This is a genomic window from Nocardia coubleae NBRC 108252 (assembly GCF_001612805.1).
Classification (GTDB): domain Bacteria; phylum Actinomycetota; class Actinomycetes; order Mycobacteriales; family Mycobacteriaceae; genus Nocardia; species Nocardia coubleae.
The window spans coordinates 57,672-111,987 of sequence record NZ_BDBD01000029.1; the positions used below are offsets into that span (position 1 = coordinate 57,672).

Consider the following 54,316-nt stretch of genomic DNA (forward strand, 5'->3'; position numbering starts at 1 on the left):
CATCGCCTCTCTGGCCGGCGGGCTCGCGCAGGCACCCTGGCAGCTGGTCGTCGCGCGCGCCGCGCAGGGCATCGCGGCGGCCGCCGTCGCGCCCGCCGCGCTGGCGACCCTCACCACGGTGTTTCCTGAAGGGCCCGCGCGGGTCCGCGCTCTCGGCGTGTGGGGTGGCGTCAATGCGGCGGGTGGTGCGCTCGGCGTGCTCGTCGGGGGCCTGCTCACCGAGTACGCGGACTGGCGCTGGGTGATGCTGGTCAATGTCCCGATCGTCGCGGTGGCGCTACTGTCCACGGCCGCAGGCGTTCCCGCGGACCGACCGTCCGACTCACCCGCGAGCCTCGACATCCTCGGTGCGCTCACCGCGACAGCCGGTGTCGGACTACTGGTGACCGGCGTCATCCGCACCGATCGCCACGGCTGGTTCTCGGCGACGACCGGCACGACGCTCGTCGCGGCCCTTGTCGCGCTCACGGCGTTCGTGGTAGTCGAACGCCGTGCGCGTAATCCGCTGCTGCGCCTCGGATTGTTCGGCAACCGATGGGTGCTCGGTGCCAACCTCTTCGTGCTGTTCGCTGCGGCAGGCCAATTCTCGGCGTTCTACCTGGTCTCGCTGTATCTACAGCAGGTCCTGGGGCTCGGCGCGGGCGCCGCCGGGGCGGCCTTCCTGCCGTTCTCGCTCTGCGTCATCGCGGGCACGCTGGTCGCGACACGGATCGGCGGGAGCCGTTCGCCACGACCGATCCTGATCGGCGGCGCGGTGCTGACCACGGTCGGCATCGGCTGGTTCGCACTGATCAGCCCCGACGGCAGCGTCCTGGCCGACATCCTCGGCCCATCGCTGATCGGCGGATTCGGACTCGGCCTGTGTTTGGCGCCGGTGGCATCGGCCGCTGTCACCGCCGTCGCGCCCGGCGAGGCGGGCATGGCCTCCGGTGCGTTCAACAGTGCCCGCCAGCTCGGCGGCAGCATCGGCGTCGCCACGCTGGCTACCCTCGCCGCGAACAGGACCGGCACCAGCAGCGATCCAACCGCGCTGACCGGCGGCTATGGCTTCGCCCTCGCCGTCGCCGCACTGCTGTTCGCCGTGGCCGCAGCGATCGCCGTTGTCGTTCTTCCGCGCACGCGGCGCACGGAACCCCTTGCCGCCCAACCTGTTCCCGCATCAGCACAGTGAAAGGAAGAACAATGTCCCCGATCGATCTGTTCGAGCGCGCCCTACGATTCGAGCCGGAGGGAGCGGTGAGCGCCGTGAAGCGCCGGATGACCGCCGGCTCCGACGGCTGGCAGCTGGCCACCTTCCACGTCGAGACCGACGCCGATGTACACGCCGACCACTGGGAGATGCATCCCACCGCCGATGAGGCGGTGTGCTGCCTGACGGGCGCGATGCGGTTGTACCTGCGACCCGAGACGGCCGACGAGGGAGAGTATGTCGTGACACTGACCGCGGGCACCGCGTTCGTGGTGCCACGTGGACGCTGGCACCGGATCGAACTCGACGAACCGAGCGACATCATGTCGATCGGATTGCGTGACGGCACAAGGCAGGAGCCCGTCATGCGGTGAAAACAGCCGAGGGCGCCGCGCGGTGGCGCGGCGCCCTCGGCGTGTGGTCGAACCTCAGCGCACCGTGTGGACGATCAGGACGTCCGAGCGGGACTTGCGGGCCACGTCCGAGGGGACGGAGCCGAGCAGGCGGCCGGTGAGGGTGTTGAGGCCACGGTTACCGACGACGAGCAGGTCGGCCTTGGTCTCCTTGATCAGCTCGAGCAGGGAATCCACCGGCTCGCCGACGATGGCGCGCTCGACGATGTTCTTCGCACCGGCGGCCACCGCCTTCTCGCGGGCGACGTGCAGGATCTCGTTGGTCGGCGCCGAGCCACGGACCTGGTAGGCCTCGTCTTTGAGCACATCGGCGGCGGCGGCGACATCGCGATCATCGGTCGGGAAGTAGGCGCAGGCCAGCACGAGAGTCGCGTCCGCGTCGGCAGCGAGCGCCGCAGCCTTCTCCACCGCGACGTACGACGAATCCGAGCCATCAGTACCGACGACAATGGTCCGGTAGGCGGTCATCTCTCCTCCAACTTGGTCGGTGCAGCGCCGAACGACCCGGGAATCGAGCATCGGCGCGGCAATTGCGTCGACCATAACGCCACAGCGCGCCGATTTATCGACAATTCGCAACAGATCACACCGGGAGTGTTGGGTCACTTTGTCCGGCGGTGCCGGATTATGGGCGCCGCCGTCGGCATTCACCTGCGCCGATCGAACGGCGAGCCGACGAAATTGTGGCAGATCACAACACAATCAACGCCGCTGCGGGCCTGGGATTTTCGTCACAACACCGCCGGTACCGTGCCCGTTCACAGCGTTGCGGCGGCCGCGTCCATCGCGCGGGCACGGCGCGCGTATTCGCGGGGCGGCATCCCGATCTGCGCGGTGAATTCCCGGCTGAAATGCGCCTGATCGAAATAGCCGAGACCGGTGGCCAACTCGGCCAGATCCGGGTCGGAGTGGGCGAGCAGATCGGCGGCGTCCTGCAACCGGAACCGGCACAGCACCCATTTCGGGCCGGCGCCCACATAGCGGCGGAACAACCGCTGCACGGTGCGCATGGGCACCGCGAACCGTTCGGTGACCTGGTCCACGCGCGTGAGCTCGGGATCCCGCTCCATCGCCGTCACGATGCGCGACACCAGCGCGAACTGCGGGTCGTCGGCACCGCCACGGCCGCCGAAGAATTCCTCGACGATCCCGACCCGGTTCTCGTCGGACGGCTCGGCCAGTACCCGCTCGGCCAGCCCCGCCGCTTCGGGCAGCACCTCGGTGAGCAGCGCCGAACCGTCGCGGAAGGCACCGACATCACACCCGGTGAAGGCTCCGAAACCGCCGGGGCGGAAACGGATTCCGAATGTCTCGCCCTCGCCGTCGAGATCGCGCACGTACTTGGTGGTGCACACACCGTTCACGAATCCGCCGGTGCGGGTGCTGCTGCGTTCGAAGGTGACGTTCACGCACGGAAACGACAGCACCTCGGCACGGAACGCGGGTCTGCCACGCAGATCCCAGCGCACCACCCAGTACCGGTCGGCGAATTCCGCCAGCGCGGGACCGACTTCGAGCCGCCGCAGCGAACGGTGTCTGGCCTGCTCGCGCGGGAGCAGGATCCCCTTCGCGTCGTCGAGATCGCCGCTCGTCATCGCCGGTGTCGCGTTCTTACAAGACCGGCGAGCGCCGGGTGAGCAGGATCGAAACCATGAACGTTGCACCCATCCCCGAGGGCTACCACTCCATCACCTGTTTCCTGGCCGTCGCCGACGGCGAGGCGGCCATCGACTTCTACTCCGAGGTCTTCGGTGCGAAGGTGCTCAGCCGCGCCGACGATGCCGAGGGCAGGCCCGTCCACGCGGAGCTGCTCATCGGCGATTCCACCCTGCAGCTCGGAATCCCGCTGCTCGACAAGAGCGTTCGTGCCCCCGAGGGCTGGGTGCACACCTCGATCGTGCACTACTGCCCCGATGTCGACGAGGCGCTCGCGCGTGCCGTCGCCCGCGGTGCCCGCGTCGTCGAGGAAACCCAGACCTTCGTCACCGGTGACCGCTACGGCGTGATCATCGATCCGTTCGGCCACCGCTGGGCCGTGATGACCCGCGTCGAGGACGTCTCCCGCGAGGAGGCCGACCGACGCGTAGCCGCCTGGATGGCGACTCAGTCCACCTAGCGGCCCGCGGTGCGTCGCCATCCTCAGCTCAACCCCGCAGCGTCCATTCCGCGCAGTTCCTTCTTCAGGTCGGCGATCTCGTCACGTAAGCGGCCTGCCAGCTCGAACTGCAGTTCGCGGGCGGCGTTCATCATCTGGTCGGTGAGGGAGGCGACGAGGTCGGCCAGTTCGGCGCGCGGCATCGACTTCACGTCGCGTTCGGCGTAGATGCCCGCGCTCACCGCACGGCCGGGTTCGCCCTGGGCGCGCCTGCCACGGCTGACATTGCGGCCGGAACCGCCGACGGCCACCTCGTCGCCCGCCTCCAGGTACACCTGGTCGAGGATGTCGGCGATCTTCTTGCGCAGGGGCTGCGGGTCGATGCCGTTGGCCTCGTTGTAGGCGATCTGCTTGGCGCGGCGGCGGTCGGTCTCGTCGATGGCGTGACGCATCGAGTCGGTGATCTTGTCGGCGTACATGTGCACTTCACCCGACACGTTGCGGGCCGCGCGGCCGATGGTCTGGATGAGGCTGGTGCTCGACCGGAGGAAGCCCTCCTTGTCGGCATCGAGGATCGCCACCAGCGACACCTCGGGCAGGTCGAGGCCCTCGCGCAGCAGGTTGATGCCGACGAGCACGTCGTATTCGCCGAGGCGCAGCTGACGCAGCAGTTCCACGCGGCGCAGGGTGTCGATCTCCGAGTGCAGGTACCGCACCCGGACGCCGAGCCCGAGCAGGTAGTCGGTGAGGTCCTCGGCCATCTTCTTGGTGAGCGTGGTGACGAGCACGCGCTCGTCGCGCTCGGTGCGCTGCCGGATCTCGTGCACCAGGTCGTCGATCTGGCCCTTGGTGGGTTTCACCACGACCTGCGGGTCGACGAGACCGGTCGGGCGGATGACCTGTTCCACGACCTCACCACCGACCTGACCGAGCTCGTACGGACCGGGCGTAGCCGAGAGGTACACCGCCTGCCCGATCCGGTCCGCGAACTCCTCCCAGGTGAGCGGGCGGTTGTCGACCGCCGAGGGCAACCGGAACCCGAACTCGACGAGGTTGCGCTTACGCGACATATCGCCCTCGTACATGCCGCCGATCTGCGGCACGGTGACGTGGGATTCGTCGATGACCAGCAGGAAGTCGTCCGGGAAGTAGTCGAGCAGGGTGGCGGGCGCCGACCCGGCGGGACGACCGTCGATGTGCCGCGAATAGTTCTCGATGCCCGAGCAGAACCCGACCTGACGGATCATCTCCAGGTCGTATTCGGTGCGCATGCGCAAACGCTGCGCCTCGAGCAGTTTGCCCTGGCCCTCGAGCTCGGCCAGGCGGGCGGCCAGCTCCTCCTCGATGGCGGCGACGGCCTTCTCCATACGCTCCGGGCCCGCCACGTAGTGGGTGGCAGGGAAGATGCGCAGCGAGTCGACCTGACGGACCACATCGCCGGTGAGCGGGTGCAGGTAGTACAGCGCCTCGATCTCGTCACCGAAGAACTCGATGCGGACCGCGAGCTCCTCGTAGGAGGGAATGATCTCGACGGTGTCGCCACGCACCCGGAACGACCCGCGCGTGAACGCCATGTCGTTGCGGGTGTACTGCACGTCGACCAGCAGCCGCAGCAGCGCGTCGCGGTCGATCTCGCCGCCGACCTCGAGCTGCACCGAACGGTCGAGATAGGACTGCGGCGTACCGAGACCGTAGATGCACGACACCGACGCGACCACCACCACATCGCGACGCGACAGCAGGCTGGAGGTAGCCGAGTGCCGCAACCGCTCGACGTCGTCGTTGATCGAGCTGTCCTTCTCGATGTAGGTGTCGGTCTGGGCGATGTAGGCCTCGGGCTGGTAGTAGTCGTAGTACGAGACGAAGTACTCGACCGCGTTGTGCGGCAACATCTCCCGCAGTTCGTTGGCCAGCTGGGCCGCCAGGGTCTTGTTCGGCGCGAGCATCAGGGTCGGCCGCTGCAGCTTCTCGATCAGCCAGGCGGTGGTCGCCGACTTGCCGGTGCCGGTGGCACCGAGCAGCACCACGTCCTTCTCCCCGGCGTTGATGCGGCGCTCGAGCTCGGCGATGGCGGCGGGCTGATCGCCTGCCGGCTGATGCGGGCTGACCACCTCGAAGCGGCCACCCTTGCGCTCGATCTCACCGACCGGGCGGTGCTCCGAATGCGCGAGCGGGTGCCCCCGCTCTTCGTACCCTTCGGCCGGGATCTCGGTTGCGAATGCCATGCACACCAGGTTAGGCGTACCCACCGACAGATTCGCGGCGGCGGAAAGCGCTCGGCGCCCGGCCCCGCGTGCCGGTAGATTCTGCGCACATGACCCACGCCTCGACCGTGCACGTGCACCCGCCCAAAATCGAGCTGTTCGACGTGGCGGCCAAGACCAATACCGATCCGAAGGGTTTCGTGCGGCCGGTCGAGGTGTACCGGGAGGAGCCGTGGGGCCTCTACATGGGGCGGCACTCCGACCACGCCAGCTTCCACTATCTGGAATCGTGGCTGCTGCCGAGTCTGTCGCTGCGCGCGTCCAAACTCTGGTACAACCCGGGCATCGAGCAGTGGCAGGACGTCTACGTCGATGTCGGCGTCTTCACCAGGGACTCCCCGACCCTGTGGCGCTCGGTGGACCACTACCTCGACCTGCTGGTCCGCACGGGCCGCGATGTGCGCCTGGTCGACATCGACGAGCTGCTCGCCGCGCAGACCGACGGCCTGCTCGATGCCGAACAGGCCCAGGCGGCGATCGAACACGCGGTCGCGGCGGTCGACGGGATCGCCGCGCACGGGTACTCGCTCGAGGCGTGGCTCGCCACCCTCGGCATGACCCTGACCTGGCGCTGAAACGACGAAACCGCCCGCGACCGGACAGGTCGCGGGCGGTTTCGCCATCCATCAGCCTGCCGAACCGCTGCCGAGCAGGTCGCCGAGGCCACCACCGCAGCCTGCGCTGCCGGTCGCGGCCGCCTCACCGACGGTGACGGTGATCGAGTCGCTGATCAGCAGCTGCCGCGCCTCGAGCTTGTGCTGGCCCGTCGTGGTCGGCTTCCAGGTCATGCTCACCGTGCCGGAGAGCAGCGAGGGGGAGACAGTGCCGATGTCGCGGCCGTTGTCGGTGAACTTCACCGAGGTCAGCCTGTCGACCTCGACGCTGGCCGTCAGCTTGTAGCTGCACCCGACCTTGTGATCGGTGCCCGCGACGCTGAGGTTGCCCACCCAGGCCGAGGCCTGCGGGGCGGCCAGCACGATGGTGGCGGCGACAGCGCTGAACGCGGTGATGCCGAAGCCCGCACGGCCGAGACGGTGATGTGTTGTCATACGCGCTACAACTTCCCTGTGAATCGAGTCACCCGGTAGTGACTCGCCACAATGTAACCAGCGCGCCGTCCGCTACGGACAGTTTTTGAAACATTGACGTTTAACAGATGCCGACCGGGGTTACGCGCGGGCGCGAACCCACTCACCGACCCTCGGGTAGACCACGTCGAACCACGGTTCCTTCACCGCGTAATAGGCCTCGCCCGCCGCCTCGCCCGACTTCCCCGCCGCCGCCCGTTCGGCCGTCCGCTTGATCTCCAGATACTCCGTCCGCACGTCCTCCTCCGCCCGCAACCAGTCGCGGAAGTCGAGCGCGAGCCGCTGGCCGGGCGAATCCTGCACGCGCAGATGGATATTCGCCGGTCGGCCGGGATCCGCGTTGCCGTGCAAGCGTTTTGCCCACAGGTCCACGTCGGTGCCCGCCGGATCTTCGGGCGTGGGCTTGGGGTTGTCGTGCGTGATGCCGACCGCGCGCGGGAACCCTGCGGCTGCCAGCGAATCTGCCAGTGCGTCAGCGGTTTCCAGGTCGGCCACAGTCACCTGGATGTCGATGAGGTCCTTGGCGGGCAGCCCGCTCACCGCCGTCGAACCGACATGATCGATACGCACCGCCGCCGCACCGCACACCAGGTGCAGCCGGGCGATGATCCGGCGGGCCTGCGCGCCCCACTCCGGGTCGTGCGGCACCAACCGGTACTCCGCCCGTGCCCGCACCCCCTCGCGCTGATTGCGTTCGAAGGGCACCAGCCGCCGCTCCCACAGCGCCCGCACCTGCTCCTCGACCACACCCGGTGCACCGTTGTTGTCCAGCCACACATCGGCGACGGCATGGCGTTGCTCGTCGGTGGCCTGTGCGGCGATCCTGGCCAGCGCATCGGCCTCGGCGACACCACGCTGCTCGACCAGCCGGCGCAACCGGGTCTCGACATCGGCGCCGACCACGACCACCAGCTGCATGAGCGGCGCGAGCCCGTTCTCCACCAGCAACGGAATGTCCTGCACCACAATGGCATCGGCGGGTGCGGCGCCGATGAGTTCGGCCGTGCGGGCGCCGACCAGCGGATGGGTGATGGCATTGAGCTTGCCGCGTGAGGTGTCGTCGGCGAAGGCCACCGCGGCCAGCGCAGGCCGGTCGAGGCTGCCGTCCTCGGCCAGGATCGCGTCACCGAACTCGGCGACGAGCGCGGCCAGACCCGGCGTACCCGGCGCGACGACCTCGCGAGCGATGGCATCGGAGTCGATCACCACCGCCCCCAGCTCGACCATGGTCCGCGCCACTGTGGACTTACCCGCTCCCATGCCTCCGGTGAGGCCGATCCGCAACATGCGCCAAGTCTCGCATCCCCCCGCCCGGAGCAGGTCAGGTGTTCCCGACACGCCGATATGCGGCGGCAGCAAATCCGGGGCCGGGCGCGTCGCGTCGACTAACCTTCGCGCAGGCGAGAAGGCCAATCACCAGCGAGCGAAGGATGATCATGGGCACCACACAACACCGGACGGCTCGCCACCGCCTCGGCATGCCCGGCGGTGTGCACTGCGTTGAATTCCCTGCTGTGGCAGCGACTCTCGCCGAATATCGCCGGTCCTGGTTCACCGCTCTGATCTCGCCCGCCAGACACAGTTTCGCCGCGATGCGCAAGCGCACCAGCATGGGTGCCACCTACTGGGTGCCCGCCGCCGCGAACTGAGCACCGACTACCCGAGCCCACCCGTTGCGAACGGGTGGGCTCGTTGTCGTGCGCGCCCTGTGTGATCGACCGGGCCGGAAACAGGCCGAAGGCCCCGGTCCGTGTGGACCGGGGCCTTCGACTGTGTTGCTCTACCCGAATCAGGCGTTGCCGCTCACTCAGGCGTTACCGCTGAGCTTCTCCCGCAGAGCCGCCAGCTGCGCGTCACTGGCGAGCGAACCGCCGGTGGACTCGGCCGGACCGGAGGTGGCCTGCGTGGCGTTGCCGCTCTCGGAGGAGTAGTTGCCCGCGGCCGGACCGCCCGCGGCGGCTTCGGCAGCCGCGTCGGCAGCCATCTTCTCCATCTGAGCGGTGTGCATCTTGTGGCGACGCTCGGCCTCGGCGTAGCGGCCTTCCCACTCTTCACGCTGCTTGTCGAAGCCCTCGAGCCATTCGTTGGTCTCGGGATCGAAGCCCTCGGGGAAGATGTAGTTGCCCGCTTCGTCGTAGCTGTCGGCCATGCCGTACTTCGACGGGTCGAACTCGGCGTGGTAGTCCTCGTTCGCCTGCTTCAGCGACAGCGAGATCCGGCGACGCTCCAGGTCGATGTCGATGACCTTGACCATCGCGTCGTCGCCGACGGCCACGACCTGGTCCGGGACCTCCACGTGGCGCTCGGCCAGCTCGGAGATGTGCACCAGGCCCTCGATGCCCTCTTCGACGCGCACGAAGGCACCGAAGGGAACCAGCTTGGTGACCTTGCCGGGCACGATCTGGCCGATGGCGTGGGTCCGGGCGAACTGACGCCACGGGTCTTCCTGGGTCGCCTTGAGCGACAGGGAGACGCGCTCGCGGTCCAGGTCGACGTCGAGAACCTCGACGGTGACCTCGTTGCCGACCTCGACGACCTCGGACGGGTGGTCGATGTGCTTCCAGGACAGCTCGGAGACGTGCACCAGGCCGTCGACGCCGCCCAGGTCCACGAAGGCACCGAAGTTGACGATCGAGGAGACCACACCCTTGCGGACCTGGCCCTTCTGCAGCTGGTGCAGGAACTCGCTGCGGACCTCGGACTGGGTCTGCTCGAGCCAGGCGCGACGCGACAGGACCACGTTGTTGCGGTTCTTGTCGAGCTCGATGATCTTGGCCTCGATCTCCTTGCCGACGTACGGCTGGAGGTCGCGGACACGACGCATCTCGACGAGCGAGGCGGGCAGGAAGCCGCGGAGACCGATGTCGAGGATCAGGCCGCCCTTGACGACCTCGATGACGGTGCCCTTGACGGCCTCGTCCTTCTCCTTGAGCTCCTCGATCGTGCCCCACGCGCGCTCGTACTGAGCCCGCTTCTTCGACAGGATCAGGCGGCCTTCCTTGTCCTCCTTGGTGAGAACCAGGGCCTCGACCGCATCGCCCACGGAAACGACCTCGTTCGGGTCGACATCGTGCTTGATGGAGAGTTCACGGGAGGGGATGACGCCTTCGGTCTTGTAACCGATGTCGAGCAGGACCTCGTCACGATCGACCTTGACGATGGTTCCCTCGACGATGTCGCCATCGTTGAAGTACTTGATCGTGGCGTCGATGGCGGCGAGGAAATCCTCGGCGGAGCCGATGTCGTTGACGGCTACCTGCGGCGAGGTGACGGTGGTGGGCATATGTGGGTTTGCTCCGGACGGATTGTGGTCGGTTGCGGACATTGGAACTTTCGGTACGCTGCGAGATCACCGCGACGAGGCGACGAGGGACCGAACAAGTATCGCACGGACCGCCGACATTGCCGCTGATCAAACTCAGCACGGGCGACTCCGTCATCGGATACTGTACGCATCAACCCCGGCGCACAGCGTTCCTCGTGAGAGGTTCCTCGAAAGACACTCGCGTGCCTCAGCGTACGCGAGGGTGTTCCAGCCGGGCAAACCACCCCCCGTTCCCGCCGATACCCTTGGCGCCGTGTCCGATGACGAACGCCATGCGCAGGCGAACGCGCTGCTGGGAACCGCGGCGACCACCCGAACCAGGGTCGGCTCGGCCGACAGCGAACGCGCCAGCAGGCGCTGGTGGGATGCCGACGCCGACCAATATCACCAGACCCACGCCGATTTCCTCGGTGTCGACTCCCCCGGCGGCGAGTTCGTGTGGTGCCCGGAGGGGCTGCACGAGGGCGACATGCATTTTCTGGGCGACGTGACGGGCAAGCGGGTGCTCGAGATCGGGTGCGGTTCGGCGCCGTGTTCGCGCTGGCTGGCGGGGCAGGGCGCGCATCCGGTCGGGCTGGATGTGTCGATGGGGATGCTCGCGCGCGGGGTGGCCGCGATGGAGCAGGGCGGACCGCGGGTGCCGCTGGTCCAGGCGGGCGCGGAGGCGTTGCCGTTCGCGGACGAATCCTTCGATCTGGCCTGTTCCGCGTTCGGCGGGGTGCCGTTCGTCGCCGATTCGGCGCGGGTGATGCGCGAAGTGGCGCGGGTGCTCGTACCGGGTGGCCGGTGGGTGTTCTCGGTGAATCACCCGATGCGGTGGATTTTTCCCGACGATCCCGGCGAGGACGGCCTGGTCGCGCGTATCCCGTATTTCGACCGCACCCCTTATGTAGAGGTCGACAGCGAGGGCGTGCCGACCTACGTCGAGCACCATCGCACGATCGGTGACCGGGTGCGCGAGATCGTCGGCGCGGGGCTGACCCTGCTCGACATCGTGGAACCGGACTGGCCGGAATGGCTCGACCGCGAATGGGGGCAGTGGTCGCCGTTGCGCGGGGAGATCTTCCCCGGCACCGCCATCTTCGTCACCGAGAAGCCCGCCGGCACCGGGCTGTCTGGCGCCTAGAAGTCGGGCAAAGCCGCGAACGACGGGGCGACCTGGACGTTCGGCACCGTTTCGGCGACCCAGCGACGCGCCCTGGTGAGCGCGTGATGCGGGAATTCGGCGTCGAAGCGGACGTCGTCGGACAGCAGGTACGGCAGTTTCCCGCGCAGGCCCGGCGCGTAGGGGTGGGGCGGGCACATCTCGTCGCGGCGGAATCGGCTGCCGATCGTCCGTTCCCGCTCCCCCGGCGGCCCCGTCTCCGGGCAGATGATCTGGAACACCGCCGAGCAGCGGTCCTTGGGCACCACGATGGACGCCGCGAACACGAGCTCACCGTGTGGACCCGGCATCCGTGTCTTCTCGACGCGCAGCAACGCGGGCAACTGGTCGACCCACACCACGAATGCCTCGATCAGGCAGCCGGTGCGCGCGTGGTGTTCGGCCAGCCGCCTGCGCAGCCGCTTCGGATCGTCGAGCCGCGCGGGCAGATCGGGTGCGCCGTTGACGTAGTTCAGCGCGACGACATCACGAGTGGCCGGATTCCCCCAGGTCGTGTCGTCCAACTGTTGCATTCCAGGAATGTCGAACGAGATGGGCACCGGATCAATTTACCGGCGCGGTCGAGTTCGGTTGTCGCCGTGCACGGCTCGGCGCGTCGTTCCAGACGAAACCCGGTGTTCGCCCAGGTCGGCCGGTCGGGCGCCGTGACAGATCACCACGTCGAGCGTCCGAGGGCCCGATCCGAGCGACTCAGTCGCGCTTGGGTTTCCGGCCGACCTGCTCGAGGGCGAGGCGCAGGGCGTATTCGATCTGGGAGTTGATGCTGCGCAGGTCGTCGGCCGCCCACTTGGCGATGGCCTCGTGGACGGCCGGGTCGAGCCGCAGCAGAACCTTTTTGGGTTCGCTCTTCGGCGCGGGCACAGTCGACCTCAGTAGAGGGATCCGGCGTTGACGACCGGTTGCGTCGCGCGGTCGCCGCAGAGGACGACGAGCAGGTTGGAGACCATGTTGGCCTTGCGTTCCTCGTCGAGTTCGACGGTGCCCTGTTCGGCCAAGCGGTCGAGCGCCAGGGCGACCATGCCGACGGCGCCCTCGACGATCTGGGTGCGGGCGGCGACCACCTGCGCGGCCTGCTGACGGACCAGCATCGCCTGCGCGATCTCGGGTGCGTAGGCCAGGTGGGTGATGCGGGCCTCGATCACCTCGATACCGGCGGTGAGGGTGCGTTCGCGCAGTTCGACGGTGAGTTCCTCGGCCACCTCGGCGCCGTCGCGCAGGCTGGTGCGGGCGTCGTCGTGGGCGTCGTAGGGGTGCGTGGTCGCCAGGTGACGGACCGCGGCCTCGGATTGGGTCTCGACGTACTCCTCGTAGTCGTCGACCGCGAAGGCGGCCTTGAAGCTGTCGACCACCTTGTAGACCACCACGGCCGCGATCTCGACGGGGTTGCCGTCGGCGTCGTTGACCTTCAGTTTCTGGGTCTCGAAGTTGCGCACCCGCAGCGAGATGGACTTGCGGTCGCTGAGCGGGACCACCGAGAAGAAGCCGGGTTCGCTGACCGAGCCGATGTAGCGGCCGAAGAAGGTGACGACCTTGGCCTCGTTGGGGTCGACCACGATCAGCCCGGTGGCCAGCGCCGCGACGATCACCACACCGAGCACGCCGACTACCGCGCCCGCCCAGGCGAGTGCGCCGCCGTCGTGCTTGGACACCGAGATCAGCGACAGCACCGCGAGGGCGCCGAACAGCAGGGTGGACACCAACCACCCGAGTAGGACGGCAAATCCGTTGAAGCGAAAGGCGGGCCGCAGTTCCATGACATCCTCCGATATCTGAGTGATATCATTACAATAGCAGATACAGACTGTGGCGACAACGCCGGTTACGCGCCGGGGATGGTGCGATTGGCGCGGAACATGCCGTGCGGGTCGTACTTCGTCTTCAAGGCCCGCAGCCTGTCGAAATCGGCACGGGGATAGCCCGCCGCCGTCTGCTCGGGGCCCGCCGCGGCGCCCGCGCCGTAGAGGAAGTTGAGGCTGTGGCCGATCGTCCACGGCGCCAGCGCTTTTCGCACCGTGTCCAGCGCTTCGGGAGCGGCGTCGCCGGCGCCCGCGTCGGTGATGACCCGCACGATGTACTCGGCGTCGCGGTGACCGACCGACGCGGTCCCCCGGCGCAGCGCCCCACCGAGATGACGGATGTCGACCACGGCGTCGACCGGTCCGCCGGGTGCGGTCTGCGTCCGCAACGCGGCCAGCGCTTCGGGGGTGAGGTCGGCGAGCAGTGCGTTGGTCGCGGCGTAGGCGTGCGGGAAGTCGGGATCGCTGTGCACCGTGTGGGATTCGATGTAGGGCATGGTGCGCAGGTCGTCGCGCAGGCGGTCACCGATCGCGCGCAACGGTGCGATCAGGCGCTCGGCAGCCTCGGCGGGCAACGTGGTCGCCACCCGAATGGAGGCGACATGCCTGCCGCGCAACGGCTGCGGGACCGGCGGGATGTCGGGAAAGGTCAGCACGGCGACGGTGGAGGTGATCTCCTCGGGCACGGTCGCACTCCACTGCCGCCAGGTGTCGAGCACCGTGTCGACGAGCGGAGTATCGAACATCAACTGGCCGCCAAAGATTTCGGTGACGGGCACGAGGTCGAGTTCGAGGGCGGTCACCACGCCGAAGTTGCCGCCGGTACCGAGGACCGCCGTGAACAGTTCGTCGGCGGGGCCGATGGTGCGGACGCGACCGTCGGCGGTGACGAGTTCGATCGAGCGCACATGGTCTGCGGCGTAACCGAATTCGCGGCCGAGCAAGCCGAGACCGCCGCCGAGCACATAGCCGACCACACCCACCGACGGTGACGAACCGTTCAGCGGGGCCAACCCGTGCGCGGCGGCGGCCTCGACCAGTGCGCCGGCCCGGACACCGGCGCCGACCCTGGCGGTTCGTTTGTCCGGGTCGACGGTGATCGCGTTCATCCGGCCGGTGGTGACGAGCACCCCGCCGTCGATGGCGACCGACAGGCCGTGCCCGGTGGCCTGCACAGCGAGGGGAACCCGGTGCCGCGCCGCGTATTCCACGGCGGCGCGCACGTCCTCGGTGTGGACGGCACCGGCGACGAGTGCGGGCCGGTGGGTGTAGGCGGTCTGGAATCCGGCGATCTCCTGCTGGTACCCGGCGTCGTCCGGGGTGAAGACGGGGCCGGTGAAAGTGGCGGTTTCAGTCACGACTCCACTGTGCTCACCCTGATGGAATAAGCCCAACAGATAGTTTTTCTCACTCTTATAATCAGCACTTATGGAACTGCGGCAGCTGCGGTACTTCGTGACCGTCGTCGACGAGGGCGGCTTCACCCGGGCGGCCCAACGCCTGCACCTGAGTCAGCCGGGTCTGAGCGCGCAGCTCAAACAGCTCGAGCGCGAACTCGGCCAGCGGCTCCTGGACCGCGGCGCCCGGACCGTCACCCCGACCGAGGTCGGCCGGGCGGTTCTCGACCACGCCCGCGCCGCCCTCGCCGCCGTCGATCGCATCGACCAGACCGTCCAGGAGTTCAGCGGATTGCTGCGTGGCCAGGTGCGGTTGGGTGCCGTCTCCGGCGCGGCGGCCGATGAGTTCGACATCGCGGGCGTGCTGGCCGGCTTCCACGACGACCACCCCGGTGTCGCGATCAGCCTGACCGAGGACACCTCCGAACGCATGCTCGCCGCACTCGACCGCGACGACCTCGACCTCGCCCTGGTCGGCCTCACCGGCGCCCAGCTCGGACCCGGCATCGCCACCGACGTGGTGCTCGAGACGCCGCTCGTCGCCGCGGTCGCCGCGGAGTCCGACGAACCCGCCGACACCATCACCCTGCGGGCGCTCACCGAACGTCGCCTCATCTGCCTTCCCCGGGGCACCGGTCTGCGCGGAATCTTCGAACGTTCCTGCGCTGCCGCGGGTTTCGTTCCGGAGATCGCGTTCGAGGCCGCCGCTCCCCCGCTGCTGCTCGAGCTCGCCGCACGCGGCCTCGGCACGGCGGTGGTACCCGCGCTCGGGGCCGAGGAAGCGGCGGGATTCGGGGTTCGGGTGCTCCCGATCGTCGAGCCGGCGATCCGCGGCAGGCTGGCGCTGGCCTGGCGAGGCGATCGCCCGCTCACCCCGGCGGCCAAGGTGCTGCTCGGTCAGCTGCGCATCGCGCTGCGCACCGGCACCTGATGCCGCCCGTGCCGCCGTCGTCACGGCGGCGTTAGGCTCGCACCACACTGATGAAGGAGAGCTCGACCACGACAGGAAGGGCGCGACATGGGGCAGTCGACAACCGCGGGGAAGTTGCGGGAGCTGCGGCAGAATCTGGTGGCGGCACAGGAACCGGCGGGGGAAGCCGGCGTCGCCAAGCGGGCGGCCAAGGGGATACCGAGTCCGCGTGAACGGATAGACATGCTGCTGGACAAGGGCAGCTTCGTCGAGATCGGCGCCCTCGTGCGGCAGCCGGGCGACGGCCTCTACGGCGACGGCGTGGTCACCGGGCACGGAACCGTTGACCGGCGCCCCGTGGTGGTGATCGCCCACGACCAGACCGTGTACGGCGGGTCGGTCGGTGAGATGTTCGGCCGCAAGGTGGCCATGGCCATGGACCGCGCGGCCGACGTGCAGTGCCCGTTCATCGCGATCAACGACTCCGGCGGCGCCCGCGTGCAGGACGCGGTGACCTCGCTGGCCTGGTACGCGACCATGAGCCGCCGTCAGCTCCGCCTGTCGGGCCTGGTGCCGCAGGTGTCGATCATGCTCGGCAAATGTGCTGCGGGAGCGGTCTATTCGCCGATCAACACCGATGTGCTGATCGCCACCGAGTCGGCGTACATGTTCGTCACCGGTCCCGAGATCATCCGGGAGACGACCGGTGAGGTGGTCACCCTCGAGGAACTCGGCGGCGCGTTCAACCAGGCACAGAACGGCAACATCCACCACGTCGCCGCCGACGAGCGGGCCGCCTTCGACTGGGCGCGAGCGTATCTGAGCTACATGCCGTCGAGCTGTTTCGACGAGGCGCCGGTGGTGAATCCCGGTCTCGAACCCGAGGTCACCGAGTCCGATCGCGAACTGGACTCGCTGATCCCGGATTCCGATCGCGCCGGTTACGACATGTACGACGTGCTGTTACGCATCTTCGACGACGGTGACTTCCACGAGATCGGTGGCAACGCCGCCCGCAACCTCATCACCGGTTTCGCGCGCGTCGACGGGCGAAGCGTCGGCGTGATCGCCAACCAGCCGCTCGTGTCCAGCGGCGCGATCGATGCCCGCTGCTCGGACAAGGCGGCCCATTTCATCCGGCTCTGCGACGCGTTCGGGTTGCCGCTGGTGTTCGTCGTCGACACACCCGGCGTGCTGCCGGGGGTCGAGGAGGAGAAGATCGGCGTCATCAAGCGCGGCGGGCGGTTCTTCTACGCGGTGGTCGAGGCGACCGTGCCGATCGTCACCGTCGTCGTGCGCAAGGCCTACGGCGGTGGTTACGCCGTGATGGGCTGCAAGCAGCTCGGCGGCGATGTGAACCTGGCCTGGCCGACCGCCCGCATCGCGGTGATGGGTGCGGAGGCGGCGGTCGGGTTGACCCAGCGACGGCAGCTGGCCGCGGTCCCCGAGGAACAGCGCGGCCAGGTCCGTCAGCAGATGATCGACTTCTACAACACCACCGTGGCCACCCCGTGGATCGCCGCCGAACGCGGCTACATCGACGCGGTGATCGAACCGTCGCGGACCCGCCTGGAAATCCGCAAGGCCCTGCGCCTGCTCGCCGACAAGCGCGAGATCCGAGGGCCACGCAAACACCTGCTCATGCCGTTGTGACACCGTGCTCGGCCCGGCGCCCACGCCGGGCCAGCCCGCACGCCGCCACATAGCCGCGGACCAGGGGGCGGGTGTCGTCGCGTCGCCAGGCCAGGGCCAGTTCGCAGGGGCTGATCCCGGTGACCGGTCGGCACACCACGCCGTCGCGGGTCACCATCGGTGCGTTTCCGGTGGCCAGCAACACGACACCGTCGCCGTTGACCAGGGCCTCGTAGGTTTCCTCGGTGCTCGAGACCTCGGCGCCGATGACGGGTTCGCGGCCGTCACGGGCGTCGAGGGCGAGCCAGTAGTCGCGCAGGATCCCGGCCGAGTGCGGAAGCGCCAGAAAGGGTTCCGCGAGGAGGTCCGCGAAGTCGATCTGCTCGCGGGTGGCGAGCCGGTGTGTGCTCGGCAAGGCGACCAGCCGCGGTTCCGTCGCGACCACGTGCCAGTCGTAGCGGGCGCGGTCGAGCGGCAACCAGACGAAGGCGACATCACTGGACCCATCGGCCAGCCCCGCGGACGGATCTTCCCAACTGAACTGGCGCAGTACCGGTTTCGCGTGCGGAAACGCGGTGCCGAACCGGGAGCGGATGGCGGGCAGGATGCCACGACCCGGGCTCGTGCTGATCCCGATCGTCAAGACCGCCGCCTGCGTGGCCTTCGCGGCCGCGACCGCGGCTTCGCCGAGCTCCCACGCCGCGAGCACCTGGCGCGCGTGCGGCAGCAGCGCCGCACCCGCCGCCGTCAAGGTGACGGCCCGCGGTCCACGCACGAACAATGCGGTGCCGATCTGCCTTTCGAGCTTGCGGATCTGTTTGCTCAGCGCGGGCTGGGACACATACAGCCGTTCGGCGGCGCCGGTGAAGGTGAGCTGCTCGGCGATCGCGACGAAGTAGCGCAGATCGCGCCCGTGCACATCCATAACCATTGGTTATCACAACGGGTCTTGGACGGCATCCGCGGACACGAGCAGGATCGGGGGCGAAACATCAACGGGTAGAGGAGTTCTGATGAGTGTTCCGCAGATCTGGTTGGTCACCGGGGCGAGCAGTGGTTTCGGCCGGGCCATCGCGCAGGCGGCGATCGAGGCGGGCGACATCGTCGTCGCCGTCGCCCGGCGCACCGCCGCCCTCGACGATCTGGTCGCCGCGCATCCCGACCAGCTCGAGACCGTCGCCCTCGATGTCACCGACATCGACCGTATCGACACGGTGATCGCCGATATCGTGGGCCGCCACGGCCGCATCGATGTGCTCGTCAACAATGCGGGCCGCACCCATGTGGGCGCGGTGGAAGAGACCACCGATGCCGAACTGCGCGCCCTGTTCGACCTGCATCTGTTCGGCCCCGCGGCATTGACCAGGGCGGTACTGCCGCACATGCGCGCGCAGCGCGGCGGTGCGATCGTGCAGATGAGCAGCGTCGGCGGGCAACTGTCCTTCGCCGGGTTCTCCGCCTACAGCGCGACGAAATTCGCCCTCGAGGGCCTGTCGGAAGCACTGGCCGAGGAAGTGGCGCCGTTCGGGATCAAGGTGCTGATCGTGGAGCCCGGCGCCTTCCGCACGGGCCTGTTCGGACCGGGCACGGCCGCCTTCAGCGCCGAGTCCGAGGTGTATGCCGACACTGCGGGCGCCACCCGCCGCATGGTCGAGGGCGGCGACGGCACCCAGCCGGGCGACCCAGCCAAGGCCGCCGCCGCCATCCGCACCGCCCTCGCCGCCGAGCACACCCCGCTGCGACTGCCGTTGGGGTCCGACTCGGTCGACGCGGTGCTCGGCCACCTCGACGCGGTCCGTGACGACGTACTGACCTGGGAGAAGGTCTCCCGCGATACCACCTTCGACGAGAACTGAAAGACGATGCGCGCCAGACTGCTCCGCACTTTCGCTCCGCTGGTCCTGGTCACCGCCGCGCTGCTCGGATCGGGCTGCGGTGACAACACCGCGGCCGCCCCGGTGCCGCCGACAACCTCCCAGCAGGCGCCCCAGGACACGGGGCACGCACGGCTGAACCAACTGGTCGGCGAGTGGACGGCCGAGAAGTCCACGTTCGTCGCGGGCGGCACGCCGGAGAACCCGATCGTCACCCGCGACGCGGTCTCGCGGTGGAGCTGGGTCGCCGAGACCGGCGGCAACTTCCTGCGCGAGGAGGTCACCGGGACCTTCGGTGACCGCCCCTACTACCGGCTCGGCCTGCTCGGCTACTCCCCGGTCGACGACCGCTACGAATGGTCGACCTTCGACAGCGTCACCCCGCTGACCATGGCCTACCGTGGCGCCAAGGGCAGCGCGAACGCACCGGAGCTGTCGATGACCGGCGAGTTCACCGACCCCGGCATCACCGGACCGGCCAATGTCGGCAAGTCCGTCCCGATGCGCACGGTGATCAGGCTGGAGTCGCCGGATCGGACGGTCATGGAGCTCTACTTCACCCCGCCGGGTGAACCGGAGCGGCTGGCCGATCGCGTCGTACTGACCAGGCTCAGCTGACCTCCTCGACCGGCCGACGGCGTTCACACGATGGCCGGATCCGCCTGCGGCGCGGGCGGATTCGGCGCCCGGCTGACCACTGTCCGCAGCACGAGATAGATCGGGAACGCGATGGGCGACAACAGAATAGTGCCGACCAGCAGGGGGCCCATGAGCAGCGGGTGGATGGCGCGGTCACGGCTGTCGAGGTAGATCCAGCGGCCGAGGAACAGGTCCCAGGCGAGGATCTGGGCCCACAGCGCGGTCAGGACCGCGGGGTCGGCGGCGGCGTCGGTGATGGCGGCCAGCGACGGCGAGGTCACCAGCGACCACAGGGTCCCCAGGACCGGGATCGCCACGATCGCCCAGATCACCAGGGACGGCGCGACGATCCACGGCGAGGCGATGATCGGGCGGGTGCGCCGCCACGTCGGCGCGAAGATCATCAGCGCCCAGAACGGCACCGTGACATAGAACGACAGGTCGAACAGCGTGCTCATGCGGTGACCACCTTCCGGTTCCCGATCGCGCTCGCGAACGAAACCAATACTCCGACAACAACTCCCACGGCGATGGCCGCGGCGACGACGACGGTTGCCCGGTCCGGGTGGACGAGCGGCTGCCCACGCAGCGCCTGCCAGGTCACCAGGGCCAGCACCGCGGCGTAACCACCCGAGGCGGTGAGGATCAGGCCGAGCCGCACGCGTGCGAACCGCAGCAACGGAATCCGTGGCGCGAGGACTACGAGCCCGGCGGCGAGCAGCGGCAGTATCTGCAACGCGTGCATGCCGACGAAATGCGGAATGCGCAGGTCACCGTTGGTGGTGCTCCAGCCGGTGATCGGCATACCCGGTGTGCCGTCGGGCGCGCCGACGGTGTGTGCGCCCGCAATGCCCTCCATCCCCGATTCCTGCATGGGCATCAGCTGCCCGAGCGCCAGGCCGACGAGGGTGATCGCGAGACCGAGCCGGATCGACCAGGTGACGGCGGCATCGCCGATGCGGGCGCGCGACAGCCCGACCGCGACGGCCATCGTCGCGAGGAACAGCACGACGATGGTGACGGCCATCGTCACCCAGAGCACCGTGTCGAACACGGTCGTCGTGTTGAAGTGGCTTCGGGTGCCGCGCACCACCTGCCCGACGATGATCACCTGTTCGATGGTTCCGGCGATCACGATCACCGTGGCCATCCACCACAGGAATCGGGAAGGCTTGGGCCGCAACGAGATCAGCCAGGCCAGCGCCACGCTGTAGAGCACGAACGACAGCGCGAACTTGGACGGCTTGAACCAGGCGGTCGATCCGGCGATCACCCGGTCGTCGACCAGCATCCCGACGACGGTCACCACCGCCAGGACCGCGTTGACGGCGGCGAAGTACAGCAGCGGCCGATGCAGTGGGGCGCGGCGGCGAGGCAAGGACTCTGCGAATGAGACGGACATGCGAATCTCCCGACGTTCTAGATAGCTACACTATCCGTTATGGATAGTTAGACTATCCACGAACGGGGCGCTAAGCAAGAGGGGCGAACGAAGGAGGCGACGGTGCGGATCTCGGAATTGAGCGAACGCAGCGGCATCGCGGTGGCGACGATCAAGTACTACCTGCGTGAAGGGCTGCTGCCACCCGGCGAACGCACCGGCCCCAACCAGGCCAGTTACGGAGACGAGCATGTCCGCAGGTTGCGCCTGGTGCGGGCGCTGATCGAGGTCGGCGGGCTACCGGTGGCCACGGTGGGTGACGTCCTGAGGGCCGTCGACACCCCCGACCTACCGATGTTCAGCCTGCTAGGCGTGGTGCAGGGCAGCCTCATCTCCCCCGCCCCCGCCGCCTCCGACGCCGAGTGGGAGCGTGCCTACGAGACCGTGCGCAGGGAAATGGATCGGCGGGGATGGTCGATGAAGCCGGCCCAGCCGGTGATCGAGGCCCTCACCGCCGTCCTCGTACGCGCCGCTCAGCTCGGTTACCCCGAGTGGGGCGAGACTGTGTTGCCTGCCTATTTCGACGGCGCGCGCATCGTCGCCGAAACCGATGTCGCCACGGCGCTTTCGGCAGGCGAACGCGACGCCGTGGTCGACGCGGTCGTTGTCCTGACCGTCCTGGGCGACACCGCCCTCGCCGCCATCCGCCGCATCGCCCAGGCCCAGGTCTCCCTGGAAAAGCTGAGGTCGGACTCCGCTCCCAGCGCCTGATCTCGCACGAACATGGGTAACTCGCCGGGGACGGGCAAACGTCCCCGGCGAGTTACCGCCAGCCGCCCGGCGCACAGGACTCACCACCTGAGTCCGGCCGAAATACGCGGAGAGGCGGGTCAGAGCAGGCGGGACAGGAAGGACTTCGTCCGTTCGTGCTGTGGGTTGGACAGCAGCTCACGCGGCGGTCCCGACTCCACCACCACACCGCCGTCCATGAACACCAGCTCGTCGGCGACTTCGCGGGCGAAGCCCATCTCGTGGGTCACCACCAGCATCGTCATGCCCGAATCGGCCAGCTCACGCATGACCGTGAGCACCTCACCGACCAGTTCGGGGTCGAGTGCCGAGGTCGGCTCGTCGAACAGCATCAGCTTGGGATCCATGGCGAGCGCCCGCGCGATCGCCACCCGCTGCTGCTGACCACCCGAGAGCTGGGCCGGGTAGGCGTTGCGCTTGGCCGACAGACCGACCCGCTCGAGCAGTTCCTCGGCCCGGGCGATCGCCTCGGACTTGCGGATACCACGCACCTGGGTGGGCGCCTCGATGACGTTCTCGAGTGCCGTGCGATGCGGGAACAGGTTGAAGTGCTGGAACACCATGCCGATGTCGCGGCGCTGGACCGCGGCGTCGCGCGGGTGCATCTCGTAGAGTTTGCCGTTCTTCTCCCGGTAGCCCACGAGTTCGCCGTCGACGTAGAGCCTGCCCGCGTTCACCTGCTCGAGGTGGTTGATGCAGCGCAGGAAGGTCGACTTGCCCGAACCCGACGGGCCGACCAGGGTGAGCACCTTGCCCCGGTGTACCTCCAACGAGATGCCCTTGAGCACCTGCAGCGCACCGAAGTTCTTGCACACCCGATCGGCGAGCACCATGGGAGGTGCGGTCACTGCTTCGCTCATTTCGCCTTCACCGCCGCCTGTGCCGTGGCCAGTTCCTCGAGCTGCTTGGCCGTCAGCTGCCGGGTGGCACCGCGCGAGTAATACCGTTCCAAGTAGTACTGCCCGACCATCAGCACGCTGGTGATCGCCAGGTACCAGGTGGCACAGACGAGCAGCAGCGGGATCGGCTGGAAGTTCACGCCGTAGATGTCGCGGGCACGGCCGAACAGGTCGGTGCTCAACGGGATCGCGGTCACCAGCGAGGTGGTCTTGAGCATGCCGATCAGCTCGTTGCCGGTGGGCGGGATGATCACCCGCATCGCCTGGGGCAGCACGGTGCGGCGCATGGTCTGCGTCCACGACATGCCGAGCGCCACCGACGCCTCACGTTGCCCCTCGCCGACCGAGTTGATGCCCGCGCGCACGATCTCGGCCATGTACGCGGCTTCGTTGAGGCCGAGGCCGATCACCGCGAACAGGAACGCGGCCTGCAGGTTCTGCACGTCGATGTGGAAGAACTGCGGACCGAACGGCACACCGAGGTCGATCTGCTTGTACAGCGACGGGACGAGACCCCAGAACACCAGCTGCACGAACACCGGGGTGCCGCGGAAGATCCACAGGTAGACCCACGCGGTGGTGCGCAGCACCGGGTTCGGCGACAGGCGCATCACCGCGAGCACGGTGCCCAGACCCACCGCGATCGCCATCGCGAGCACGGTGAGTTCCAGGGTGACGATCGCGCCCTGGGTGATGCGGCTGTCGAACAGGTACCTGCCGTAGGTGTCCCACTTGTAAGCGGGGTTGGTGGCAGCGCCGTAGACGAACAATCCGACCAGGATCAGGATGATTGCCGCCGCGATCCAGCGGCCCGGCCTGCGTAGCGGGACCGCTTTGATCGGTTCGGGTTCGGTGCCCGGTCCGGGCACCTCCACCGTGTCTTTCTCGTCGGTCACGTCAGCTCACTGCGCCGTTGACGACCGAGGTCTTGATCTGACCGTCCTGGACACCCCAGTTCGTGGTGATCTCGCCGTACTTGCCGTTGTCGATCAGGTGCTGCAGCGCCTTCTGCAGCGACACCGCCAGCGGCGAGCCCTTCTGCACGGCCCAGCCGTAGGGCGCCGAGTCGAACAGCGGGCCCGAGGACTCGATCTTGCCTTCGCTCTGCTTGATCGCGTACGCCGTCACCGGCGAATCGGCCGACATCGCGTCGACCTGGCCGAGGACGAGTGCGTTGGTCGCGGCGCTCTGCTCGTCGAACGGCTTCATATCGATCGGCGGCTTGCCTTCGGCGACACACTTCGCGCTCTTGGCGGGAATCTCTTCGGTGTGCTCGACCGTAGTGGCCTGTACGGCGACTCGTTTACCGCACGCATTGTTCGGATCGATGGTTTTGCCGGTTTGCTGGGCCCACTGGATGCCCGCGTTGAAATAGGTCGTGAAATCGACCTGCTGTTCGCGTTCGCGCGAATCGGTGATCGAGGACATACCCACGTCGTAGGTGCCTGCCTGGATCGCGGGAATGATCTTCTCGAAGGCGGACTCCTGATAATCGACCGTCAGCCCGAGGGTGGCGGCGACCGCGTCGAGCAGGTCCACGTCGAAGCCGACGATCTTGCCGCTGGCGTCCTTGTACTCGTTCGGCTGGTACGGCACGTTCACGCCGACGACGATCTTGCCTGCTTGCTTCACCTTGTCGGGCAGCGTCGCGGCGATCGCGTCGACCTTCTCGGCCGAGACCTTGGTGACCTCGGTGGTATCGCCCTCGGTGTTTTCCGCGCAGCCGGTCAACACCATCGCGCCCACGGCGGCGGTACAGAGCAACCGCACGGCACCGCGGCCGAGCACAGTTCGAACAGACAAAGGAGCCTCCACATTTCACGTCGACGCCGGCCACGTGTCAGCGCCTGTTTGGCAATGTATGCGAACCGGACACAGCGTGGTGCGACAGTAACCGAAGATTAATCAGCGAATGTGAAAGGGGTGGGTTCACCTCCGGTGCACGCGGGCGGCGACCTGTTCGGTGAATTCGCTGGTCGAGGCGAGACCACCGAGATCCGCGGTGGCGATTCCGGCGGCGAGCGTGGCCGCGACCGCACCGGAGATCCGGTCCGCCGCCGCATTCATCGCACGATTTCCGTCACGAACTCCCAACCAGCGCAACAACATTGCCGCCGACAGTTGCAATGCCACCGGATTCGCCCGATTGTGTCCGGCGAGGCCGGGTGCGGCACCGTGCACCGCCTGCGCCATCGCCTTGGTGTCGGAGCAGTTGAGCGAGGGCGCCATGCCGAGCGACCCGCTCAGCTCGCCCGCCAGGTCCGAGAGGATGTCACCGAAGAGGTTCTCGGTGACGATCACGTCGAACTCGCCGGGCGCGCGCACGAGGTGCGCGGCCATCGCGTCGACGTGCGCGTCGTCGACCCGCACGTCCGGGTATTGCCCGGCAATCTCGTAGCATACGTCGCGGAACAGTCCGGTGGTCATCGGGAGCACATTCGCCTTGTGTACCACCGTGACCCGCTTGCGCCGTTCCCGCGCCAGCCGCAGCGCCTGATGGGCGATCCGCTCACACGCCTGCCGGGTGATCACGGCCACCGCCATGGCCACGTCCTCGGTCGGCTTGAACTCCCCCGACCCGGCGAACATATTGCGATCGGCATAGAAGCCCTCGCTGTTCTCCCGCACGATCACCAGGTCGATATCGGCCGCCGTGGCACGCACTCCCGGGAAGGCCACGGCGGGACGGATATTCGCGTACAGACCGAGGCGCTTGCGGATGGCACCGCCGGGCGCCACCCGCATGTCGGCCGGGTAGGAGGCGTTGTCGTGCGGGCCGAGGATCCAGGCGTCGAGCTCGTCGAGTGCCGCGAGGGTCTGCTCGGGCAGCGGATGACCGAATTCGGCGATGGCGTCGTGGCCGATGCGCAGCGGCACCCAGTCCACCGGGTCGAGCCCGGCCGCGCCGACCGCCTCGTCGACCACCACGCGGGTGGCGGCCACCACCTCGGGTCCGATGCCGTCACCGTCGATCACTCCGAGCCGCACGCTCGCCTTCGTCGTGTTCACGCGCTCCATCCTCGCCCCTGCCGCCACGCCACCGGCACGCGGACATACCGGAGCGACTAGTTTCTGGATCATGGTGCAGTCGGTGGAGCTCCTCCTGGACGACGCGGGCGAGGCCGAGGTTCGCAGACAGTGGGCCGAGCTTGCCCGTCTCGGCCTCGCCGCCCCGCGCGGGGACACCCATCGACCGCACATCACCGTCGCGGTGGCCCGCGAGATCTGGCCGAGGATCGACCGGGCGCTGGCGGGACTGGAGTTCGCACCGTTGCCTGTCCGCCTGGGCGGACTGCTGATCTTCGGGGCACGCAGGCCGATTCTCGTGCGATCGGCGATCGTCACGGAGGAACTGCTCGACCTGCACCGCCGGGTCGACGAGCTGGTCCGGGGATGCCCCGATATGCCCGCGAACACGCGGCCCGGCGCATGGACACCACACGTGACCCTCGCCCGCCGTGTGACCCCGGAACAGCTCGGCGCGGCGGTGGACGCAGTGGCCACCGACCACGAATTTCCGGCTGTTGTGGTGGGCATTCGCCGTTGGGACGGAGACGCGCGGCACGAGCATGTGGTAGTCGGTGGAAGATAGAGGGACGCCGAGGCGTTACAGCCGAGGACACCGACAAGGAGAGGACGTCATGGCCACCCAGACGCTGACCCAGCAGAACTTCGACGAAGTCGTCACCGGAAACGACGTGGTACTCGTCGATTTCTGGGCTTCCTGGTGCGGGCCCTGCAAGAGTTTCGCACCGACCTTCGAGGCGTCGTCGGAGAAGCACACCGACGTCGTCCACGGCAAGGTCGACACCGAGGCCGAGCAGGGGCTCGCCGCCGCCGCCAACATTCGGTCGATCCCGACCATCATGGCCTTCCGCGAGGGCGTGCTCGTGTTCGCCCAGCCCGGTGCGCTGCCGCCCGCCGCGCTCGAGGATCTGGTGACCCAGGTCAAGGGCCTGGACATGGACGAGGTGCGCAAGCAGATCGCCGAGCAGCAGAACTCGCCTGCCGAATAGGTCGCCTGCTCGACCGCTGAAACGTCAAGGGCCCGTTCACCTTTCATGAGGTGAACGGGCCCTGCGCGTCGTTCTGTCAGTTGGCGAGCAGGTTGACGCCCGCGATCATGGCGCGCACGGTCGACTCGGCGCCGCCGGCGCCCATCGCCGCGGCCCACCCGCGCTTGCCGTTGAACTCGCACTGCACGAAGGTGGCGATACCGGCGTCGGTGCGACGCTGGTGGAAGCGCAGGATCTCGAGGGGGTAGCCCTCGTCGTAGAGCGCCGAGGTCATCGCGGCGACCGGGTTACCGGCGGCGATGACGGTGCGCAGGTGGTTGCCGAGTTCCAGCGTGGCGGTGAAATCCGTTCCGGAACAAGTGAATTCGCCGAGGGTGACCGGCCCGGTGATCCGGATGTAGCGGGCGGCGAAGTCGGCGGGGTCGAGGTCACGGAGCTCGGCGCGCAGGGCCTTGGGCGCGGCGTCGAGCATGGCATGGTCCAGTGTGAGCAGTGTCATTGCAGGTGAGGTCTTCCCGAAGATGTCTTCGTTGGCAGAGGGGACCAGCAGTACAAAAGAGAAATCAGCCCGCAGCGAGGGGGCCGGTCCGAATCAGACCCCGCTACGGCGGGTTACTACGAGAAGAATCTGCCGTGTGGCTGCCGGCGCGGTCTGCGCAGCAGCGACCGCGCGGTCGCGGTGAGCGACAAGCGGCGCGGCGAAGCGGTCGGCGGGATTCGGCACGACTACGACAATAGGGGCGCCGTCGCGAAATCGCAACCTTCTTTCCCGCTCGACGTGTCTACTCGTGAGTACCATCACTGCAGCTCAGGGACCACTCGCCGGAGGCGCGCTACCGTGAGCGCATGGGTATGGTCTTCGCGATGACGATCCCCGGGCTGGCGATCGGGCTCATCCTGCTCACCCTCCTGGAAGTGGTTGTCAACCGACTCACCGGCAGCCGGGTACTGCCCTGGACCCGCAAGCGCCGCGGACCGGCTGTCGCCGCGACCGGATTCGAGCATCTGGCCGCCATGTTCCAGGGGTCCAAGCATCACGAGTTCGAACAGCGGCAGACCACGCTGATGCACCGGGAGAACCCGTCCGACGGTGCGCCGCCACGCGACGAAATAGATCTCAGCGGCGGGTCCGCGCGGTTGATCGCGCGCGAGCGCTGAATCCGCCGTGCGACGGTAAGAGCTCGGATCGCCGTCAGCTCTCGTCGCGGGCAGGCAGCGCGGTCACCGAGGCCAGTGCGCGAGCTGAGCCGTCGACGTCCATCTGCATTCGCAGGCCGGTCGGATGCACGCTCGTGCGCAGGACCACCTTGTCGCGGGCCATTACCGGGCCCACGTGTTCGATGATCGCGCGGTAGGGCAGTTCGTGGGTGTCCGGGTGGGCGGCGAGGGTTTCCTCGAGCGCTTCCCAGTACACGGCGTTGTTGACGTGGCCGAGGCGGTCGACATCGGTGACGCGCAGCGGGAACGGCACCGTCTCCACGTCGGGGTCGTCGAGTTCGGTGAGGGCGGCTTTCCAGCGCAACCGGTGCTCGGTGGTGCTGGCCAACATCGGCGCCATGAAGGCGTCGGTCATCCGGGCGGGGCGCCCCGCCACGGGGTCGATATGGATCAGGAACGCAGCCGCTTCGATGTGCCCACCGCGCTCGCCTTTCAGCTGGATCCGCATATCGCACCAGCGGTTCGACAGCGCGTCGGCCCAGCGCCGCAACTGCACCCGGTCGCCGAACACGATCGGCTCGTACACGTCGATGACGGTGCGCCGCACGATCCAGGCCTGATGGATGTCGCCGTCGGCGACCGCGTCCAGGTGGTCGAACCCGATGTCCTGCAGGTAGCGTGCCACCGCGTCGAGCCGCAACCGGTCCTGGTCGTCGGTGTCGCCGAGACGGACCGGCCACGACCTCGCGAAGGCCCGCGTGATGTCGAGGCAGTCGGGCAGCGGGGTGGGGATGACGTCGACGGGCATGAGCCGATGCTGTCACACATCGGGGTCGGTGGCCGGGGACGACTCGCGAGTCGCGGGTGCTCACAACTGCGCGGGCGGTCCCTGGTGCACCGGCACGACCAGCTCACGTCGTGCGGCCACGGCCGACACGTCCACGAACCGGCCCGGCATGCTCGGCGTCGGCCGCATGCCGGGCGATCACTCTTCGGCGGCCGCCTTGATCCCGTCGACGTGGGCGGTCCACATCTGCCGGGAGTGCTCGGCGTCGGCCTCGGTGGCGTTGTTGTCCTGGCTCAGCGACAGGTGTGTCGTCGTGTCGTCGCCGCTGAGCTCGTAGGTGAGCGTGTGGTAGTTCGCGGGGATGTCGGGTTGCCCGCTCAGGGGGCTGTAATGCGTCATCCGCAGCAACCGGCCGGGCTCGGCGGCGAGGATCTCACCGCGGTCCTCGTATGCCCTGCCCTGAAACTCCCCCGTCCAGGTGATCGGACTACCCGGCTGCCAATCGGTGCGCACCTCGGCACCGAACATGAACTTGCGGATCTGCGCCGGGTCGGTCAGCACCTCCCACACCCGCTGTGGAGAGGCGTCGACGTCGGTCCGCACGGTCGCGACGAATCCGGTCATGATGCTCAACTCCTTCGGTCGATCACCACCACCTTAGGACCGACCCCGGCGCGCTGTCTTGGACAAACGCGCCAGGTCGCGGCCGGTGAACTCAGTGTGCGGCGGCGTCCCAGCTGCGCCCGGTGCCCACCGAGACGGTGAGCGGGACAGACAGCTCGATCGCGTTCGACATCTGTTCGCGCGCAAGGGCTTCCAGTGCCTCACGTTCACCCTCGGCCACCTCGAACACGAGTTCGTCGTGGATCTGCAGCAGCATGCGCGAGCGCAGACCCGCCTCGCGGATCGCGGTATGGACGTTGATCATGGCGACCTTGATGATGTCGGCGGCCGTGCCCTGGATCGGCGCGTTGAGCGCCATCCGCTCGGCCGCCTCGCGGCGCTGGCGGTTGCTCGAGTCCAGATCGGGCAGGTAGCGGCGACGACCGAACAGGGTCTGGGTGTAGCCGACCTTGCGGGCCGCCTCGACGACCTCCGAGAGGTAGTCGCGGATGCCGCCGAAGCGGTCGAAGTAGACCTCCATCTGGTCCTTCGCCTCGGCGGTGCTGATCTTGAGCTGGGCGCTGAGGCCGTAGGAGCTCAGACCGTAGGCGAGGCCGTAGGACATCGCCTTGATGCGGCGGCGCATCTCCGGCGTGACCTCCGACAGCGGGATGTCGAACGCCTTGGACGCGACGAAGGTGTGCAGGTCCTCCCCCGAATTGAACGCCTCGATCAGGCCCGCGTCGCCCGACAGGTGCGCCATGATGCGCATCTCGATCTGGCTGTAGTCGGCGGTCATCAGCTCCGAGTAGCCGGGACCGACCACGAAGGTGTCGCGGATCATGCGGCCGGTGTCGGTGCGGATCGGGATGTTCTGCAGGTTCGGTTCGGTCGAGGACAGGCGACCGGTGGCGGCGATGGTCTGGTTGAACGTGGTGTGCACGCGACCGTCGTCGGCGACCGACTTGAGCAGGCCGTCGACGGTCACCTTGAGCCGGGTCGCGTCGCGGTGGGCGAGCAGGTGTTCGAGGAAGGCGTGGCCGGTCTTCTCGAACAGCGATTCCAGCGCATCGGCGTCGGTGGTGTAACCGGTCTTGGTTCGCTTGGTCTTCGGCATGTCGAGTTCGTCGAACAGCACCACCTGCAGCTGCTTGGGCGAACCGAGATTGATCTGCTTGCCGATCACGTCGTAGGCGGCGTTGGCGGCCTCGCTGACACGGTCGGCGAACTGCTGCTGCAGATTCTCGAGCTGGGTGACGTCGACGGCGATACCCGCCTGCTCCAGCTCGCCGAGCACGCCGAGCAGCGGCAGCTCCATCTCCTCGAGCAGGGCGGTGGATTCGATCTTGGCCAGTTCCTCGTCCAGGGCCTCGGCCAGGTCGGCGACGGCGCGGGCACGCAGCATCTCCTCGCGCGCGATGCCCTCGGCGACGCTGTCCTCGTCGTCGAGCAGCGACAGCTGGGTCTGCTCGCTGGTCTCGGCGCGCAGTTCGCGCTTGAGATAGCGCAGCGACAGGTCGTCGAGGTTGAAGCTGCGCTGGCCCGGACGGACCAGGTAGGCGGCCAGCGCGGTATCGGTGGTGAGCCCGGCCAGGGTGAAACCGCGCCCGCGCAGGGCGTGGCCTGCCGACTTCGCCTCGTGCAGCGCCTTGGACACCGCCGGGTCGGCGAGCCAGGCCGCCAGCGCCGTCTCGTCCTCGGGCGTGAGCACGGTCAGGTCGATGTAGCCGCCCTCGCCGTCGGCCGCGGCGATAGCGAGCGCCCGGGCCTCACCGTGCACCGGCGTACCCGTGCCGACGATCGAAAGCCCGTGGCGCGCACCCGCTTTCGCATGCTCTGCCAGCCAGTCCGCGACCGCGCCCTGGTCGAGTGCGCCGCCGCTGATCTCGAAACCCGACTCGGCTTCGGGCTCGGGCGAACCGAGGGTGTCGAACAGCCGGTCGCGCAGCACCCGGAATTCCAGGTCGTCGAAGAGCTGGTGGATCTTCTCCCGGTCCCAGGGCGCCTTGACGAGCTGGTCGGGGGTGTAGGCCAGCGGTACCTCACGCACCATTTCGGTGAGCTGGCGGTTGAGGACGACACTCGACAGGTTCGCGCGCAGCGCGTCGCCCACCTTGCCCTTCACCTGGTCGACCCGCTCGACGAGCGTGGCGAGGTCGCCGTACTCCCGGATCCACTTGGCCGCCGTCTTCTCCCCTACCCCCGGGATGCCGGGCAGGTTGTCGCTCGGGTCGCCGCGCAGCGCCGCGTAGTCGGGGTACTGCGCCGGGGTGAGCCCGTACTTCGTCTCCACCTCGGCGGGCGTGAACCGCGTGAGATCCGAGACGCCCTTCTTCGGGTAGAGCACCGTGACATCGTCGTTGACCAGCTGGATCGCGTCCCGGTCGCCCGTGACGATCAGCACCCGGTACCCCTGGGCCTGCGCCTGGGTGGTGAGCGTGGCGATCACATCGTCGGCCTCGTACCCGTCGATGGCCATCACCGGGATGCCCATGGCCCCCAGCACGTCTTTGGTGAGTTCGACCTGGCCGCGGAACTCGTCGGGCGTGGCACTGCGATTGGCTTTGTACTCCGGGTACGCCTCGGTCCGGAACGTCTTTCGCGACACATCGAACGCCGCCGCCACATGCGTCGGCTGTTCGTCGCGCAGCAGGTTGATGAGCATCGATGTGAACCCGTACACCGCGTTCGTCGTCTGCCCGGTGACGGTCTTGAAGTTCTCCGCCGGTAGCGCGAAAAACGCACGATAGGCAATCGAATGCCCATCGAGCAGCAGCAGCGTGGGCCGCTCGCCCTCCGCGGCAGTGGTCGTAGTCGATGCCTGAGCAGTCGTCGGTGAACTCACCCGCATGAGTGTAGGGACACCCACCGACACTGCGGCTATTGGTGCGCGGGCGCGCTCCGAAAAAAGGCCGGGCACGCTGTGGCAGCGCGCCCGGCCTCCTCAGTACCCGATCAATCCACGCCAAGGTACGCCGACATCACCGCCGGATCGGTCAGCAGATCGGCGCCTGCACCGGTCTTGGTCACCTCGCCGGTTTCCAGGATGTAGGCCCGGTCGCTGCGCGTCAGCGCCTGCTGGGCGTTCTGCTCGACCAGCAGCACGGTCGTGCCCTGCCGGTTGATCTCGCTGATGATCCGGAAGATCTGCTGGATCACCATCGGCGCAAGACCCATCGACGGCTCGTCGAGCAGCAGCAACTTGGGCCGTGCCATCAGCGCGCGTCCGATGGCCAGCATCTGCTGCTCACCACCGGAGAGCGTGCCGCCCACCTGCTTGCGGCGCTCGGCCAGCCGGGGGAACAGCTCGAACACCCACTCGAGCGTCTTCTGATACTCCGCCTTGTCGTCGAAAGGCCTGCCGTAGCAACCCATATCGAGGTTCTCCAGCACCGTCATGCCGGGGAAGACCCCGCGGCCCTCGGGCGCCTGGATGAGCCCCTCGACCACCCGGTCGTGGGCCTTCATCGTGGTGATGTCCTTGCCCTCGAACAGGATCCGGCCCGAGGTGAGCGGCAGCAGGCCCGACAGCGCCCGCATGGTCGTGGTCTTGCCCGCGCCGTTGGCGCCGAGCAACGTGACCAGCTCGCCCGGCGCGACCGACAGCGAAATACCGTGCAGTGCTTCGATCCGGCCGTAGTGCACCACCATGTCGCGCACTTCGAGCAGCGGTGCCTGTGCGGCGGGCTCGGCGGGTTCGTCCTTCTCCAGCACCGTGGTACTCGCCACGGTCGCCCCCGCCGCCGGAGTCGCGCCCTCCGCCGCGGCGGCATCGGCACCCTCCCGCACCTCGGCCACCGTATCCGCGTCGGGCACACCGAGATACGCCGCGATCACCGCCGGATCCTCGCGCACCTGGGTCGGCAACCCGTCGGCGATCTTACGGCCGAACTCGAGCACCACGATGCGGTCGGTCACGCCCATCACCAGCCGCATGTCGTGCTCGATGAGCAGCACGGTGTACCCGTCGTCGCGGATCTTGCGGATCAGGTCCATCAGCGCCGACTTCTCGCTGGGGTTGAACCCGGCGGCCGGCTCGTCGAGGCACAGCAGTTTCGGCTCGGTGGCCAGCGCTCGCGCGATCTCGAGCCTGCGCTGGTCGCCGTAGGACAGGTTGCGCGCCTTCTCCACCGCGCGCGGTGCGATACCGACGAATTCGAGCAGGGCCATGCCGCGCTCGATGGCGTCGCGTTCCTCGCGCCGATGCTTGGCGGTGCGGAACACCGCGCCGGGCACCGAGGTGGTGTGGCGCGCGTCCGTGCCGACGACGACGTTCTCGAGTGCCGTCATCTCCCCGAACAGCCGCACGTTCTGGAAGGTGCGCGCGATCCCGAGCCGGGTGATCTCGTTGCGCTTGGTCTTGGCCAGCGGTTTGCCGTCGAAGTGCACGCTGCCCGCCGCCGGTTTGTAGACACCGGTGATGGCGTTGAAGCAGGTGGTCTTGCCCGCGCCGTTGGGGCCGATGAGCCCGAGGATCTCGCCGCGGCGGATCTCGAAACTCACCCCGTCCAGAGCCGTCAGACCACCGAACTTCACCGTCAGCCCGTCGGTGCGCAGCAGCGGCTCACCGACGGCGGTCTCGATCGCGCGGTGCGGTGCGACGACGTCGGCCACGGCCTCGGCGTCGCCCAGTTCAGGCATCACCGCCGTCACGTCCACCTCGCCCGCGGGCTCGACCTCCGGTGCCGCTTTGTACCCGGCGGCCATGTCCTCGTTGTCGTACAGCGCGTCGCCCGCGCCCGGCCCGGTCATCGCCTTGCTCCGATCAGTTCGGCCGGCTTGCGCACGGCCTGGTACACCTGTCTGCCGTAGGTGAGCAGTTTCTGCCTGGCGGGGAACAGGCCCTGCGGTCGCAGAATCATCATCACCACCAGCGCGATGCCGAAGTAGAGGTACTTCAGGTCACCGAGAGTTTGCGCGCCACCCGTACGGAACAGCAGCACGCTGCCGAAGAGCAGCAGACCGAGGATCACCGCGACGATCGATGCGGTGATCACCGCACGCCTGGCCCACACTCCCAGTCGGTCGGCGCGCCACCGCCACAACAGCCATAGTCCGACCAGCACTGCGAGGTCGAGCGCGAGCAGCACATACCCCGTCGACTCGTTGGACACCAGCTGTACCGACTGCAACCGCATCGGCAGGTACGCGATGAGGAACGCGCCGACGATCACGCCCAGCTTGTTGCCCGACCCGCCGAGCACGACCGCGCACAGGAACAGCATCGACAGGATGATGTCGAACTGCTTGGGGTTGACGTAGGTGACCTGACCGGCGTACATCGCACCCGACAGACCACCGACCGACGCGCCGATCACGAACGCCCACAGCTTGAACTTGAAGGTCGGCACGCCCATGATCTCGGCGGCGTCCTCGTCCTCCCGGATCGCCACCCAGGAGCGCCCGACGCGGCTGCGCTCGAGGTTGCCGATGATGAGCAACACCCCGATCACCAGCACCATGCCGAGCCAGAACCACCAGGTGCCGTTGCTGGCCCGGGTGAACGGGTTCCAGCTGTCGGGGTTGCCGAGGTTGCCCGGCGAGAAGAAGCCACCGGGGCGGGCCTCTGACTCGCCGACCTCCGGATAGGAGATCTTGGACAGGCCGAGGCTGCCGTTGGTGAGCTCACCGAGGTTGTCGGCCATCAGACGGACGATCTCACCGAAGCCGAGTGTCACGATGGCCAGGTAGTCACCGCGCAGCCGCAGCGTCGGCGTGCCGAGGATCAGGCCTGCCAGCGCGGTGAGCGCCAAGGCGAGCGGCAGGCACGCCACCCACGCCCAGCCGGGTTCGAGCCAGCCGCCGTCGGTCTGGTTCCACGGGCTGTTCGGGCTGGTCAGCAGGCCGACGGTGTAGGCACCGACGGCGTAGAAGCCGACGTAACCGAGGTCGAGCAGACCGGCTTGGCCGACCACCACGTTCAGGCCGATGGCGATCAGCGCGTACATCGCGAACTGCGCCATCACACCGCCGAAACTCACACCGGGGGTGTCGATGAGCGGGGGCGGGAAGAGCGGAAGCAGGGCGAGCGCGGCGATGATCGGGATACCGACCGCCCACTGCCCCGGCCGCGACAACCCGTCCCACCAGCCGCGAATAGCGTCGCCGACGCCACGCTTGTCCTGTTGCGCCACTGCGGTTTTCGTCATGTCGGTCATGCGCGTGCCCTCCCCAGACTCTCGCCGAGGATGCCGGTGGGCCGGAACATCAGCACGGTCACCAGCAGCACGAACGCGACCACGTCACGCCATTCGGTGCCGAACAGGATCTGCCCGTACTGCTCGGCGATCCCGAGGATCAACCCGCCGAGCAGCGCGCCGCGCAGGTTGCCGATGCCACCGAGTACCGCGGCGCTGAAAGCCTTGATACCGAGAATGAATCCGCCGGAGAAGATGATGCCGGTGGGAATGTAGAGCGTGTACAGCATGGCGGCCGCACCTGCCAGCAGACCGCCGATGAGGAAGGTCAGCATGATGACCCGTTCCCGCGAGACGCCCATCAGGGTCGCGGTGTCGGGGTCCTGAGCCACCGCGCGGATGCCACGGCCGAACTTGGTCCGGTTGATGACGACCTCGGTGATGATCGCGAGCACGATCGCCGCCGCGAAGATCACCAGCGCCACATTGGTCACCTGGGCGCCGAGGAAGGTGAACTGCACCTTCGGCTCGACCAGCCGGATGCCGGTCTGCGCGTTGGAACCGCCGAGACCCGGCTTGATCTTGGGCAGGATGTAGTGCACGAATTCCTGGATCACGAACGACATACCGATCGCTGTGATGAGGAAGGCGAGCGGTTTGGCGCCTCGCCTGCGCAGTGGCCGGTAGGCGACACGTTCCAGACCGACGGCGGCGATGCCCGAGACCAGCATGCCGAACAGCATCGCCAGGCCGAGATAGAGGATCGTCAGGACGACACCCTGGGAATACACATTGCCGCTCGGGGCGAAGCCGAGCAGCTCCAGCCCCACGTAGGTACCGAACATGCCGAGCATGAAGATCTCGGAATGGGCGAAGTTGATCAGTCGCAGCACGCCGTAGACCAGCGTATAGCCGACGGCGACCAGCGCGTAGATCGAGCCGTAGGTGAGACCGTCGACCGTCAGCTTCCAGAACTGGTCGATCACCCCGGACACATTGAAATCGATGGACCCCTCGGCCAACAAGGTCACACCGAGCGATGCGGCTGATGTCATGGTTACTCTCGCGTCAGGCGAGCGGTGCGCGTGGCAACAGCTGCCACGCGCACCGCAACACGCTCAGGTGGACTACTTGACCTCGTACATCCAGATCTGGATGTTGGCCAATTCGCCGGTCTCGCTCCACTTGTACTCACGAGCCACACCGGTGCCGGTGTAGTTGCGGACGTAGTCGACCAGCTCGGCGCGGGTCAGCTTGCCCGAGTCGATGCCCTTGAGCAGGATCGTGGTCAGGTCGTAGCCCTCGACGGAGTAGACGCCGGGCGCCTGGCCGTTGAGCGCGGTGTACTCGGCGGCGAACTTCTCCGGCGCCGGGCTGCACGGGCACGAGAGCAGCGCGTCCTTCGACGACGAACCGGCCTGGCGGACGAACTCCGGGTCGTTGCTGCCGTCGGCGGAGACGAACGTCGCGGTCACTCCGCCGGAACGAAGCTGCTGCACGAACGGGGCGCCCTCGGCGTAGTAGCCGGCGTAGAAGATGGCGTCGGGCTTGGCGGCGGCCAGCTTGGAGACGGTCGCCGAGAAGTCCTTGTCGCCTTCCTTGACATTGGCCGCGCACGACGGATCGGCCGCCGCGCCCGCCGCGGTGATGAAGGCCTGCGCGAGACCGGCACCGTAGTCGGTGTTGTCCTGCACGACGCAGATCTTCTTGTAGCCCTTCTCGCCGGTCAGGTACTTCGCCACGGCCGGGCCCTGCGAGTTGTCGTTGCCGAGACCGCGGAAGAAGGTCTTCCAGCCGTTCTGGGTGAGCGTCGGGTTGGTGGCCGAGGCGGTCAGCGTCGGCATGCCCGCCTCGCTGAGGATCTGGCCGGTCGCCTTGGTCTCACCGGAGAAGGTCGGGCCGATCAGGCCGACGATGCTCGGGTCGGCGACGATCGTCGGGATCACCTGGCTGGCCAGCTGCGGCTTGCCCTCGGTGTCGAACTGCTTGACCGAGACCTGGCAGTCCGGGTTCGCCTTGTTGTGTTTGTCGAGCGCGAGCTTGACGCCGTTGATGATGTTGATGCCGAGCGCGGCGTTGCCGCCGGTCAGCGGGCCCGCCATCGCGATGGTCTGCGGCGCGCACTTGGCCTTGCCGTCACCGGCCGGGTCGGCGGCGGTGCCCGCGTCTACCTGGGCGACGGCCTTACCCTCGGTATCGAGCTGCACGACGGGCTGGATGGAGAGGTCGGTGTTGCCGCCACCGCCGCCGTCGGACGACTTGTCACTACATCCGGACAACACCAACGACGCGGCAGCTCCGATTACCAGAACTCCTCGCGTCGAACGACTGCGCCATGTCGAACTGAGCACGTCTCACCTCTATGTCCTGTGCACCCCGGGGTCACCGAGGGGGCCGACCCACGTTCGACCCGGACAGAACATATCGCCGGTTTGTTAGACGCGCATCACATTCGCATCATGTCGGATGCTTCTTGTGCCGTCGTAGTTCACGTTATTGTTTCGCTTACGTAAAGTTTTTCCGTTTTCCCGGGCGCGCACCGGAGCTTTACGGTTCAGCGTCACTGCGGGGTGAGGTTCTCCAGCACGACTTCGGCCACCGCCTTCATGGTGGTGCGCCGATCCATCGCCGTGCGCTGAATCCATTTGAACGCCTGGGGTTCGGTCAAACCCTGGGTCTGCATGAGCACACCCTTGGCGCGCTCGACCAGTTTGCGGGTCTCGAGCCGATCGGACAGATTCGCGACTTCTGTTTCCAGCGCGGAGATTTCGTGAAAGCGGCTGGCCGCGAGTTCGATCGCGGGCACCAGATCCGACTTGGTGAACGGCTTCACCAGATACGCCATCGCGCCGGCGTCACGCGCCCGCTCGACCAGGTCGCGCTGACTGAACGCGGTCAGGATCACCACGGGCGCAACACGTTTCGTCGCGATCTCGGCGGCGGCATCGATGCCGTCGCGGCGCGGCATCTTCACGTCCATGATCACCAGATCGGGGCGCAGCTGCTCGGCCAGCTCGACGGCCTGCTGACCGTCACCGGCCTCGCCGACGACGTCGTAGCCCTCTTCTTTGAGCATTTCCACGAGGTCCATGCGGATGAGGGCCTCGTCCTCGGCCACGACAACGCGCTTGGCCACCACGTCACCCGCGGCGCCAGCGCCTGCTGCATTCGTGCTCATAGGTTCGACCCCTCTGGATTCCGACTGCCGATGTCGAGAGTACCTATCGCGTCCACTTCCGAATGCGTGGAGCTGCCGGAACCGCGGGTGACACGTGTGCGAGGTCATCGCGTGCCCCGCGACAGATACTCCCCCGCGGAGCGCGGCCGATGCCGCGCTTCCGCCGTGGTGCCGAGTGTGGGACTCGAACCCACACGTCCTTTCGGACAACGGTTTTTGAGACCGTCGCGTCTGCCAGTTCCGCCAACCCGGCGCACCGCGGTCACTATAGCGTCCCGGCACGCCCGGAAGCGAACCGGGCCTCGCCCCCGGGCGGCCCCCGGCCCGCCGCGCGGGTTCGCGGCAATGACCGGCCGATCGGAATTTATTTCCGAATCGAATTATCACGGTCCGGAACCAGTGATGATCGACACATCTGGAACGAAGGTTTACCACCCCGATCACACGGGTATCACGGTCACACACAACGGATTTCGCGTCGCAATGAATGTACGGAATTCAACCGAAAGGTGAATAAATAGCAGCACGCTTGTGATGGTTACAATTCTGGCCTACTGCACGACAATGACCGGGATTACGGTATCGGTATGCACGTGCTGTTCGTCTGCAACTCCAATGTCTGCCGCTCGGTGATCGCCGAACGGCTCACCCGGGCATTCGCGGCGCACAACGGACTGCCAGGCCTCACCGCCGAAAGCGCGGGAACCCGTGCCCTCGTCGGTTTTCCGGCCGAACCGCTCGCGGCGGAGACGATCGCCGGGCTCGGTGGCGACACCACCGGATTCAAGGCCCGCAAACTCAAGCCCGAAATGGTCGATCGCGCCGATCTGGTGCTCACCATGACCGAGGCATTACGCGACCAGGTGGCCGAACTGGCCTTCGGCGCCGCACCGCGCACGTTCACCCTCATCGAGGCGCACCGTATCGCCAAGGTCACCGGCGCGAAATCCATTGCCGCACTGCACCGCGCCCGCAACGACCTCGCCTATGTGGGCCGGGAGAACATCGCGGACCCGATCGGATTGTCCGCCGAGGCCTTCGTCGAGGTCGGCGACCGCATCGCCGAGGTACTCTTCCCCCTGCTGAGCGCACTCGCACCGCACGAGCAGACCAAACTCAGCGAGGACGAACGACCGGGACTGGTGATCGAGCCCGGTGGTGCACGCCCGCTCGCGGCCTTCCTCGCCGCGCAACGCAGGAGATGAAGGTCTGTTCGCGAGAGCGGACACCGATTACACTTCGGCGCGGACGTGGAAGTTTCCCATGCTGGTTCGACACACGACAGGACTCGGACATGCCGAAACGCATTTCGGATGTTTCTCTCCATGTGTATGTGACCCCGGACGTCCTCGACCGCATCGTCGCCGATATCCGAGGCGTCCTCGCCGACCACATCCAGGACCGCGACGTCTTCGCCTGGCGCTTCACCCTCCCGGTCGACGCCACCGACACCGTCCACCAGGACCTCGAAAACCAATGGCGCGCAAGCCATCCCGAGCACCAGCCGCAGACCGAGGCGACCTTCGAGATCGCGCTGAGCCTGGTCGGTGAACCCACCGACCTCAGCGACGATGACATGGCCGACCTCGAATCCGGGCTGGCGCTCGCCGTGTACGGCGCGGACCAGACGGTGCCGTTCACACTGCGTGCTCATCAGCGCAGCGACGTCGAGTTCGAACCCGACGTCGAGCGCCTCTGAAATACCTGCCTCAGCGCGCGGGGAAGTGGCGGATGACGCCCTCTTGCACCGTGGTGGCGAGCAATTCGCCACTGCGCGAATAGAACCGGCCCGTCGCCAGCCCACGCGAACCCGCTGCCACCGGCGACTCGGTGGCATACAGCGACCAGTCGTCGAACCGGAACGGGCGATGGAACCAGATCGAATGATTCACCGTCGCCGCGAGAATCCGGTCCAGCCCCCACGACAAACCGTGCGTGGTGATGATCGAATCGAGCACCGTGGTGTCCGACGAATAGCCGAGCGCCGCCACGTGCAGCAGCGGGTCGTCGGGCAGGGAACCGTCGGTGCGCATCCACACCCGGTTGTGGTTGAGCTTGGCGCCGGTGCCCTTGAGAATCCACGCCGGATCGTTGGTGTAGCGCATATCGATCGGGTGCGGGGCGTTGATGAACATCTCGAGCTTGTCCTCGAACCCCGCGAAATGCTCCTCGATCCGTGGTAACGACTCCGGATCGGGCACCACGGGCGCGTCGTGAGCGTGCTCGAGGCCCTTGCCCCAGTCCTGGAACGCGGCCAGCATGACGAACAGCTCCTGGCCGTCCTGGCTGGCGGTCACCGTCCGGTTGGCCAGCGCGCGCCCGTCGCGATGCCGCTGCACGTGGTACTCGATCGGCTTCTTCACGTCGCCGCCGCGCACGAAATGCGCGTTGATCGCGTGCAGCGGGCGATCACCCGCGGTACGGCCCGCGGCGACGATCGCCTGGGAGACGAGCTGACCACCGAAGGTGCGGCTCCACACCTTCTCCGGATGGTTGCCCAGGTAGACGTCTTCGCTGATCTGCTCCAGGTCGAGCAGGTCGAGCAGCACCCGCAGGTCGGATGACGGCTCGCCCGGCCCGATGTCGATCATCTCGTCTACCGAACTACTCACTGCTAATGGTCCTCTTCGCCGATGCGGTGCACGTGGATCAGGTTGGTGGAACCGACGGTACCCGGCGGGGAGCCGGCCACGATGACGACCAGGTCGCCCTTGCGGTAGCGATCCATCGACAGCAACGCCTGATCCACCTGGTGGATCATCGCATCCGTGCTGTCGACCATGGGCACGATGAAGGTTTCGGTGCCCCAGGTGAGCGTCAGCTGACTGCGCACCTCCGGCAGCGGGGTGAACGCGAGCAGCGGCAGCGGGGTGTGCAGGCGGGCGAGGCGGCGCACGGTGTCACCGGACTGGGTGAACGCGACGAGGGCTCGCGCGTTGAGGCGCTCGCCGATGTCGCGCGCGGCGTAGGAGATCACGCCGCGCTTGGTGCGCGGCACGTGGGTCAGCGGTGGCACCCGCGACGTCTCGGACTCCACGGCGGTGACGATGCGGGCCATGGTGCGTACCGCGTCGATCGGCCAGGCGCCGACCGAGGTCTCCCCCGACAGCATCACCGCGTCGGCACCGTCGAGCACCGCGTTCGCGACGTCGGAGGCCTCCGCGCGGGTGGGGCGGGAGTTCTCGATCATCGATTCGAGCATCTGGGTGGCGACGATGACCGGCTTGGCGTTCTCGCGGGCCATCTGGATCGCGCGCTTCTGCACCAGCGGCACCTGCTCGAGCGGCAACTCGACACCGAGGTCGCCACGCGCGACCATCACCGCGTCGAAGGCGAGCACGATGGCCTCGAGGTTCTCGATCGCCTCCGGCTTCTCCAGCTTGGCGATCACCGGCACCCGGCGCCCGACCCGGTCCATGATCTCGTGCACGAGTTCGATATCGGACGGCGAGCGCACGAACGACAGCGCGATGAAGTCGACGCCGAGCTTCAGCGCGAACTCGAGGTCCTCGATGTCCTTGCCGGACAGGGCGGGCACCGACACGTTCATGCCGGGTAGCGAAAGCCCCTTGTTGTTGCTCACCGGGCCGCCCTCGGTGACCCGGCAGACGACATCGTTGCCCTCGATGGCCTCGACCGTCAGACCGACCTTGCCGTCGTCCACCAGCAGGCGGTCACCAGCCTTGGCGTCCTGAGCGAGTTCCTTGTAGGTGGTGGAGACGCGGTCGTGGGAGCCGTCGACATCGTCGACGGTCACGCGCACCTGCTCACCGGTCGCCCAGTGGGTCTTGCCCTCGGTGAAGCGGCCGAGGCGGATCTTGGGGCCCTGCAGATCGGCGAGGATGCCGACCGCGCGACCGGTCTCGTCGGAGGCCGCACGGACCATCTTGTAGTTGTCGGCGTGGTCGGCGTGCTCGCCGTGGCTGAAGTTCAGCCGGGCTACATCCATGCCGCTTTCGACGAGCTCACGAATTCGGTCCTGGGAGGCAGTGGCCGGCCCGAGGGTGCACACAATCTTCGTTCGTCGCATCACGCCCCTAGCCTAGTACTCGGGGAGCGCCCAGTCTTTTCGCCTGCCGCGACGCACCCCGAGTTCCCTTCGTGTTCACCGAAAGAGCTCTGGCTACCGAACAGCGACGTGGCGCGAGAGCCGGGTTTCCAGGCGGGTCTGGGCGAAGCCGAGGACCAGGCAGATGGCCCAGTAGTAGAGGGCCGCGACGCCGTAGAGGGCGAAGAAGTCGAAGGTGGGGGCGGCGGCGAGCTGGGCGGTGCGCAGCAGTTCGGTGACCAGGATGGTCGAGGCCAGTGAGGTGTCCTTCACCAGCGAGATCAGGGTGTTGGACAGCGGGGGAACCGCGATCCGGGCGGCCTGCGGGAACACGACGTACCACAGTGTTTGCACATACGTCATGCCCAGCGATTCGGACGCCTCCCACTGACCGTGGGCCACGCTCATGATCGAGGAGCGAACCACCTCGGCGGCGTAACCGCCCACATTCAGGCTGAACGCGATCACCGCCGCCGGGAACGGATCGATGACGACGCCGAACTGTGGCAGCGCGTAGAACACGATGAACAGCTGAACCAGCAGCGGGGTGCCGCGAATGATCGAGATGTAGAAGCGGGCGGGCCACGACAGCACCCGCCGCGCCGACATCCTGGCCAGCGCGACACCCACCGCGATGGCCAGACCGATGACGAAGCTGATCGCGGTGAGCGGCAACGTCATCGTGACCGTTGCCTCGAGCATCGGCCACAGGTTGCGCCGGATCAGCTCCCAGGTCGCCTGATCCATCCGCTACTTGCTGACGTCGGTGCCGAAGTACTTGTCCGACAGGCGGGCCAGGGTGCCGTCGGCGGCCAGCTCGGCGAGCGCCCGGTCGACATCGGCGACCAGCGCGGCGTCGTCCTTGCGGCCGGCGAAGGCCTGCTTGCTGACCTCGCCGGTCTTGGCGGCGATCTTGATACCGGTGTCAGCGGTCTTCTTGGTGTACTCGCCCACTGCGAGCGTGTCGTTGACGGTGGCGTCGACGCGACCCGCCTTCAGCAGCTGCACCGCCTGCACGAAGCCCTCGACTGCCTCGACCTTCGCGCCAGCGTCCTTGGCGACCTGGCTCCAGTTGCTGGTGGCCGACTGCGCGGTGGTCTTGCCCGCGAGCGAGGCCAGGCCGGTGATGTCGGTGTTGTCGGCGCGCGTGACGATCACGCCCTCGGAGGTGGTGTACGGCTGCGACAGCGAGTACTTCGCGGTGCGCTCGGGGTTGATCGTCACCTGGTTGGCGACCAGGTCGAAGCGCTTGGATTCCAGTCCGGCGAAGATCGAGTCCCACGGTGTCTGCACGAATTCGACGCGCTTGCCGAGTTTCTCGCCGACCACGCGGGCGACCTCGACGTCGTATCCGGTGAGCTCGCCGTTCTCCTGGTAGCTGAACGGCGCGTAGGTGCCCTCGGTGCCCACCTTCAGCACATTCGGGTCGGACGCGGACGAGCAGGCCGACAGACCCGTCGCCGCGACGACGGCGAGTACGACGGCGGCAAGAACTTTGCGCACGGACATCCCTTTCTCCGCTGCGCGCCGGAACACGCGCAGGCCAAGCGACGCTACGGCGCCGCGCACGACCGACACAGAGTATCGCTCATCGCGATCGGAATGGGGGCGGGGAAACACGACGGGTGCCCTGCCGAGGCAGGACACCCGTCGGCGGCGCGTGCCGGATCAGTCGCGCAGCGGGCGGCCCTGCGCGTCGGGCACCTTGCCGGTGAGCATCATGATGCCGTCGATCAGCGGCCAGATGGCGCCGAGACCACAGGTCAGCCAGACCACGGCGATCTGGGCGATGCCGAGACCGGTGTAGCCGAGGTAGAAGCGGCCCACACCGAAGCTGCCGAGGAAGATCTCGAGCAGACCGGCCATCAGCTTCTGCTTGTCCGAGAACGGAACCCCGTACATGTCCCGGCCGTAGGGGGCCTCCGGGTCGGCCGGGTTGTACCCCTGCGGCATGCCGTACGGCTGCGGCTGGCCGTAGCCCGGCTGCTGCTGGGCGTACGGGTCGGCGGGCTGACCGTACTGCGGCTGCGGCGCGCCGTACTGCGGCTGACCGTAACCGGGCTGCTGGGCGTACGGGTCCGACGGCTGCTGGCCGTAGGCCGGCTGACCGTACTGCTGGTGTGCGCCCGAATCGGGCTGCTTGCTCAGGTCAGGGCCGTATTGCGGATTGGGGTTGTAGGGGTCGGTCACTCATGTCCTCCATCATTCGTGCGGGTACCCGTCGTGGCCCCCGGCCATATGGTGATCGGCCGAACGGCGGTGCGCCCGCGACGATCACGGTCATTGTGGCCGGTACCACCGGCCGTTGTCTTCTCGGGTGCCTCGTCGTCACGAGCACGCAGCACTCACGGGAATATCGCGACGGGTGTTCGTCGTGTTGACGAACACCCGTCGATCAGTTCGGTTTCTCGAGAGATCAGGCCTTCTTCGCGTCCGATTTCGTCGGCTCGCCTACCTCGTCGGCCTCGGTGGTGGACTCTTTCTCGGTGGCAGCAGCGTTCTCGGCCGGTTCGGTGGTGGTAACGGCCGAATCATTCTGCTCCGCTGCGGAATCCGCCTTCTTCGCGAGGTCGACCTGTCCGCCGTCGGCGTTCTCGGCCGCACCGAGCGCGCGCAGTTTCGACAGCTGCCACGGCCACGGGCGCGGCGCCGCGCCGGGCTGCAGCAGGGCCGGGTCCTCGCGGCCCTTGGTCGCCAGCGCGAAGTAGGCCATGGCGCCGAGGAAGACGAGCGCGGAGGTGAAGGAGTTGACCCGGATGCCGAGCACGTGGGTCGCCTCGTCGCTGCGCATCAGCTCGACGAAGAACCGGCCGAAGCTGTATCCGGCGACGTAGAGCGCGAACAGACGGCCGTGCCCGATCCGGTAGCGCTTGTCGATCTGCACGAGCAGCACGACGACGAGCAGGTTCCAGACCATCTCGTAGAGGAACGTCGGGTGGACCACCTCGAGCACCTGCCCGGTGGACACCCCGTTCATCATGTCGCGCGCGCCGGTCTCGGTGTCGTAGCGGGCGTAGATCTCGAGACCCCACGGCACCTCGGTGGTGCGGCCGTAGAGTTCCTGGTTGAAGTAGTTGCCGAGCCGGCCGATGGCCTGGGCGAGCAGCACGGCCGGGGCGATGGCATCGCCGAGCGCAGGCAGCGGGATCTTGTAGATGCGGCAGGCGATCCAGGCGCCGATGCCACCGAAGAACACCGCACCCCAGATGCCGAGCCCGCCCTGCCAGATATAGAGCGCCTCGACGGGGTTCTTGTCCGGCCCGAAGTATTTGTGCCAGTCGGTGGCCACGTGGTAGATCCGCCCGCCGACCAGTCCGAACGGCACCGCGAACATGGCCACATCGAGCACCGCCCCGGCCTGCCCACCACGCTGCTGCCACCGGCGTTCACCCCACCAGATGGCGACGATGATGCCGAGGATGATGCACAGCGCGTACGCCCGCAACGGAAAGGGCCCGAGCTGCCAGACACCCTGCGGCGGACTCGGGATATAGGCCAGGACTGAGTTCACGGCCACCACGTTAGTGGAGAGGGAGGATTCGGGTCAGCCCGTCCCCTGGCGAGTGACCCGTGTCCCGGTGAAACCTGCTTCGGCTACGAGCGCACCGTTGCGGCGCGGACGCCTTCGGCGAGCTCGGAGGTCAGTGCGCGCACCGCGTCCAGGCCCTCGGCGGCGGCCGAGACCAACGCCGAACCGACGATGACGCCGTCGGCGTAGGCGGCGATTTCGGCGGCCTGGGCGCCCGAGCGGACGCCGAGGCCGACGCCGATCGGGATGTCGGAGTGGGCGCGGATGCGGGAGCACAGGGCGGGGGCGGCCGAGGAGACTGCGTCGCGGGCGCCGGTCACGCCCATGGTGGAGGCGGCGTAGATGAATCCGCGCGAGGCTTCCAGGGTCTTGACGAGGCGTTCCTCGGTGGAGGACGGGGCGACGAGGAAGATGCGGTCCAGATTGTGGGTGGACGACGCGACGAACCAGTCGTCGGCTTCCTCGGGGATCAGATTCGGCGTGATGATCCCCGCACCGCCCGCGGCGGCCAGGTCACGGGCGAAGTTGTCCACGCCGTACTTGAGCACCGGGTTCCAGTAGCTCATCACCACGGCCTGACCGCCGGCGTCGGTGATCGCTTCCACCACGGAGAACACGTCGCGCACGCGCACACCGCTGCGCAGCGCCTGCTCGGCGGCGTGCTGGATGACCGGGCCGTCCATCACCGGGTCGGAGTAGGCGACGCCGACTTCCACGATGTCGCAACCGGATTCGACCATCGCCCGGACCACGTCGATGGAACCGGCCAGATCGGGATAGCCCGCGGGCAGGTACCCGATCAGAGCGGCCCGGCCCTCACTCCGTGCGGCCGCGAAGGTGTTGGCCAGACGGGACTGCTGACTCACTGCTTGTTCTCCTCGGCGGAGTCGTCGAACAGACCGAACCAGCGGCCCGCGGTGTCCATGTCCTTGTCGCCACGACCGGACAGGTTGACCAGGATGATGGCGCCCTCGCCGAGTTCCTTGCCGAGCTTCAGCGCACCGGCCACGGCATGGGCGGACTCGATCGCCGGGATGATGCCCTCCGAACGGGAGAGCAGCAGCAGCGCGTCCATCGCCTCGGTGTCGGTGATCGGCGCGTACTCGGCGCGGCCGATGTCCTTGAGGTGGGCGTGCTCGGGACCGACACCCGGGTAGTCCAGGCCGGCCGAGATCGAGTGCGATTCGATGGTCTGGCCGTCCTCGTCCTGCAGCAGGTACGAGTAGGCACCCTGGAACGCACCGGGCGTACCGCCGGTGAAAGTAGCTGCGTGCCTTCCGGTTTCGACGCCGTCGCCAGCCGCTTCGTAACCGACGAGCCGCACGCCCGCGTCGGGGATGAAGGCGTGGAAGATGCCGATGGCGTTGGAGCCGCCACCCACACACGCCACCACGGCGTCGGGCAGGCGACCGGCGCGCTCGAGCATCTGCTCGCGCGCCTCCATGCCGACTACGCGCTGGAAATCACGCACCATGAGCGGGAACGGGTGCGGGCCCGCGGCGGTGCCGAAGCAGTAGTAGGTGTCGTCGGCGTGGGTGACCCAGTCGCGCAGCGCCTCGTTGATGGCGTCCTTGAGGGTCTGCGAACCGCTGGTCACCGAGATCACCTCGGCGCCGAGCAGACGCATCCGGGCCACATTGAGTGCCTGGCGGGCCGTGTCGACCGCGCCCATGTAGATCACGCAGTCCAGGCCGAGCAGCGCGCAGGCGGTGGCGGTGGCGACACCGTGCTGACCGGCACCGGTCTCGGCGATGACGCGGGTCTTGCCCATCCGCTTGGCGAGCAGGGCCTGGCCGAGCACATTGTTGATCTTGTGCGAACCGGTGTGGTTCAGGTCCTCACGCTTGAGGAAAATCCTTGCGCCACCGGCGTGTTCGGCCAGCCGGGTGCATTCGAACACCGGCGAGGGGCGACCGGTGTAGTCGCGCTGCAGCCGGTCGAGCTCGTCGAGGAAGGTGTGATCGGAGCGCACCTTGTCGTATTCGGCGGTGACCTCCTCGATCACGGCCATCAACGCCTCGGGCACGTGCCGTCCGCCGTAGACACCGAAGTGCCCGCCCGCGTCGGGTTCGTAGTCGCTGTGCTGGGCCACCCCCGCACTGGCCTGGGGCAGGGCGCTCATCGGATGCTCCGCCGTGCAGGCTTCGGGCACGAGGGGTGGGCGCCCGCGGTCACCAGATCCGAGACGGCGGCCCGCGGATTTCCGCTGGTCACCAGGCTCTCACCGACGAGCACCGCGTCGGCGCCCGCACCGGCGTAGGCCAGCAGATCGGCGGTGCCGTTGACACCGGATTCGGCCACCCTGATGATCTCCGAGGGCAGGCCGGGCGCGATCCGGGCGAACACGTCTCGGTCGACCTCGAGGGTCTTGAGGTTGCGTGCGTTCACGCCGATCACCGAGGCGCCCGCTTCCAGGGCGCGGTCGGCTTCCTCTTCGGTGTGTACTTCCACGAGAGCGGTCATGCCCAGTGATTCGGTGCGGTCGATCAGCGAGGACAGCACGTCCTGTTCGAGCGCGGCCACGATCAGCAGGATCACGTCGGCACCGTGGGCGCGGGCCTCGTGGATCTGGTACGGGCCGACGACGAAGTCCTTGCGCAGCACGGGGATGTTCACTGCGGCGCGCACGGCGTCCAGATCGTCGAGCGAACCGCCGAAGCGGCGCTGCTCGGTGAGCACGCTGATGATGCGGGCGCCGCCGTCTTCGTAGGCCTTGGCCAGGACGGCCGGGTCGGGAATGTCGGCCAGCGTGCCCTTGGAGGGGCTGGCTCGCTTCACCTCGGCGATGACACCGATCCCGTCCTCGTGCAGCGCGGCGCGCGCGTCCAGCGGCGCCTTCGCGGCGGCCGCGGCAGCTTTGATCGCCTGAAAATCGAGGAGGGCTTCGCGAGCGGCAACATCCGCCCGAACCCCGTCGAGAATCGAGTCGAGTACCGTCATCTGGCTCGAATCCTTTCTGGGGAGACGAACTTCTCACCCGAGAGTCCCCCCGGGCGCTGTCTCACCGATGCCTGACAAGAATAAATGGCCGCCGCGCGTGTCACTGCGGCGGGGGTGCCGGGGGTCACGTGCCCGGTCACGGCTCGCGCCGACCCGGGCGGTCGTCGTCGTCCGGGGTGTCTGCGGTGTCGGTGGGGTCGGTGCCTGCGTCGAGGGCATCCCACAGCACCCGGTCCGACAGCGGCGCGGCGCCGTCGGACTTGTTCACCTGCGCGCTGGCGTCGGCCCGGCGGAAGACGGGGTTGTCGTACTTACCGGACAGCTGGGCGGTGGTCTCGGCCCGCTTGGTCAGCAATACGCCCGCGGCCAGGGCGCACGCCGCCGCCAGCACAGACAGCACGGCCGGGAAGACGTGGGCTTCGGCACCGGTGACCGTCGCCCGGCCGGGCAGCTCGGCGAGCGTGCCCGCCCGTTCGGCGGTCCTGCCCGCTCCGATGGTCAAGGCGAAACCGGGAACGGCCGCCACCGCGGCGACCACCGCGACCACCACACCGAGCAGCTGACGCAGCACACCCTTCACCGCGAACACGGCGGCGATCGCGGCGACGAGCACCAGCGCGAGCGGAGTGAGCGCACCGAACCAGGTGCCGCCGTCGAGGTTGTCGGTGCGGGGTTCGGTGAGGCCGTCGGCCGACTGCACCGTCACCCACGTCATCCGGGACGACGCCCACAATCCGGCCGCCGCCACGGCCAGCAAGATCACCGGAACCACCGGTTTGGCAACAGGTGCGGCCACTCGCGCGCCCGCTGTCAGACCGTCGCCCTTCACGCCGCTGTCGCCCGCCGCGCCGCCGTCGACCGCCGAGCCGCTATCGCCCACCGGGCCAGCGACACCCACCGAGCCGCTGTCACCCACCGAGCCGCTGTCACCCACCGAGCCGCTGTCACCCACCGAGCCGGTGTCACCCGCCGAGCCGGTGTCACCCACCGAGCCGCTGTCACCCACCGAGCCGCTGTCACCCACCGAGCCTCTGTCACGCGCCGAGTCGCTGCCGTTCGGTGTGTCGTCGTCCCGCGCACTCACTCGGCGCCGCCCTCGTAGGTGCGCAGGGTCTTGGCGGCCGCGATCGCCTTGAGGACCGCCATGGCCTTGTTGCGGGCCTCGGTGTCCTCGGCGACGGGGTCGGAGTCGGCGACGACGCCCGCGCCGGCCTGGACGTAGGCGGTGCCGTCCTTGAGCAGGGCAGTGCGGATGGCGATGGCGGTGTCGGCGTCACCGGCGAAATCGAGGTAGCCGACCACGCCGCCGTAGATACCGCGCCTGGTCGGTTCGAGTTCCTCGATCAGTTCCATCGCCCGCACCTTCGGCGCACCGGACAGAGTGCCCGCCGGGAAACACGCGCGCACGGCGTCGAGCGCTATCTTGCCCTCGGCCAGCTGTCCCGACACCGTCGACACCAGGTGCATCACGTGGCTGTAGCGCTCCACGTGCCGGTATTGGGTGACGCGCACCGTGCCGGGACGGCACACCCGGCCCAGATCGTTGCGGCCGAGGTCGACGAGCATGAGGTGCTCGGCGTTCTCCTTGTCGTCGGCGAGCAGGTCCTTCTCGAGCAGGATGTCGTCCTCGGCGCTCGCTCCGCGCCAGCGGGTGCCCGCGATCGGATGTGTCGTGGCGACACCGTCTTTCACGGTCACCAGCGATTCCGGGCTCGAGCCGACGATGGAGAACGCGGTGCCGCCGTCGCCGTCGGGGATGTGCATCAGGTACATGTACGGGCTCGGGTTCGAGGCCCGCAGCATCCGGTAGACCGCGAGCGGGGAGCCGGTGTAATCCATTTCGAAGCGCTGCGAGAGCACCACCTGGAACGCCTCGCCCGCCTCGATCTCCTTGATCAGCCGACGCACGCCCGAGCAGAATTCCTCGGTGGTCCGACGGCGCAGGTAGTCGGGTTCGGGCTGGTCGAAGACCGACACCGTCGACGACGCGGGGGTGGCCAGCGCGGCGGTCATCCGGTCGAGCCGGGCCACGGCGTCGTCGTAGGCGGCGTCGACGTGTTCGTCGGTGCCGTTCCAGTTCACCGCGTTGGCGATCAGGGTGATCGCGCCCTCGTGGTGGTCGAAGGCGGCCAGGTCGGTGGCCAGCATCAGCACCAACTCGGGCAGCTTCAGGTCGTCCTCGGCCAGCTCGGGCAGGCGCTCGATGCGGCGGACGGCGTCGTAGCCGAGATAGCCGACCATGCCACCGGTGAGCGGGGGCAGGCCGGGCAGGCGTTCGGTGCGCAGCAGTTCGAGGGTTTCGTGCAGCACGCGCAGTGGGTCGCCGCCCGAGGGCGCGTCGGCGGGAACGGTGCCGAGCCAGGCGGCCGCACCGTCGACGACCGTCAGTGCCGACGGGCTGCCCGCGCCGATGAACGACCAGCGCGACCAGGAGCGCCCGTTCTCGGCGGACTCGAACAGGAAGGTACCCGGCCGGTCGTCGGCCAGTTTGCGGTAGGCCGAGAGCGGAGTCTCGGAGTCGGCCAGCACCTTTCGGGTCACCGGGACCACCCGGTGCTCGGCGGCGAGCAACCGGAACTGCTCGCGGGTGGTGGTGGTCGGTGTCGGCGCGCCCTGCATTCGGCCATCATCCCAGGCGCCGCGACGTGGTCGCATCCTGCCCCGACCACCCCGCCGAAGGCGGTCACGACCGGGCGCCGAATGCGGTCGTGACCGGCATCACTACACTCGCGCGCGTTCCATGTCGCATGCGGTATCCCTTCTTCCGAGAGGAGCCATGTTGAATCCCTCGCATCAGGGCGCACAGATGGGCAGGCAGGCCCCTGTGTCGCAGCACTACAACGGTCCTGGACAGCAGTCCGCGGCGAGCGCGCTCACGTCGTTCGTCACCTACGCCAAGGCCATGCAGGATCTGGACGAGAAGTCGTTCCCGGTCGAATACGAAGCGCACCGCGATCGTCTCCTGAAGCTGGAGCCGATGCTGCGCGTGCACGGCATCCTCGACGTGATGGAGATCCGCAACCCGGAGATCAAAGCGCTGTTGCGGATTCCCTAGAGCCGCAGGGCTGGTCGAAAAGGCGGGTCCCCGTTCGCGTCCGTGAACGGGGACCTTTTGCGCTCGGGCACCGGCCGTTAGGGTCGTGCGCATGCAGCCAGGTCAGACCGCGCCCCCGTTCGAACTTCCCGATCAATCCGGCGAACTCCGTTCCCTCGACGCCCTGCTGGCAGGCGGGCCGCTCGTCCTGTTCTTCTACCCGGCCGCCAACACTCCGGTCTGCACCGCCGAGGCCTGCCATTTCCGTGATCTGAGCGCCGAGTTCGCGGCCCTCGGTGCGTCGTGTGCCGGGATCAGCACCGACAGTGTCGAGGTGCAGGCCGGTTTCGCGGGCAAGCAGCGGCTCGACTATCCGGTCCTTTCCGACGCAGACGGCGAGGTCGCGGCCGGTTTCGGCGTCAAGCGCGGACTGCTCGGCAAGTTGGCCCCGGTGAAGCGGCACACCTTCGTCATCGATACCGATCGCACGATCCTGAAGGTCGTCACCGGTGAACTGCGCGCGGCCGTGCACGCCGACGAGGCGTTGCGCTTTCTGCGTGAACGGGCGAAATCCGCCGGATAGCGAGGAGAAACGCCGGGCACGGATCGGTGCCCGGCGCGGTCGGCGCACCTACGCTGGGGGAATGACATCCGGCGAAGTGCGGTCGAGCGGTCAGAAGTCCACAGCTACCGTGTGGCGCAACCGGGCGATCATGATCCTGGCGACAGCGGTCGTGCTGGTGATCGCGTATTTCATCCTGGCCTCGTTCATCCCACGATGGTGGGCGCAGCGCCTGGCGAGCCTCGTGCACGGCAGCTTCACCCAGGGCATCTGGTGGGGCCTGGTCTACGGCCTGGTGTTCACGCTGGTGCCGTTGCTGCTGTTGCTGCTCGCGGTGCGGATGTGGAAGCGCAAAGGCGGCAAGTTCATCGCCGGGGTGGCAGTCGTCATCGCGCTGCTCGGCTCCCTGCCGAACCTGATGACGCTCACCATCGTGCTCGGTGGCAACAATGCGGCGCACGCCGGTGAACGCATCCTCGATGTCGACGCGCCCGCGTTCCGCGGTGCCTGTCTGGTCGGTGCGATCGTTGCCGCGATCATCTTCGCCCTGGTGCTCGGTCTGATGGGTAAGCGGGGCATCAACCGCCGCCGGGCCGCCAAGGCCACCCCCGAACCGACGGTCCCGCCGCAGGAGTCTCGCGAATACTGATGCTTCGATGACGCGTCCCGGGTTGTGAGTGACCTCACGACCCGGGCGATCCGGCGGACGCCACAGCGACGTCGTGGCAAACTCGGTCCGGTGCGCGTCCCTCTCCTCGATCCGTGCCGCCCGACCGCGAGGCGGCCTCAGCCATGACCCGATGGCTGGATCCGGTAGAACAACGCGCCTGGCAGGCGGTAGTCGCCCTGATGACAAGGGTTCCGGCCGCCCTCGACACCCGGTTGCAGCGCGAGTCCGGGCTCACGCATTTCGAATTCCGGGTGCTGAGCCTGCTCTCGGAGGAAGCCGGGCACCGGATGCAGCTCAGTGATCTCGCCCACAAGGCAAATGCTTCGCTATCGCGTCTGTCGCATGTGGTGTCGAAACTGGAGCGACTCGGCTGGGCGCGCCGCGATTCGGCGGCGGGCAGACGCGGGGTGTACGCGGTGCTCACCGACGACGGTTTCGAGAAGGTCGTCGAGGCCACGCCCGGATATCTCGAGGCCGTGCGCAAGCTGGTGCTCGACGGTCTCGACTGCGCCCAGACAGCCCAGTTGGCCGCCCTCGGCGAAAGCCTGTCCAGCCAATTGGACCAAGTCCTCGCCGAGGGGTGCGACTAGACCTCGAATCCGGTTCAGCCGAACGTGCGCCGGTAGCTCTGCGGGCTGACGCCGGTGGTGCGCTTGAAGCGCTCCCGGAAGGCGGTGGCCGACCCGAAACCGACCTGGCCGCTGATCCGTTCGACGGAATGCTGTGTGGTTTCGAGCAGATGCTGTGCCTGCCGGATCCGGACGCGGTGCAGCCATC

Annotated in this window: 58 protein-coding genes, 1 tRNA gene and 1 pseudogene (2 of these 60 only partly in view); 20 read left to right on the top strand and 40 right to left on the bottom strand. The window is 67.9% G+C overall.

Annotated features, from left to right (window positions below; genetic code table 11):
• Together NCO8_RS28960 and NCO8_RS28965 are read left to right on the top strand one after the other, a co-directional pair.
• On the top strand, nt 1-1,171 hold the 3' portion of the coding sequence (locus NCO8_RS28960; RefSeq protein WP_067644597.1) for an MFS transporter. The gene continues 263 nt to the left of window position 1, outside the view; 1,171 of the gene's 1,434 nt are visible here — the last part of the coding sequence; its start codon lies beyond the left edge, outside the window; its stop codon occupies nt 1,169-1,171.
• Between the two features lie 11 nt (nt 1,172-1,182).
• A complete protein-coding gene (locus tag NCO8_RS28965) occupies nt 1,183-1,563 on the top strand; it encodes a cupin domain-containing protein (RefSeq protein ID WP_067644599.1) in 381 nt (126 codons plus the stop codon).
• Nucleotides 1,564-1,617: 54 nt separating this feature from the next.
• On the opposite strand, the gene NCO8_RS28970 is transcribed toward NCO8_RS28965, so the two are convergent.
• Nucleotides 1,618-2,070 carry a universal stress protein gene (locus tag NCO8_RS28970; protein WP_067498187.1) on the bottom strand — a complete coding sequence of 151 codons (453 nt, stop codon included), beginning with the start codon at nt 2,068-2,070 and terminating at the stop codon, nt 1,618-1,620.
• 290 nt (nt 2,071-2,360) lie between these two features.
• A complete protein-coding gene (locus NCO8_RS28975) occupies nt 2,361-3,197 on the bottom strand; it encodes a helix-turn-helix domain-containing protein (protein ID WP_067644602.1) in 837 nt (278 codons plus the stop codon).
• A 56-nt stretch (nt 3,198-3,253) separates the two neighbouring features.
• Here NCO8_RS28975 and NCO8_RS28980 point away from each other — a divergent pair, with 56 nt between their 5' ends.
• Nucleotides 3,254-3,718, top strand: a complete 465-nt coding sequence (locus NCO8_RS28980) for a VOC family protein (protein WP_067644848.1) — start codon at nt 3,254-3,256, stop codon at nt 3,716-3,718.
• Between the two features lie 23 nt (nt 3,719-3,741).
• Here NCO8_RS28980 and uvrB read toward each other — a convergent pair whose 3' ends face one another.
• Nucleotides 3,742-5,922, bottom strand: coding sequence for an excinuclease ABC subunit UvrB (uvrB, locus tag NCO8_RS28985; protein ID WP_067644605.1), 2,181 nt, complete (start codon nt 5,920-5,922; stop codon nt 3,742-3,744).
• A gap of 89 nt (nt 5,923-6,011) precedes the next feature.
• Between uvrB and NCO8_RS28990 the strand changes: the two genes are divergently transcribed.
• A complete protein-coding gene (locus tag NCO8_RS28990; protein WP_067644607.1) occupies nt 6,012-6,536 on the top strand; it encodes a ribonuclease FAU-1 family protein in 525 nt (174 codons plus the stop codon).
• 51 nt (nt 6,537-6,587) lie between these two features.
• Here NCO8_RS28990 and NCO8_RS28995 read toward each other — a convergent pair whose 3' ends face one another.
• Both NCO8_RS28995 and coaE read right to left on the bottom strand, forming a co-directional pair.
• A complete protein-coding gene (locus NCO8_RS28995) occupies nt 6,588-7,010 on the bottom strand; it encodes a hypothetical protein (protein WP_067644610.1) in 423 nt (140 codons plus the stop codon).
• 120 nt (nt 7,011-7,130) lie between these two features.
• Nucleotides 7,131-8,336, bottom strand: a complete 1,206-nt coding sequence (coaE, locus tag NCO8_RS29000; protein WP_067644613.1) for a dephospho-CoA kinase — start codon at nt 8,334-8,336, stop codon at nt 7,131-7,133.
• Nucleotides 8,337-8,485: 149 nt separating this feature from the next.
• Between coaE and NCO8_RS29005 the strand changes: the two genes are divergently transcribed.
• Nucleotides 8,486-8,698: a hypothetical protein gene (locus NCO8_RS29005; protein ID WP_067498193.1), complete on the top strand. Its 213-nt coding sequence runs from the start codon at nt 8,486-8,488 to the stop codon at nt 8,696-8,698.
• 158 nt (nt 8,699-8,856) lie between these two features.
• Here NCO8_RS29005 and rpsA read toward each other — a convergent pair whose 3' ends face one another.
• The gene (gene rpsA, locus NCO8_RS29010; RefSeq protein WP_067498011.1) at nt 8,857-10,332 is read right to left on the bottom strand and encodes a 30S ribosomal protein S1; all 1,476 of its coding nucleotides are present in this window, start codon (nt 10,330-10,332) and stop codon (nt 8,857-8,859) included.
• A 295-nt stretch (nt 10,333-10,627) separates the two neighbouring features.
• Here rpsA and NCO8_RS29015 point away from each other — a divergent pair, with 295 nt between their 5' ends.
• Nucleotides 10,628-11,500, top strand: coding sequence for a class I SAM-dependent methyltransferase (locus tag NCO8_RS29015; protein WP_067644616.1), 873 nt, complete (start codon nt 10,628-10,630; stop codon nt 11,498-11,500).
• Here NCO8_RS29015 and NCO8_RS29020 read toward each other — a convergent pair.
• The 4 genes from NCO8_RS29020 to NCO8_RS29030 all read right to left on the bottom strand — a co-directional run bounded on the left by NCO8_RS29020 (nt 11,497) and on the right by NCO8_RS29030 (nt 14,693).
• Complete coding sequence (locus NCO8_RS29020; RefSeq protein ID WP_067644619.1) at nt 11,497-12,051, bottom strand: hypothetical protein; 555 nt, start codon at nt 12,049-12,051, stop codon at nt 11,497-11,499. The genes NCO8_RS29015 and NCO8_RS29020 overlap by 4 nt on opposite strands.
• Nucleotides 12,052-12,229: 178 nt before the next feature.
• Nucleotides 12,230-12,400 carry a type II toxin-antitoxin system antitoxin gene (locus NCO8_RS31960; RefSeq protein ID WP_174550375.1) on the bottom strand — a complete coding sequence of 57 codons (171 nt, stop codon included), beginning with the start codon at nt 12,398-12,400 and terminating at the stop codon, nt 12,230-12,232.
• 8 nt (nt 12,401-12,408) lie between these two features.
• A complete protein-coding gene (locus tag NCO8_RS29025; protein ID WP_067644622.1) occupies nt 12,409-13,293 on the bottom strand; it encodes an SPFH domain-containing protein in 885 nt (294 codons plus the stop codon).
• 65 nt (nt 13,294-13,358) lie between these two features.
• The gene (locus tag NCO8_RS29030) at nt 13,359-14,693 is read right to left on the bottom strand and encodes an FAD-binding oxidoreductase (RefSeq protein WP_067644625.1); all 1,335 of its coding nucleotides are present in this window, start codon (nt 14,691-14,693) and stop codon (nt 13,359-13,361) included.
• A gap of 70 nt (nt 14,694-14,763) precedes the next feature.
• Between NCO8_RS29030 and NCO8_RS29035 the strand changes: the two genes are divergently transcribed.
• Together NCO8_RS29035 and NCO8_RS29040 are read left to right on the top strand one after the other, a co-directional pair.
• The gene (locus NCO8_RS29035) at nt 14,764-15,663 is read left to right on the top strand and encodes a LysR family transcriptional regulator (protein WP_067644628.1); all 900 of its coding nucleotides are present in this window, start codon (nt 14,764-14,766) and stop codon (nt 15,661-15,663) included.
• Between the two features lie 87 nt (nt 15,664-15,750).
• Nucleotides 15,751-17,295, top strand: a complete 1,545-nt coding sequence (locus NCO8_RS29040; RefSeq protein WP_067644631.1) for an acyl-CoA carboxylase subunit beta — start codon at nt 15,751-15,753, stop codon at nt 17,293-17,295.
• Here the strand turns inward: NCO8_RS29040 and NCO8_RS29045 are convergent.
• The gene (locus NCO8_RS29045) at nt 17,282-18,199 is read right to left on the bottom strand and encodes a LysR family transcriptional regulator (protein ID WP_067644634.1); all 918 of its coding nucleotides are present in this window, start codon (nt 18,197-18,199) and stop codon (nt 17,282-17,284) included. The genes NCO8_RS29040 and NCO8_RS29045 overlap by 14 nt on opposite strands.
• Before the next feature lie 88 nt (nt 18,200-18,287).
• Here NCO8_RS29045 and NCO8_RS29050 point away from each other — a divergent pair, with 88 nt between their 5' ends.
• Both NCO8_RS29050 and NCO8_RS29055 read left to right on the top strand, forming a co-directional pair.
• On the top strand, nt 18,288-19,130 hold the full coding sequence (locus NCO8_RS29050) for an oxidoreductase (RefSeq protein ID WP_067644637.1): 843 nt from the start codon (nt 18,288-18,290) through the stop codon (nt 19,128-19,130).
• A gap of 6 nt (nt 19,131-19,136) precedes the next feature.
• Nucleotides 19,137-19,766 carry a DUF1579 family protein gene (locus tag NCO8_RS29055; protein ID WP_067644640.1) on the top strand — a complete coding sequence of 210 codons (630 nt, stop codon included), beginning with the start codon at nt 19,137-19,139 and terminating at the stop codon, nt 19,764-19,766.
• Nucleotides 19,767-19,789: 23 nt separating this feature from the next.
• On the opposite strand, the gene NCO8_RS29060 is transcribed toward NCO8_RS29055, so the two are convergent.
• Together NCO8_RS29060 and NCO8_RS29065 are read right to left on the bottom strand one after the other, a co-directional pair.
• A complete protein-coding gene (locus NCO8_RS29060; RefSeq protein WP_067644643.1) occupies nt 19,790-20,245 on the bottom strand; it encodes an ABA4-like family protein in 456 nt (151 codons plus the stop codon).
• Nucleotides 20,242-21,189 (bottom strand): hypothetical protein, encoded by a 948-nt coding sequence (locus NCO8_RS29065; RefSeq protein WP_067644646.1) that lies wholly within the window; start codon nt 21,187-21,189, stop codon nt 20,242-20,244. The genes NCO8_RS29060 and NCO8_RS29065 overlap by 4 nt, the downstream gene beginning before the upstream one ends.
• A gap of 102 nt (nt 21,190-21,291) precedes the next feature.
• On the opposite strand from NCO8_RS29065, the gene NCO8_RS29070 reads away from it, so the two are divergent.
• Nucleotides 21,292-21,939, top strand: coding sequence for a MerR family transcriptional regulator (locus NCO8_RS29070; protein WP_067644649.1), 648 nt, complete (start codon nt 21,292-21,294; stop codon nt 21,937-21,939).
• 119 nt (nt 21,940-22,058) lie between these two features.
• Here the strand turns inward: NCO8_RS29070 and NCO8_RS29075 are convergent, their stop codons facing one another.
• From NCO8_RS29075 to NCO8_RS29090, 4 genes are all read right to left on the bottom strand, one after another.
• On the bottom strand, nt 22,059-22,811 hold the full coding sequence (locus NCO8_RS29075) for an amino acid ABC transporter ATP-binding protein (protein WP_133734253.1): 753 nt from the start codon (nt 22,809-22,811) through the stop codon (nt 22,059-22,061).
• 23 nt (nt 22,812-22,834) lie between these two features.
• Entirely contained in the window at nt 22,835-23,773 is a 939-nt protein-coding gene (locus NCO8_RS29080) for an amino acid ABC transporter permease (protein ID WP_067644652.1), read from the bottom strand.
• 1 nt (nt 23,774) lies between these two features.
• Nucleotides 23,775-24,614: an ABC transporter substrate-binding protein gene (locus NCO8_RS29085; RefSeq protein WP_243750133.1), complete on the bottom strand. Its 840-nt coding sequence runs from the start codon at nt 24,612-24,614 to the stop codon at nt 23,775-23,777.
• A gap of 192 nt (nt 24,615-24,806) precedes the next feature.
• Nucleotides 24,807-25,895 (bottom strand): isocitrate/isopropylmalate dehydrogenase family protein, encoded by a 1,089-nt coding sequence (locus NCO8_RS29090; RefSeq protein WP_067644655.1) that lies wholly within the window; start codon nt 25,893-25,895, stop codon nt 24,807-24,809.
• Nucleotides 25,896-25,956: 61 nt separating this feature from the next.
• On the opposite strand from NCO8_RS29090, the gene NCO8_RS29095 reads away from it, so the two are divergent.
• Together NCO8_RS29095 and trxA are read left to right on the top strand one after the other, a co-directional pair.
• On the top strand, nt 25,957-26,469 hold the full coding sequence (locus NCO8_RS29095; RefSeq protein ID WP_067644658.1) for a 2'-5' RNA ligase family protein: 513 nt from the start codon (nt 25,957-25,959) through the stop codon (nt 26,467-26,469).
• A 49-nt stretch (nt 26,470-26,518) separates the two neighbouring features.
• Nucleotides 26,519-26,893, top strand: a complete 375-nt coding sequence (gene trxA / locus NCO8_RS29100; RefSeq protein ID WP_067644661.1) for a thioredoxin — start codon at nt 26,519-26,521, stop codon at nt 26,891-26,893.
• Between the two features lie 76 nt (nt 26,894-26,969).
• Here trxA and NCO8_RS29105 read toward each other — a convergent pair whose 3' ends face one another.
• The gene (locus tag NCO8_RS29105) at nt 26,970-27,392 is read right to left on the bottom strand and encodes a 2-isopropylmalate synthase (RefSeq protein WP_067644664.1); all 423 of its coding nucleotides are present in this window, start codon (nt 27,390-27,392) and stop codon (nt 26,970-26,972) included.
• A 347-nt stretch (nt 27,393-27,739) separates the two neighbouring features.
• On the opposite strand from NCO8_RS29105, the gene NCO8_RS29110 reads away from it, so the two are divergent.
• Entirely contained in the window at nt 27,740-28,051 is a 312-nt protein-coding gene (locus tag NCO8_RS29110) for a DUF6191 domain-containing protein (protein ID WP_067498062.1), read from the top strand.
• A 34-nt stretch (nt 28,052-28,085) separates the two neighbouring features.
• Here the strand turns inward: NCO8_RS29110 and NCO8_RS29115 are convergent, their stop codons facing one another.
• From NCO8_RS29115 to NCO8_RS29155, 10 genes and pseudogenes are all read right to left on the bottom strand, one after another.
• Nucleotides 28,086-28,859, bottom strand: a complete 774-nt coding sequence (locus NCO8_RS29115; RefSeq protein ID WP_067644667.1) for an acyl-[acyl-carrier-protein] thioesterase — start codon at nt 28,857-28,859, stop codon at nt 28,086-28,088.
• A gap of 177 nt (nt 28,860-29,036) precedes the next feature.
• Nucleotides 29,037-29,462: an SRPBCC domain-containing protein gene (locus NCO8_RS29120; RefSeq protein ID WP_067644670.1), complete on the bottom strand. Its 426-nt coding sequence runs from the start codon at nt 29,460-29,462 to the stop codon at nt 29,037-29,039.
• 91 nt (nt 29,463-29,553) lie between these two features.
• Nucleotides 29,554-32,286, bottom strand: a complete 2,733-nt coding sequence (polA, locus tag NCO8_RS29125; RefSeq protein WP_245655545.1) for a DNA polymerase I — start codon at nt 32,284-32,286, stop codon at nt 29,554-29,556.
• A 110-nt stretch (nt 32,287-32,396) separates the two neighbouring features.
• Nucleotides 32,397-33,092 carry an ABC transporter ATP-binding protein gene (locus NCO8_RS32675; RefSeq protein ID WP_245655548.1) on the bottom strand — a complete coding sequence of 232 codons (696 nt, stop codon included), beginning with the start codon at nt 33,090-33,092 and terminating at the stop codon, nt 32,397-32,399.
• A gap of 150 nt (nt 33,093-33,242) precedes the next feature.
• A pseudogene (locus NCO8_RS32680) lies at nt 33,243-34,193 on the bottom strand (ABC transporter ATP-binding protein); the annotation flags it as partial.
• On the bottom strand, nt 34,190-35,599 hold the full coding sequence (locus tag NCO8_RS29135; protein ID WP_067644673.1) for a branched-chain amino acid ABC transporter permease: 1,410 nt from the start codon (nt 35,597-35,599) through the stop codon (nt 34,190-34,192). The gene NCO8_RS29135 and the pseudogene NCO8_RS32680, both read right to left, overlap by 4 nt.
• Nucleotides 35,596-36,633, bottom strand: coding sequence for a branched-chain amino acid ABC transporter permease (locus NCO8_RS29140; protein WP_067644676.1), 1,038 nt, complete (start codon nt 36,631-36,633; stop codon nt 35,596-35,598). The genes NCO8_RS29135 and NCO8_RS29140 overlap by 4 nt, the downstream gene beginning before the upstream one ends.
• Nucleotides 36,634-36,705: 72 nt before the next feature.
• Nucleotides 36,706-37,863: a branched-chain amino acid ABC transporter substrate-binding protein gene (locus tag NCO8_RS29145; RefSeq protein WP_084457571.1), complete on the bottom strand. Its 1,158-nt coding sequence runs from the start codon at nt 37,861-37,863 to the stop codon at nt 36,706-36,708.
• A gap of 275 nt (nt 37,864-38,138) precedes the next feature.
• On the bottom strand, nt 38,139-38,756 hold the full coding sequence (locus tag NCO8_RS29150) for an ANTAR domain-containing response regulator (RefSeq protein ID WP_067498083.1): 618 nt from the start codon (nt 38,754-38,756) through the stop codon (nt 38,139-38,141).
• 166 nt (nt 38,757-38,922) lie between these two features.
• A tRNA-Leu gene (locus tag NCO8_RS29155) sits at nt 38,923-39,009 on the bottom strand.
• A 334-nt stretch (nt 39,010-39,343) separates the two neighbouring features.
• On the opposite strand from NCO8_RS29155, the gene NCO8_RS29160 reads away from it, so the two are divergent.
• Nucleotides 39,344-39,961: an arsenate reductase/protein-tyrosine-phosphatase family protein gene (locus NCO8_RS29160; protein ID WP_067498086.1), complete on the top strand. Its 618-nt coding sequence runs from the start codon at nt 39,344-39,346 to the stop codon at nt 39,959-39,961.
• An 89-nt stretch (nt 39,962-40,050) separates the two neighbouring features.
• Nucleotides 40,051-40,455, top strand: coding sequence for a hypothetical protein (locus tag NCO8_RS29165; RefSeq protein WP_067644678.1), 405 nt, complete (start codon nt 40,051-40,053; stop codon nt 40,453-40,455).
• A 10-nt stretch (nt 40,456-40,465) separates the two neighbouring features.
• Here the strand turns inward: NCO8_RS29165 and NCO8_RS29170 are convergent, their stop codons facing one another.
• The 11 genes from NCO8_RS29170 to NCO8_RS29220 all read right to left on the bottom strand — a co-directional run bounded on the left by NCO8_RS29170 (nt 40,466) and on the right by NCO8_RS29220 (nt 51,892).
• Complete coding sequence (locus NCO8_RS29170; protein WP_067644681.1) at nt 40,466-41,347, bottom strand: acyl-CoA thioesterase; 882 nt, start codon at nt 41,345-41,347, stop codon at nt 40,466-40,468.
• Between the two features lie 23 nt (nt 41,348-41,370).
• A complete protein-coding gene (gene pyk / locus NCO8_RS29175; RefSeq protein WP_157105160.1) occupies nt 41,371-42,789 on the bottom strand; it encodes a pyruvate kinase in 1,419 nt (472 codons plus the stop codon).
• 90 nt (nt 42,790-42,879) lie between these two features.
• The gene (locus tag NCO8_RS32685) at nt 42,880-43,551 is read right to left on the bottom strand and encodes an amino acid ABC transporter permease (protein WP_067644687.1); all 672 of its coding nucleotides are present in this window, start codon (nt 43,549-43,551) and stop codon (nt 42,880-42,882) included.
• A 3-nt stretch (nt 43,552-43,554) separates the two neighbouring features.
• On the bottom strand, nt 43,555-44,313 hold the full coding sequence (locus tag NCO8_RS32690; RefSeq protein ID WP_210740876.1) for an amino acid ABC transporter substrate-binding protein: 759 nt from the start codon (nt 44,311-44,313) through the stop codon (nt 43,555-43,557).
• A gap of 159 nt (nt 44,314-44,472) precedes the next feature.
• On the bottom strand, nt 44,473-44,994 hold the full coding sequence (locus NCO8_RS29190) for a TM2 domain-containing protein (RefSeq protein ID WP_067498102.1): 522 nt from the start codon (nt 44,992-44,994) through the stop codon (nt 44,473-44,475).
• A gap of 226 nt (nt 44,995-45,220) precedes the next feature.
• Nucleotides 45,221-46,324 (bottom strand): prolipoprotein diacylglyceryl transferase, encoded by a 1,104-nt coding sequence (gene lgt / locus NCO8_RS29195; protein ID WP_067644690.1) that lies wholly within the window; start codon nt 46,322-46,324, stop codon nt 45,221-45,223.
• A 74-nt stretch (nt 46,325-46,398) separates the two neighbouring features.
• Nucleotides 46,399-47,199, bottom strand: coding sequence for a tryptophan synthase subunit alpha (gene trpA, locus NCO8_RS29200; protein WP_067644693.1), 801 nt, complete (start codon nt 47,197-47,199; stop codon nt 46,399-46,401).
• Complete coding sequence (trpB, locus tag NCO8_RS29205; RefSeq protein WP_067644857.1) at nt 47,196-48,455, bottom strand: tryptophan synthase subunit beta; 1,260 nt, start codon at nt 48,453-48,455, stop codon at nt 47,196-47,198. The genes trpA and trpB overlap by 4 nt, the downstream gene beginning before the upstream one ends.
• Complete coding sequence (gene trpC / locus NCO8_RS29210; protein WP_067498128.1) at nt 48,452-49,273, bottom strand: indole-3-glycerol phosphate synthase TrpC; 822 nt, start codon at nt 49,271-49,273, stop codon at nt 48,452-48,454. Before trpC ends, trpB begins: the two co-directional genes overlap by 4 nt.
• Before the next feature lie 136 nt (nt 49,274-49,409).
• Nucleotides 49,410-50,102, bottom strand: a complete 693-nt coding sequence (locus NCO8_RS29215) for a TIGR02234 family membrane protein (RefSeq protein WP_376739960.1) — start codon at nt 50,100-50,102, stop codon at nt 49,410-49,412.
• Nucleotides 50,103-50,353: 251 nt separating this feature from the next.
• Entirely contained in the window at nt 50,354-51,892 is a 1,539-nt protein-coding gene (locus NCO8_RS29220) for an anthranilate synthase component I (protein WP_067644696.1), read from the bottom strand.
• A 157-nt stretch (nt 51,893-52,049) separates the two neighbouring features.
• Between NCO8_RS29220 and NCO8_RS29225 the strand changes: the two genes are divergently transcribed.
• From NCO8_RS29225 to NCO8_RS29240, 4 genes are all read left to right on the top strand, one after another.
• Entirely contained in the window at nt 52,050-52,328 is a 279-nt protein-coding gene (locus NCO8_RS29225) for a hypothetical protein (RefSeq protein WP_067498134.1), read from the top strand.
• Nucleotides 52,329-52,419: 91 nt separating this feature from the next.
• Nucleotides 52,420-52,890 (top strand): peroxiredoxin, encoded by a 471-nt coding sequence (locus NCO8_RS29230; RefSeq protein ID WP_067644699.1) that lies wholly within the window; start codon nt 52,420-52,422, stop codon nt 52,888-52,890.
• Between the two features lie 61 nt (nt 52,891-52,951).
• Nucleotides 52,952-53,518: a permease gene (locus NCO8_RS29235; protein ID WP_067498139.1), complete on the top strand. Its 567-nt coding sequence runs from the start codon at nt 52,952-52,954 to the stop codon at nt 53,516-53,518.
• A 143-nt stretch (nt 53,519-53,661) separates the two neighbouring features.
• A complete protein-coding gene (locus NCO8_RS29240) occupies nt 53,662-54,129 on the top strand; it encodes a MarR family winged helix-turn-helix transcriptional regulator (protein WP_067644702.1) in 468 nt (155 codons plus the stop codon).
• Nucleotides 54,130-54,143: 14 nt separating this feature from the next.
• Here the strand turns inward: NCO8_RS29240 and NCO8_RS29245 are convergent, their stop codons facing one another.
• Nucleotides 54,144-54,316, bottom strand: partial view of a GlxA family transcriptional regulator gene (locus NCO8_RS29245; RefSeq protein ID WP_067644705.1) — the end only. Its footprint extends 766 nt past the window's final position; 173 of the gene's 939 nt are visible here — the last part of the coding sequence; its start codon lies beyond the right edge, outside the window; it ends in the stop codon at nt 54,144-54,146.

What these genes read in the sequence shown, in the direction of transcription:
- NCO8_RS28965 (WP_067644599.1), top strand. Translation starts at nt 1,183, where the DNA reads ATGTCCCCGATCGATCTGTTCGAGCGCGCCCTACGATTCGAGCCGGAG.
- NCO8_RS28970 (WP_067498187.1), bottom strand. Translation starts at nt 2,070, where the DNA reads ATGACCGCCTACCGGACCATTGTCGTCGGTACTGATGGCTCGGATTCG.
- NCO8_RS28975 (WP_067644602.1), bottom strand. Translation starts at nt 3,197, where the DNA reads ATGACGAGCGGCGATCTCGACGACGCGAAGGGGATCCTGCTCCCGCGC.
- NCO8_RS28980 (WP_067644848.1), top strand. Translation starts at nt 3,254, where the DNA reads ATGAACGTTGCACCCATCCCCGAGGGCTACCACTCCATCACCTGTTTC.
- uvrB (WP_067644605.1), bottom strand. Translation starts at nt 5,922, where the DNA reads ATGGCATTCGCAACCGAGATCCCGGCCGAAGGGTACGAAGAGCGGGGG.
- NCO8_RS28990 (WP_067644607.1), top strand. Translation starts at nt 6,012, where the DNA reads ATGACCCACGCCTCGACCGTGCACGTGCACCCGCCCAAAATCGAGCTG.
- NCO8_RS28995 (WP_067644610.1), bottom strand. Translation starts at nt 7,010, where the DNA reads ATGACAACACATCACCGTCTCGGCCGTGCGGGCTTCGGCATCACCGCG.
- coaE (WP_067644613.1), bottom strand. Translation starts at nt 8,336, where the DNA reads ATGTTGCGGATCGGCCTCACCGGAGGCATGGGAGCGGGTAAGTCCACA.
- NCO8_RS29005 (WP_067498193.1), top strand. Translation starts at nt 8,486, where the DNA reads ATGGGCACCACACAACACCGGACGGCTCGCCACCGCCTCGGCATGCCC.
- rpsA (WP_067498011.1), bottom strand. Translation starts at nt 10,332, where the DNA reads ATGCCCACCACCGTCACCTCGCCGCAGGTAGCCGTCAACGACATCGGC.
- NCO8_RS29020 (WP_067644619.1), bottom strand. Translation starts at nt 12,051, where the DNA reads ATGCAACAGTTGGACGACACGACCTGGGGGAATCCGGCCACTCGTGAT.
- NCO8_RS29025 (WP_067644622.1), bottom strand. Translation starts at nt 13,293, where the DNA reads ATGGAACTGCGGCCCGCCTTTCGCTTCAACGGATTTGCCGTCCTACTC.
- NCO8_RS29035 (WP_067644628.1), top strand. Translation starts at nt 14,764, where the DNA reads ATGGAACTGCGGCAGCTGCGGTACTTCGTGACCGTCGTCGACGAGGGC.
- NCO8_RS29040 (WP_067644631.1), top strand. Translation starts at nt 15,751, where the DNA reads ATGGGGCAGTCGACAACCGCGGGGAAGTTGCGGGAGCTGCGGCAGAAT.
- NCO8_RS29045 (WP_067644634.1), bottom strand. Translation starts at nt 18,199, where the DNA reads ATGGATGTGCACGGGCGCGATCTGCGCTACTTCGTCGCGATCGCCGAG.
- NCO8_RS29050 (WP_067644637.1), top strand. Translation starts at nt 18,288, where the DNA reads ATGAGTGTTCCGCAGATCTGGTTGGTCACCGGGGCGAGCAGTGGTTTC.
- NCO8_RS29055 (WP_067644640.1), top strand. Translation starts at nt 19,137, where the DNA reads ATGCGCGCCAGACTGCTCCGCACTTTCGCTCCGCTGGTCCTGGTCACC.
- NCO8_RS29060 (WP_067644643.1), bottom strand. Translation starts at nt 20,245, where the DNA reads ATGAGCACGCTGTTCGACCTGTCGTTCTATGTCACGGTGCCGTTCTGG.
- NCO8_RS29065 (WP_067644646.1), bottom strand. Translation starts at nt 21,189, where the DNA reads ATGTCCGTCTCATTCGCAGAGTCCTTGCCTCGCCGCCGCGCCCCACTG.
- NCO8_RS29075 (WP_133734253.1), bottom strand. Translation starts at nt 22,811, where the DNA reads ATGGTGCTCGCCGATCGGGTGTGCAAGAACTTCGGTGCGCTGCAGGTG.
- NCO8_RS29085 (WP_243750133.1), bottom strand. Translation starts at nt 24,614, where the DNA reads ATGGTGTTGACCGGCTGCGCGGAAAACACCGAGGGCGATACCACCGAG.
- NCO8_RS29090 (WP_067644655.1), bottom strand. Translation starts at nt 25,895, where the DNA reads ATGGAGCGCGTGAACACGACGAAGGCGAGCGTGCGGCTCGGAGTGATC.
- NCO8_RS29095 (WP_067644658.1), top strand. Translation starts at nt 25,957, where the DNA reads ATGGTGCAGTCGGTGGAGCTCCTCCTGGACGACGCGGGCGAGGCCGAG.
- trxA (WP_067644661.1), top strand. Translation starts at nt 26,519, where the DNA reads ATGGCCACCCAGACGCTGACCCAGCAGAACTTCGACGAAGTCGTCACC.
- NCO8_RS29105 (WP_067644664.1), bottom strand. Translation starts at nt 27,392, where the DNA reads ATGACACTGCTCACACTGGACCATGCCATGCTCGACGCCGCGCCCAAG.
- NCO8_RS29110 (WP_067498062.1), top strand. Translation starts at nt 27,740, where the DNA reads ATGGGTATGGTCTTCGCGATGACGATCCCCGGGCTGGCGATCGGGCTC.
- NCO8_RS29115 (WP_067644667.1), bottom strand. Translation starts at nt 28,859, where the DNA reads ATGCCCGTCGACGTCATCCCCACCCCGCTGCCCGACTGCCTCGACATC.
- NCO8_RS29120 (WP_067644670.1), bottom strand. Translation starts at nt 29,462, where the DNA reads ATGACCGGATTCGTCGCGACCGTGCGGACCGACGTCGACGCCTCTCCA.
- NCO8_RS32675 (WP_245655548.1), bottom strand. Translation starts at nt 33,092, where the DNA reads ATGGTGGTGCACTACGGCCGGATCGAAGCACTGCACGGTATTTCGCTG.
- NCO8_RS29135 (WP_067644673.1), bottom strand. Translation starts at nt 35,599, where the DNA reads ATGACCGACATGACGAAAACCGCAGTGGCGCAACAGGACAAGCGTGGC.
- NCO8_RS29140 (WP_067644676.1), bottom strand. Translation starts at nt 36,633, where the DNA reads ATGACATCAGCCGCATCGCTCGGTGTGACCTTGTTGGCCGAGGGGTCC.
- NCO8_RS29150 (WP_067498083.1), bottom strand. Translation starts at nt 38,756, where the DNA reads ATGAGCACGAATGCAGCAGGCGCTGGCGCCGCGGGTGACGTGGTGGCC.
- NCO8_RS29160 (WP_067498086.1), top strand. Translation starts at nt 39,344, where the DNA reads ATGCACGTGCTGTTCGTCTGCAACTCCAATGTCTGCCGCTCGGTGATC.
- NCO8_RS29165 (WP_067644678.1), top strand. Translation starts at nt 40,051, where the DNA reads ATGCCGAAACGCATTTCGGATGTTTCTCTCCATGTGTATGTGACCCCG.
- NCO8_RS29170 (WP_067644681.1), bottom strand. Translation starts at nt 41,347, where the DNA reads ATGATCGACATCGGGCCGGGCGAGCCGTCATCCGACCTGCGGGTGCTG.
- NCO8_RS32685 (WP_067644687.1), bottom strand. Translation starts at nt 43,551, where the DNA reads ATGGATCAGGCGACCTGGGAGCTGATCCGGCGCAACCTGTGGCCGATG.
- NCO8_RS32690 (WP_210740876.1), bottom strand. Translation starts at nt 44,313, where the DNA reads ATGTCCGTGCGCAAAGTTCTTGCCGCCGTCGTACTCGCCGTCGTCGCG.
- trpB (WP_067644857.1), bottom strand. Translation starts at nt 48,455, where the DNA reads ATGAGCGCCCTGCCCCAGGCCAGTGCGGGGGTGGCCCAGCACAGCGAC.
- trpC (WP_067498128.1), bottom strand. Translation starts at nt 49,273, where the DNA reads ATGACGGTACTCGACTCGATTCTCGACGGGGTTCGGGCGGATGTTGCC.
- NCO8_RS29220 (WP_067644696.1), bottom strand. Translation starts at nt 51,892, where the DNA reads ATGCAGGGCGCGCCGACACCGACCACCACCACCCGCGAGCAGTTCCGG.
- NCO8_RS29225 (WP_067498134.1), top strand. Translation starts at nt 52,050, where the DNA reads ATGTTGAATCCCTCGCATCAGGGCGCACAGATGGGCAGGCAGGCCCCT.
- NCO8_RS29230 (WP_067644699.1), top strand. Translation starts at nt 52,420, where the DNA reads ATGCAGCCAGGTCAGACCGCGCCCCCGTTCGAACTTCCCGATCAATCC.
- NCO8_RS29235 (WP_067498139.1), top strand. Translation starts at nt 52,952, where the DNA reads ATGACATCCGGCGAAGTGCGGTCGAGCGGTCAGAAGTCCACAGCTACC.
- NCO8_RS29240 (WP_067644702.1), top strand. Translation starts at nt 53,662, where the DNA reads ATGACCCGATGGCTGGATCCGGTAGAACAACGCGCCTGGCAGGCGGTA.